General features: G+C 32.0%; 49 protein-coding genes and 1 pseudogene (1 of these 50 running past the window's edge). 23 read left to right on the top strand and 27 right to left on the bottom strand.

Annotation, left to right across the window (positions count from 1 at the left end; translation table 11 throughout):
* The 7 genes from DK441_RS00290 to DK441_RS00260 all read left to right on the top strand — a co-directional run.
* Positions 1–276 carry the end of a CinA family nicotinamide mononucleotide deamidase-related protein gene (locus tag DK441_RS00290; protein ID WP_109096974.1) on the top strand. It extends 972 nt beyond the left edge of the window, so 276 of the gene's 1,248 nt are visible here — the last part of the coding sequence; its start codon lies off the left edge, out of view; it ends in the stop codon at positions 274–276.
* A 161-nt stretch (positions 277–437) separates the two neighbouring features.
* A complete protein-coding gene (locus DK441_RS00285; protein WP_160111869.1) occupies positions 438–1,184 on the top strand; it encodes a dienelactone hydrolase family protein in 747 nt (248 codons plus the stop codon).
* 354 nt (positions 1,185–1,538) lie between these two features.
* Positions 1,539–1,778 (top strand): 50S ribosomal protein L28, encoded by a 240-nt coding sequence (rpmB, locus tag DK441_RS00280; protein ID WP_025667520.1) that lies wholly within the window; start codon positions 1,539–1,541, stop codon positions 1,776–1,778.
* A gap of 26 nt (positions 1,779–1,804) precedes the next feature.
* Positions 1,805–1,987, top strand: a complete 183-nt coding sequence (gene rpmG / locus DK441_RS00275; RefSeq protein WP_024771295.1) for a 50S ribosomal protein L33 — start codon at positions 1,805–1,807, stop codon at positions 1,985–1,987.
* 6 nt (positions 1,988–1,993) lie between these two features.
* Complete coding sequence (locus DK441_RS00270; protein ID WP_074408704.1) at positions 1,994–2,146, top strand: DUF4295 domain-containing protein; 153 nt, start codon at positions 1,994–1,996, stop codon at positions 2,144–2,146.
* 125 nt (positions 2,147–2,271) lie between these two features.
* Positions 2,272–3,225, top strand: coding sequence for a signal recognition particle-docking protein FtsY (gene ftsY, locus DK441_RS00265; protein WP_025667521.1), 954 nt, complete (start codon positions 2,272–2,274; stop codon positions 3,223–3,225).
* Positions 3,226–3,415: 190 nt separating this feature from the next.
* Positions 3,416–5,089 (top strand): amidase family protein, encoded by a 1,674-nt coding sequence (locus tag DK441_RS00260; protein WP_109096972.1) that lies wholly within the window; start codon positions 3,416–3,418, stop codon positions 5,087–5,089.
* 100 nt (positions 5,090–5,189) lie between these two features.
* On the opposite strand, the gene DK441_RS00255 is transcribed toward DK441_RS00260, so the two are convergent.
* From DK441_RS00255 to DK441_RS00240, 4 genes are all read right to left on the bottom strand, one after another.
* The gene (locus DK441_RS00255) at positions 5,190–6,290 is read right to left on the bottom strand and encodes a hypothetical protein (protein WP_109096971.1); all 1,101 of its coding nucleotides are present in this window, start codon (positions 6,288–6,290) and stop codon (positions 5,190–5,192) included.
* A gap of 260 nt (positions 6,291–6,550) precedes the next feature.
* Complete coding sequence (locus tag DK441_RS00250) at positions 6,551–7,870, bottom strand: hypothetical protein (protein WP_109096970.1); 1,320 nt, start codon at positions 7,868–7,870, stop codon at positions 6,551–6,553.
* A gap of 9 nt (positions 7,871–7,879) precedes the next feature.
* A complete protein-coding gene (locus tag DK441_RS00245; protein WP_160111867.1) occupies positions 7,880–8,788 on the bottom strand; it encodes a glycosyltransferase family 2 protein in 909 nt (302 codons plus the stop codon).
* A gap of 1,539 nt (positions 8,789–10,327) precedes the next feature.
* Complete coding sequence (locus tag DK441_RS00240) at positions 10,328–11,380, bottom strand: hypothetical protein (RefSeq protein WP_160111865.1); 1,053 nt, start codon at positions 11,378–11,380, stop codon at positions 10,328–10,330.
* 102 nt (positions 11,381–11,482) lie between these two features.
* Between DK441_RS00240 and DK441_RS00235 the strand changes: the two genes are divergently transcribed.
* The 3 genes from DK441_RS00235 (at position 11,483) to DK441_RS00225 (ending at position 15,495) form a co-directional block, all read left to right on the top strand.
* Positions 11,483–12,001: an RNA polymerase sigma factor gene (locus DK441_RS00235; RefSeq protein ID WP_109096967.1), complete on the top strand. Its 519-nt coding sequence runs from the start codon at positions 11,483–11,485 to the stop codon at positions 11,999–12,001.
* 64 nt (positions 12,002–12,065) lie between these two features.
* Complete coding sequence (locus tag DK441_RS00230) at positions 12,066–12,983, top strand: FecR family protein (RefSeq protein WP_109096966.1); 918 nt, start codon at positions 12,066–12,068, stop codon at positions 12,981–12,983.
* Positions 12,940–15,495 (top strand): TonB-dependent receptor, encoded by a 2,556-nt coding sequence (locus DK441_RS00225; RefSeq protein WP_160111863.1) that lies wholly within the window; start codon positions 12,940–12,942, stop codon positions 15,493–15,495. Before DK441_RS00230 ends, DK441_RS00225 begins: the two co-directional genes overlap by 44 nt.
* A gap of 8 nt (positions 15,496–15,503) precedes the next feature.
* Here DK441_RS00225 and DK441_RS00220 read toward each other — a convergent pair whose 3' ends face one another.
* Positions 15,504–16,607: a serine hydrolase gene (locus DK441_RS00220; RefSeq protein ID WP_109096964.1), complete on the bottom strand. Its 1,104-nt coding sequence runs from the start codon at positions 16,605–16,607 to the stop codon at positions 15,504–15,506.
* 151 nt (positions 16,608–16,758) lie between these two features.
* Here DK441_RS00220 and rimO point away from each other — a divergent pair, with 151 nt between their 5' ends.
* Positions 16,759–18,060: a 30S ribosomal protein S12 methylthiotransferase RimO gene (gene rimO, locus DK441_RS00215; RefSeq protein ID WP_109096989.1), complete on the top strand. Its 1,302-nt coding sequence runs from the start codon at positions 16,759–16,761 to the stop codon at positions 18,058–18,060.
* On the opposite strand, the gene DK441_RS00210 is transcribed toward rimO, so the two are convergent.
* A complete protein-coding gene (locus tag DK441_RS00210; protein ID WP_109096963.1) occupies positions 18,057–18,566 on the bottom strand; it encodes a hypothetical protein in 510 nt (169 codons plus the stop codon). The genes rimO and DK441_RS00210 overlap by 4 nt on opposite strands.
* Positions 18,567–19,108: 542 nt before the next feature.
* On the opposite strand from DK441_RS00210, the gene DK441_RS00205 reads away from it, so the two are divergent.
* A complete protein-coding gene (locus DK441_RS00205) occupies positions 19,109–19,960 on the top strand; it encodes a M57 family metalloprotease (protein WP_109096962.1) in 852 nt (283 codons plus the stop codon).
* Positions 19,961–20,157: 197 nt separating this feature from the next.
* On the opposite strand, the pseudogene DK441_RS00200 reads toward DK441_RS00205, so the two are convergent.
* From DK441_RS00200 to DK441_RS00140, 13 genes and pseudogenes are all read right to left on the bottom strand, one after another.
* A pseudogene (locus tag DK441_RS00200) lies at positions 20,158–20,646 on the bottom strand (transposase); the annotation flags it as partial.
* A gap of 67 nt (positions 20,647–20,713) precedes the next feature.
* The gene (locus DK441_RS00195; protein ID WP_109096960.1) at positions 20,714–21,220 is read right to left on the bottom strand and encodes a helix-turn-helix domain-containing protein; all 507 of its coding nucleotides are present in this window, start codon (positions 21,218–21,220) and stop codon (positions 20,714–20,716) included.
* Between the two features lie 100 nt (positions 21,221–21,320).
* Positions 21,321–22,562 (bottom strand): leucine-rich repeat domain-containing protein, encoded by a 1,242-nt coding sequence (locus DK441_RS00190; RefSeq protein ID WP_109096959.1) that lies wholly within the window; start codon positions 22,560–22,562, stop codon positions 21,321–21,323.
* A gap of 45 nt (positions 22,563–22,607) precedes the next feature.
* Entirely contained in the window at positions 22,608–23,771 is a 1,164-nt protein-coding gene (locus tag DK441_RS00185; RefSeq protein WP_109096958.1) for a leucine-rich repeat domain-containing protein, read from the bottom strand.
* A gap of 193 nt (positions 23,772–23,964) precedes the next feature.
* The gene (locus DK441_RS00180) at positions 23,965–24,381 is read right to left on the bottom strand and encodes a hypothetical protein (protein ID WP_160111861.1); all 417 of its coding nucleotides are present in this window, start codon (positions 24,379–24,381) and stop codon (positions 23,965–23,967) included.
* A 500-nt stretch (positions 24,382–24,881) separates the two neighbouring features.
* On the bottom strand, positions 24,882–27,749 hold the full coding sequence (locus DK441_RS00175) for a pitrilysin family protein (RefSeq protein ID WP_109096956.1): 2,868 nt from the start codon (positions 27,747–27,749) through the stop codon (positions 24,882–24,884).
* A gap of 50 nt (positions 27,750–27,799) precedes the next feature.
* Positions 27,800–28,534, bottom strand: coding sequence for a hypothetical protein (locus DK441_RS00170; RefSeq protein WP_109096955.1), 735 nt, complete (start codon positions 28,532–28,534; stop codon positions 27,800–27,802).
* 6 nt (positions 28,535–28,540) lie between these two features.
* Positions 28,541–29,017 (bottom strand): hypothetical protein, encoded by a 477-nt coding sequence (locus DK441_RS00165; RefSeq protein ID WP_109096954.1) that lies wholly within the window; start codon positions 29,015–29,017, stop codon positions 28,541–28,543.
* A gap of 53 nt (positions 29,018–29,070) precedes the next feature.
* Entirely contained in the window at positions 29,071–29,781 is a 711-nt protein-coding gene (locus DK441_RS00160; protein WP_109096953.1) for a hypothetical protein, read from the bottom strand.
* Between the two features lie 17 nt (positions 29,782–29,798).
* The gene (gene rsgA, locus DK441_RS00155) at positions 29,799–30,866 is read right to left on the bottom strand and encodes a ribosome small subunit-dependent GTPase A (RefSeq protein ID WP_109096952.1); all 1,068 of its coding nucleotides are present in this window, start codon (positions 30,864–30,866) and stop codon (positions 29,799–29,801) included.
* A 15-nt stretch (positions 30,867–30,881) separates the two neighbouring features.
* Entirely contained in the window at positions 30,882–31,682 is an 801-nt protein-coding gene (locus DK441_RS00150) for a hypothetical protein (protein WP_109096951.1), read from the bottom strand.
* 158 nt (positions 31,683–31,840) lie between these two features.
* Complete coding sequence (locus DK441_RS00145; RefSeq protein WP_109096950.1) at positions 31,841–34,015, bottom strand: M3 family metallopeptidase; 2,175 nt, start codon at positions 34,013–34,015, stop codon at positions 31,841–31,843.
* An 11-nt stretch (positions 34,016–34,026) separates the two neighbouring features.
* The gene (locus DK441_RS00140) at positions 34,027–36,513 is read right to left on the bottom strand and encodes a M14 family metallopeptidase (RefSeq protein WP_109096949.1); all 2,487 of its coding nucleotides are present in this window, start codon (positions 36,511–36,513) and stop codon (positions 34,027–34,029) included.
* Between the two features lie 216 nt (positions 36,514–36,729).
* On the opposite strand from DK441_RS00140, the gene bshC reads away from it, so the two are divergent.
* The gene (gene bshC, locus DK441_RS00135; RefSeq protein ID WP_109096948.1) at positions 36,730–38,325 is read left to right on the top strand and encodes a bacillithiol biosynthesis cysteine-adding enzyme BshC; all 1,596 of its coding nucleotides are present in this window, start codon (positions 36,730–36,732) and stop codon (positions 38,323–38,325) included.
* Positions 38,326–38,341: 16 nt separating this feature from the next.
* Here bshC and DK441_RS00130 read toward each other — a convergent pair whose 3' ends face one another.
* Together DK441_RS00130 and DK441_RS00125 are read right to left on the bottom strand one after the other, a co-directional pair.
* The gene (locus DK441_RS00130) at positions 38,342–40,219 is read right to left on the bottom strand and encodes a tetratricopeptide repeat protein (RefSeq protein ID WP_109096947.1); all 1,878 of its coding nucleotides are present in this window, start codon (positions 40,217–40,219) and stop codon (positions 38,342–38,344) included.
* Between the two features lie 657 nt (positions 40,220–40,876).
* Positions 40,877–41,203: a hypothetical protein gene (locus tag DK441_RS00125; RefSeq protein ID WP_109096946.1), complete on the bottom strand. Its 327-nt coding sequence runs from the start codon at positions 41,201–41,203 to the stop codon at positions 40,877–40,879.
* 237 nt (positions 41,204–41,440) lie between these two features.
* Between DK441_RS00125 and guaA the strand changes: the two genes are divergently transcribed.
* The 4 genes from guaA to DK441_RS00105 all read left to right on the top strand — a co-directional run bounded on the left by guaA (position 41,441) and on the right by DK441_RS00105 (position 46,399).
* Complete coding sequence (gene guaA / locus DK441_RS00120; RefSeq protein WP_109096945.1) at positions 41,441–42,970, top strand: glutamine-hydrolyzing GMP synthase; 1,530 nt, start codon at positions 41,441–41,443, stop codon at positions 42,968–42,970.
* A 50-nt stretch (positions 42,971–43,020) separates the two neighbouring features.
* Complete coding sequence (locus DK441_RS00115; protein WP_109096944.1) at positions 43,021–45,186, top strand: LysM peptidoglycan-binding domain-containing protein; 2,166 nt, start codon at positions 43,021–43,023, stop codon at positions 45,184–45,186.
* A gap of 430 nt (positions 45,187–45,616) precedes the next feature.
* Entirely contained in the window at positions 45,617–46,153 is a 537-nt protein-coding gene (locus tag DK441_RS00110; RefSeq protein WP_109096943.1) for a DUF922 domain-containing protein, read from the top strand.
* Between the two features lie 21 nt (positions 46,154–46,174).
* Positions 46,175–46,399 (top strand): DUF3820 family protein, encoded by a 225-nt coding sequence (locus DK441_RS00105; RefSeq protein WP_074408678.1) that lies wholly within the window; start codon positions 46,175–46,177, stop codon positions 46,397–46,399.
* Here DK441_RS00105 and DK441_RS00100 read toward each other — a convergent pair whose 3' ends face one another.
* Complete coding sequence (locus tag DK441_RS00100; RefSeq protein WP_109096942.1) at positions 46,400–46,912, bottom strand: SRPBCC domain-containing protein; 513 nt, start codon at positions 46,910–46,912, stop codon at positions 46,400–46,402. It lies immediately after the preceding gene.
* Positions 46,913–47,156: 244 nt separating this feature from the next.
* On the opposite strand from DK441_RS00100, the gene DK441_RS00095 reads away from it, so the two are divergent.
* Entirely contained in the window at positions 47,157–48,683 is a 1,527-nt protein-coding gene (locus DK441_RS00095) for an amidohydrolase family protein (RefSeq protein ID WP_235015680.1), read from the top strand.
* 125 nt (positions 48,684–48,808) lie between these two features.
* Here the strand turns inward: DK441_RS00095 and DK441_RS00090 are convergent, their stop codons facing one another.
* Together DK441_RS00090 and lysA are read right to left on the bottom strand one after the other, a co-directional pair.
* The gene (locus tag DK441_RS00090; protein WP_109096940.1) at positions 48,809–49,390 is read right to left on the bottom strand and encodes a hypothetical protein; all 582 of its coding nucleotides are present in this window, start codon (positions 49,388–49,390) and stop codon (positions 48,809–48,811) included.
* A 126-nt stretch (positions 49,391–49,516) separates the two neighbouring features.
* Positions 49,517–50,746: a diaminopimelate decarboxylase gene (lysA, locus tag DK441_RS00085; RefSeq protein ID WP_109096939.1), complete on the bottom strand. Its 1,230-nt coding sequence runs from the start codon at positions 50,744–50,746 to the stop codon at positions 49,517–49,519.
* Between the two features lie 153 nt (positions 50,747–50,899).
* Between lysA and DK441_RS00080 the strand changes: the two genes are divergently transcribed.
* The 4 genes from DK441_RS00080 (at position 50,900) to DK441_RS00065 (ending at position 53,958) form a co-directional block, all read left to right on the top strand.
* Positions 50,900–51,535, top strand: a complete 636-nt coding sequence (locus DK441_RS00080) for an LON peptidase substrate-binding domain-containing protein (RefSeq protein ID WP_109096938.1) — start codon at positions 50,900–50,902, stop codon at positions 51,533–51,535.
* Positions 51,536–51,687: 152 nt separating this feature from the next.
* Positions 51,688–52,881, top strand: a complete 1,194-nt coding sequence (gene sucC, locus DK441_RS00075) for an ADP-forming succinate--CoA ligase subunit beta (RefSeq protein WP_074408672.1) — start codon at positions 51,688–51,690, stop codon at positions 52,879–52,881.
* Between the two features lie 87 nt (positions 52,882–52,968).
* The gene (locus DK441_RS00070) at positions 52,969–53,475 is read left to right on the top strand and encodes a cupin domain-containing protein (protein ID WP_109096937.1); all 507 of its coding nucleotides are present in this window, start codon (positions 52,969–52,971) and stop codon (positions 53,473–53,475) included.
* 150 nt (positions 53,476–53,625) lie between these two features.
* The gene (locus DK441_RS00065) at positions 53,626–53,958 is read left to right on the top strand and encodes a hypothetical protein (protein ID WP_109096936.1); all 333 of its coding nucleotides are present in this window, start codon (positions 53,626–53,628) and stop codon (positions 53,956–53,958) included.
* 143 nt (positions 53,959–54,101) lie between these two features.
* On the opposite strand, the gene DK441_RS00060 is transcribed toward DK441_RS00065, so the two are convergent.
* From DK441_RS00060 to DK441_RS00050, 3 genes are all read right to left on the bottom strand, one after another.
* Positions 54,102–54,824 carry a hypothetical protein gene (locus DK441_RS00060; protein ID WP_109096935.1) on the bottom strand — a complete coding sequence of 241 codons (723 nt, stop codon included), beginning with the start codon at positions 54,822–54,824 and terminating at the stop codon, positions 54,102–54,104.
* A 22-nt stretch (positions 54,825–54,846) separates the two neighbouring features.
* Entirely contained in the window at positions 54,847–56,451 is a 1,605-nt protein-coding gene (locus DK441_RS00055; protein WP_109096934.1) for a class I SAM-dependent methyltransferase, read from the bottom strand.
* A 79-nt stretch (positions 56,452–56,530) separates the two neighbouring features.
* The gene (locus tag DK441_RS00050) at positions 56,531–56,797 is read right to left on the bottom strand and encodes a DUF1456 family protein (protein WP_025667551.1); all 267 of its coding nucleotides are present in this window, start codon (positions 56,795–56,797) and stop codon (positions 56,531–56,533) included.
* A 116-nt stretch (positions 56,798–56,913) separates the two neighbouring features.
* Here DK441_RS00050 and DK441_RS00045 point away from each other — a divergent pair, with 116 nt between their 5' ends.
* Positions 56,914–57,315 carry a hypothetical protein gene (locus DK441_RS00045; RefSeq protein ID WP_109096933.1) on the top strand — a complete coding sequence of 134 codons (402 nt, stop codon included), beginning with the start codon at positions 56,914–56,916 and terminating at the stop codon, positions 57,313–57,315.
* The last annotated feature ends 356 nt before the right edge of the window (positions 57,316–57,671 follow it).

Below are 57,671 nucleotides of genomic sequence, written 5' to 3'. Positions count from 1 at the left end.
AAAAAATATACTGTGACAAGTATCGAGGTCGCAGAAGCCATGGCTCTGGCAGTAAAAGAGAAGTTTAAATCAGATTATGCTATTGCTACTACAGGTAATGCTGGCCCAGAAAAAGGTGATGGAGATGTCGAAGTAGGAACCGTTTTTATTGCAATAGCTTCTCCAAAAGGTGTTTTTTCAGAGAAATATGTCTTTAGTAATCTTAGAGAACGAACTATTGGTAAAGCAGTAAATAAATCTTTCGAACTTTTGCTTAATACATTACTTAAATCATAATTACCTAATTTAGGTATTCTTTATTCTAACCTATACTATCGATATTGTTTATCTGTATGTTTTTGCAATTCATCGACAAAAAAGTGCGATTGAACGATAAAACACATTTTGAAACGACAAACAGAAGTAGTTTTACAGTAATCAAAACAATATTGATAACTATGAAAACTTTAATTCCTTCTTCTAAAACGATACTTTCTTTGTTAATGGGGATGTTTGTAACTATAACCATAGCAGGAAAAACACATAACAGGGTGTTTGGTTCAGAAATGGAAACGTTTAATGCAGTATACGAAGGGGAGTTTGATCTTATTCTACCAGAGAATAATCAGAATGAAAAGTTACCTGTCTATATTGTACTTCCGGGAGGAGTAGGAGCAAAGAAATACCCAAATTTTAAAAAAGATTTTATTATTCCAGGAATTGAAAATATGCAAGGGATTGTTTTTAGCCCAAAAATTTCATGGAAAAGACCAGATAAAAAAGCTTTAGAGCATATTATTATTGATTTTATAAACGCTGCACGAAATAGTTACCCAATAGACGACAAAAAAATTGTTCTAATAGGATATAGTAATGGAGCTTTACAATCAATTAAGCTCGTAAAAGATAATGATCATTTATTCTCTGCTCTCATTGTTGTAGCATCTAATTTTGAAGTTTCGGATAAAATAAATACTCCTATCTATGTTGTTCACGGGACAAAAGATCGATATTTTTCTATAAAGAAAGCGTATAAAAATGTTAATGCAGCAAAAGACTTGGGATGCAATATAACATTTGTAGTAGCCGAGGGTAAAAATGATTATGGTGCCGCACAATATGTAAGTGAATTAAATGATTCTATGGTACAGATAGAAAATAATATATGGAGTCAAAGTGTTGAATATACAGATCAACGTTTTTAAAAAATAAGTTCTGTTTAAATTAGGTTAGTTAGGTTTTATTGGTGTTTAGTATGTGTTTGTATTGCTATAATATAAAGCACAACAAAAAAGCGGGTCATTTTTAAATGACCCGCTTCGTTTACTACTTAATTACCCCATATTAAGTAGTTAGTTACAATTGTAATACTAACTATTGTAAAGATAGACGTATTGTCATATTTTTGAAATACGTAAAAATACCTGTTTTTTCATTTTTCTAAAGCAGTAAGAAAAAACTAAAAAAAAGAAGAAAAATTACTAAACTATTATTGGTGGTTCGGTAAATAATTCGTTAATTTGCACCCTGTTTTGAAATAATACCAAAATTAAGAAGAGATGTCAAGAGTTTGCGAGCTTACAGGTAAAAAAGCAATGGTAGGAAACAATGTTTCCCACGCGATGAATAAAACGAAACGTAAATTCAATGCGAATTTAATAAAAAAGCGTTTTTATATTCCAGAAGAAGATCGTTGGATAACACTTAAAGTGTCAACCGCTGCATTAAAAAATATAAATAAGAACGGAATCTCTGCTGTTTTAAAAGAAGCAAGAGCAAAAGGTTTCTTAAATAAATAATCTCTTTATTTTAAAAGATACTTATAATGGCAAAGAAAGGTAATAGAGTACAGGTAATCTTAGAATGTACAGAGCATAAAGCTTCTGGTAAACCGGGTACATCAAGATATATTACAACCAAGAACAAAAAGAACACTCCTGATAGAATAGAATTAAAGAAATTTAACCCTATCTTGAAGAAAATGACGGTTCATAAAGAAATAAAATAATAAGAGATGGCAAAGAAATCAGTAGCATCATTACAGACAGGATCAAAGAGATTAACTAAAGCCATAAAAATGGTAAAATCTCCTAAAACAGGAGCCTATACTTTTGTAGAGTCAATTATGCCGCCAGAAGCGGTTAACGACTTTTTAAAGAAAAAGTAATTCTCTATACACGATATTTTAAAAAGAAGCCGTTTCAATTGTATTGAAATGGCTCTTTCTTTTTATATTTAAGCAATATAACCAAAGGTTTTAGTTTTTAATTTCTAGCATATTGAATAGTACAAATGGGGCTTTTTAAAAATATATTTTCTTCAGAAAAAAAAGAAACACTAGATAAAGGATTAGAAAAATCCAAAACCAACTTTTTTTCTAAATTAAGTAAGGCGGTAGCCGGTAAATCTAAAGTAGATGATGATGTTTTAGATGACCTGGAAGAAATATTGGTTACAAGTGATGTAGGAGTCAAGACTACCATTAAGATTATCGAGCGTATAGAAAACAGGGTAGCACGAGATAAATATCTTGGAACCGATGAGTTAAATCAAATCCTACGTGAAGAAATCGCTGGTTTACTTTCTGAAACTAATGTGGGAGAAGCTACAGACTTTGAAATACCAAAAGACAAAAAACCTTACGTGATGATGGTGGTTGGAGTAAATGGAGTAGGAAAAACCACTACTATCGGAAAATTAGCCTATCAATTAAAGAAAAAAGGCCTAAAAGTGGTATTGGGTGCAGCAGATACATTTAGGGCTGCAGCAATCGATCAATTGCAAGTATGGGCAGATCGCGTAGATATTCCAATCATAAAACAAGATATGGGGAGTGATCCTGCTTCGGTGGCTTTTGATACCTTACAATCTGGAGTAAACCAAGATGCAGATGTTATCATTATAGATACAGCAGGTAGGTTGCATAATAAAGTTAATTTGATGAATGAGTTAACAAAAGTAAAGCGAGTAATGCAAAAAGTTATAGATGATGCTCCTCATGATGTATTATTGGTTTTAGATGGTTCTACAGGCCAGAATGCTTTTGAACAGGCAAAACAATTTACAGCAGCTACAGAAGTTACTTCGTTGGCTGTAACCAAACTCGATGGAACTGCAAAAGGCGGGGTTGTAATAGGAATAAGTGATCAATTTAAGATTCCGGTAAAATATATAGGCGTAGGAGAAGGAATAGAAGATCTTCAGGTATTCAATAAGTATGAATTTGTAGATTCTTTCTTCAAATAATATTTGTTACAAAATAGTTAAAAAAGGTTAAAAAAGGCGGTGAGAAGTATTCTCACCGCCTTTTTTTATATTTTAAAGAATTATAGTATCGTAAAAAATATACTCATGTGTGTTATTTAAAATAATACCAGGTATGAATTGATATGATCACAGAGTCTCAAATAAAATAACCTTTACACAACATATCGCAATGAGAAAGATAGTATTTGTCTTAATTTCGGTTTTTATGCTTATCTCTTGTAAGAAGCAAGAAAAAACAGAAACACAACAAGAAAAAGAACCCGGAGTAGTTTGGCAACCATATGATGAAGCTGCAGATTTGGCAGCTACAGAAATGTTAGAACAAACAAGGATGCATTTAAAACTAATAAATTCTAAAGCACTGGATAAAAACGATATCTGGAAAACTTTAGAACCTGAGTTAGATTTCTTTTCTGAAGAAAAATATGATGATTTAAAAAAGTATATTCTCGAAAAAGATATTCCTACCATTCAACAACAAATAAAAGATGGTAAGCTTACCTACGAAGAGTTAACGCTTTTCTATATCTATCGTATCAGAAAGTACGAAAGTGATAATGCTTTATCTTTAAATTCGGTGATCTCACTCAATCCAAAAGTAGTTGAACAAGCTAGGGATTTGGATAAAATAGATAAAAAAAATATTGATGTCAATTCTGTTTTCGGAATGCCGATTTTGTTAAAAGATAATATAGGAACAAAAGATATGTTAACTACAGCAGGAGCCGTAGCGTTACAAAATAACAAAGGTAAAAGTGCATTTATTACAGAAAGATTGTTAAATAAAAATGCATTAATTCTGGGTAAAGCTAATTTGAGTGAATGGGCATATTTTTTATGTTCGGGGTGCCCTGTTGGATATAGTGCTATAGGAGGGCAAACACTTAATCCTTATGGGAGAATGGTTTTTGAGACTGGTGGTTCGAGTTCTGGAAGCGGAGTTGCTGTGGCAGCTAATTTTTGTGTTGCAGCAATAGGAACAGAAACCAGTGGATCTATTTTGTCACCATCTAGTCAAAATTCTGTTGTAGGTTTAAAACCAACCATAGGAGTATTAAGTAGAACAGGAATAGTACCTATTTCAAGTACATTAGATACTCCAGGACCTATGACTAAGAGCGTGATCGATAATGCTATTCTACTGAATGCTATTACAGGTAAAGATGACAATGATGTTGCCTCTAAAGCTGTTGATGTAAATTTTGTAAATTCAATAAAAGAGAGTTCTCTAAAAGAAAAACGTTTTGGAGTAATTAAAGAATTTTTAGAAGATTCTATCTATAAAATAGCCATAGAAAAAATAAAGAAAGCAGGAGGAGAGATTATTGAGATAGAGCCAAAACAAGTGCAGTTGCCAGGTTTTTTAAGTATTTTAAATATAGATATGAAAAATGACCTTCCTGCATATATAAGTACTCAAGCAGGGAGTGATGTTACTATTAAAAATATAAAAGATGCCATTGTATTTAATCAACAGGACTCAATAAACCGAATTCCTTATGGGCAACAATTATTTGAAGGGATCCTTAAAGATAGTACTACTACTGAAGAATTAGATAGGATTAAAGAAAACCTAAAAACAGTTGCGCGTAATTATTTTGATACCCATATTGATACTCATCAACTAGATGCAGTGCTGTCTATAAATAATTATCATGCAGGTTATGCTGCTGTAGCCAAATATCCAGCTCTTACAGTTCCTATGGGGTATACGAGTAAAGGCGAACCAAAAGGACTTACATTTATTGCTAAACCTTTTTCTGAAGCTTCACTATTACAATTGGGCAGTGCATACGAACAAGTTACGAAAGAAAGAAAAGAACCTGCTAATTATGTAGATTGAATGCTGTTAAATTGCTAAATAGAGTTACCTGAAAAGCTGTTTTTTTTGTATCTACAGTATAGATTTGACAACTTTTCAGATAACCTTATATTCTAGTGTTTTATCTATATCTAATTCTCCAATAATTATGTCCAATACTTACACGTTTCCAAAATGCAGGTATTGTAGAATTGGGAACAATGTTGAGTTCTGCTCCGGGGCGAGCTCCTAATGCACACGTAATATTCCAATGTGCATGTGCCCGACTTGAAAACACCCATCCAAGAGGTATTACAGAATTTGGAACAATCTCTAATTTAGCTCCGTAATAAGCTTTTTTGGCACATTTGATCTTCCAGTATCCATGGCCAGTTCTGTGTAATACCCAACCTTTTGGTATATTAGAATTAGGGACGACTGTTATCATAGTGTTATATGGAGCATTTTCAATACATCTAATTGTCCAGCGATGATTATTTGAACTTGATAATACCCAGTCTTTCGGTATTGTAGAATTAGGAATAATTTCTAATTTATCACCTACTTTAGCATTTTTGGCACATGCTATTACCCAATTATGACCAGACTTTATAAGTACCCAGCCTGGAGGTATAACGGTATTAGCAATAATTCTTAATTGAGAACGAAACAAAGCGTTTCTTGTACTTGTAATTTCCCAGTAGTGGCCAGAGGTTGTTAAAGCCCAATCTTTTGGGATGGTAGAGTTAGGAGTGATTCGTAATTTCGCACCATAATATGATTTGTTTGCGCATGTGATTTCCCAAGTACGACCAGATTTTGTTAATGCCCAATTATTAGGTACTACAGAGTTGGGAACAATTTTTAACCTTGTGGGAAATGAACCATTTATTGCACATTTGATTCGCCAGTATCTATCATTGTCTGTAATTAATGCCCATCCCGAGGGAATTACAGATTTGGGAACAATATCTATTTCTACTCCATAAGGAGCTCCTGTGGTACATTTAATTTTCCAGGTACTACCAGTAGAGCTTATTAAAACCCAACCTTTAGGGATGGTTTGATTATGATTAATATATCGTGTTTGACCATAACAATTAGGAGCTTTCTGGTCGAATGCATCTATTGGTTTTGTGTTTTCAATAGATTCAATGTTTTCATTTGTTTCTGGTTTTTCGCAGCTACCTATAAAGGTGACTAGTAGTACAACAGAAATTATTTTAAGAATTGTTTTTTTCATGATTTGTTTTGTGAATTTAATATGGGGTTAATAATTATAGTCGAAAATTAAATCATGAAAATCGTTTTACTCTCCCTGTTTTCAGGGAGATAAAAAAATTGATAGTAATAGATTTGTATTCAGTGGTTTATGATATTGTTGGTTTGAGTTGGGAAGAAGAAAATAACAGGAATAGATCTTGTTTTTAGATCATTTATAACTAGTCTGTTAAACTCAATAAATGAATATATACAACTATTAACGATCACTGTCTTCTGATTTTAATTTTTTAAGATTTTTTTAGGTTCAAAAAGTAATAAACAGGTAAAGATAAAAATAGAGATTAGTGACAATGTCGAAAACCTTAACATAAACCAAGGATGTCCTGCTGTGTGATTTATAAAAGTTGTATACCAAAAAAAGGGAAATATTGCCGCTGCTAAAAACAAGTAGTTGGATGTTTTATATAGCAAAATTTGTTTAAACCTAATAATAATGGCGCTAACTAGGCTTAATCCAATAAAAATCAAGCTTAGATATACAAATTTTTTATTACCTGATCCTAAGAAATATAGATAATCAATCAGTCCAGTATACACATCGCCTATACTGTATGTTTCTCCATTTATTCTATAGGTAAAGGTTTCATAAAAAACTTTAAAAATAGAATCATTTACCAAGAAATATTTAACTAATAAAAAGACTACAAATGTGCCTGCAAAAGAAATCCCATAAGTAAATAATAGTCGAAAAACTTTAGAAAAGTTGTATGTCGAATCAATTCTATTTTTTATAGCTCCAAAAATTAGAATACTAATAATGCAAAATGGCAAAATGCCAATTAAATATTCTATATATGCACTTAATGATCCAAAAATGATACATAGAATGACATTTTTTTTATAGCTCAAACCCCAATGGATTGACCACATTAGAATAGCAAAGAAGCCAATACTGATCCAATCACCAAGACCATGACTTAAGTTTTGGCCAAAAAAATCAAAACCATGTAAAGTTAGTAACATAATTACAGCACCCATTCCAGCAATTGCTAGACCCGACCTCTTGAATTTTTTATCACTAACTAGAATTAATGCTATTCCAGAAAGGGCAGTTAATAGGATGGTAATAAATTTTAATAAAGCTCTATATAATTCTAAAGGAATTACAGAACAAAATATCGAGGTTACAGCTACAGTTCCATGATTATATTGCCAATACATATGTACTGTAGACATTAATTCTTCTTCATCTTGTTGTTCAAAAACATAATCATATAACCATTGACATTTAGCTTCTCCAGATTTAGGTCCTAAAAAAGCATTTTCTTTCCAATCATCACTAAGATGTAGTGCTTGCATTAGCACTAGACAATCCTGATATTGATGATTACCTCTCCATGCATCTAATCCATAAGTGTTTCCTCCTACATCAGATTTTAGTAAATGGGACTTTGCAAATGCCTGTTTTACCCTTTTTACAAGTGGTTCCCTAGGGATAAATGCAGAGATAATGTTTAATAGTATAAGGAACGTTATACAAACAAAAAACCATAGAATATAAGAATGTATACTTGTAAATTTTGTTTTTAATGTTTTCATGAAAAAAAATTAAGAATTATTATACTGCTGCATAAAATTGGCTTGTCTGTTATTTTTAATACCATCAAGTATTAAACCTGTAAATATTGATAAAAGCCCTCCAAGCCCTAATATAGAAGAAACAAATAAGGTAGGAAACCTTTCAACTTTTCCTGTATTCAAAAAATCAGAATATATCGGGAAAAACAAAATCAAACTACCAATAAATAAAAATATTCCTAGAAAAGAAAAAACTTTGAGTGGTGAATGATCCCGAAGAAAAAGTAATAAATAAAATAATATCCGGAAACCATCACTTAATTTATTCAATTTGCTTTCGGAGCCTTTTGTGCGAGCAAAATATTTTGTAGAAACCTCATAAAAAGGTAAACGATAAGTTACTAGATGTGCGTTAATTTCTGTCTCTATTTCGAATCCTTTTGAAAAACAAGGAAATGTCTTTGCAAATCGACGGGAGAATACTCTATAACCAGAAAATAAATCATTGACATTCATTTTAAACAAGATCGAAAAAATTTTGCTAAAGAATTTATTACCAAATTTATGTCCCGATCTGTATTGACCTTCATCATGACCTACTCTGGCACCAATTACCATATCCAAGTTCTTTTCAATAAGTAATTCTACTAAATTTGGTGCCGCCGCCGCTTCATATGTATCATCGGCATCTGCCAATATATAGACATCTGCATCCACATGGGAGAGCAATGCTCTAAATGCATTTCCTTTACCCTTTAGAGGTTGATCTATAACTATGGCTCCCGCATCTAATGCCAATTGTCTTGTATTATCGGTACTATTATTATCACAAACCCAAATATCGGCTTCAGGTAAAGCTTTTTTAAAATTTTGAATTGTAATTTCTATCGATACTTCTTCATTATATGCGGGTAATAAAACTGCTACTTTTTTTTCCAAAATTGTGTTTTTAACCAAGAAGTGGTTTAAATTTTTTCGATTTCCTTCTTTTAAACACCCTTATACAAAGAGGTTTTGTATATAAATACTTTGATTTAAACACTTATCTTTAGCTTATAAAGAATAGAGCATTTAAGATTCCTTTGTAGAAATGCCAAAAGTAAAACTCTTTTTTCGCATAAAAAGGAATAGTTCAATTGCTATTACGTTATAGTTTAATGGTGGAAATATAACGAATTGTGTTTAAATATCTTTTGTGTGATAATACAAATATTCTCAACCTCTTTGTTTTTCGAAAAAGTTTAAATTACTTCAATTATTAAAGCCGAAAATTAAGTCATGAAAATCGTTTTACTCCCCCTGTTTTCAGGGAAATAAAAAATGTGATTAAGACTATGGGTATATGTAGTGTTTTATATTGAAATAGGATATATTAAGAGATGATAATAGGTTAGGTAAACAAAGGAGAATTAAAAAATAATTTATGTTTATTGTTAATTTTTTTCTACAACTAAATTGTTGCAAATAAGTTGTGTTTATAAAAATAGGTTTCAAAAGAAAAGAAGATACCTGTTAAGTATGGGGTTTTATAAATAAGGAAGAGATCACCTTTTCAGATAACCTCTTCTTCCCAAATAAAAATATAATGATAAACCCCCGAAGTAATAAAAAAAATGATCTTACGTATGAAAAATTAAATCTATTTTCAGAGGTTTATAAAAACTGAATGCGTGTATACACATCCCTGCTTTTTTGTGTACTTTCAATTAAATAACTGTTGCTTTTAAAGATATTAAGAACAATAGAATACAATAGATTATCATCAAAACCCCATAAATGAGAGTTTTGCGCTTTAGAATTATTTTTAATCTAGACATTTGAGAATTGTTATTAAGTTTAACTAGTAAGTTATTGTATTTGAAAGTATTTCATTTTAAAGTTTGATAACAAAAATTAAATTAAAGCTCTTTTACATTTTCATGGTTGTATTTTCGATAAAGCCTATAATATAGAAACAACTAACTTTTAAAAATCCCTTTAATTATTTATGTTTTTTACTAAAAAAAGAGATCATCATTTCATACAAGAAAAATAGATGAAAATGTTTGTGACCATAATATGTTTACTATGATTTATAAAGAATATCTAAAAAAGGCTTATGTTTATTACTAAAAGTATTTTAAAGGTTTTTTGAAACGAGTTACAATTAAATAAGCGAAGTAGAAGAATGTTAAAAAAAAACGTCTCTAAATATTTGATTTAGAGACGTGTAATGATTTAATTAATTTCTGATAATTACCCCTGTCAGACGATTTATTAAACCCTTTAGTGTATTCCGGTACAATTTGTTCCCAGCGATAATTATTATATTAAATTCTTATTATTAATTGTAAATATTCATTTTGATTATAAAAATGTAAACCAAAAAAATGCAGTATACAATTATTAAAGCTCCTCCTATTAATATTTTATTCTTTGCTACCATAACTTTATAATTTTATTCGTACTCAATACTTTTCTATATTTCCCTTTTAAGTATTATATTTTTTTAAAAAATAACTCATCTTTGCTAATTCCATCATCTTTTCTATCATCTAGCATTATTCTATTTTCTTGTGTTTTTTTCACATTCCAATTACTGTTGTTAAGTTTATCCAGAGGAGGTTGTGAACCAAATTCTAAATTAGCATCAAGGCCTCCATCTGCTCTAGTAATTAAAGACCAACTACCATTAATGATCTCATTAGTTACTATGTTTTCGATAGATACAGAGCCGTCTTCAGAAAAAGTAAAGACAAAATCTTTGTAATTTTGAGTTTCATTATTTTGATTATCCTTATATTTTTGAACTTCCCATTTTCCTTTTGTAATAGTCTGGGTAAATAGATCAGTAGTGGTATCATCATCATCACAACTATCTATGGTGTTTTCAATAGTTTGTTCCAGATTTTCTATGCTGGTGATTGTTGTTTCTGTATTGTCAGAAAAAATGAGCGTAATAGGGAAGTTTATAGTTGCAATGTCTTCCTCTTTTAATTTTTTCAAAAACTTAAATAATTCCTTATCACTATTAAAAGTGATAGTTTCCAGAAGTTCACTTTGAGAGTCAAAAACCGAAATAGAGAAAGGATATTTAAAATCTACACATTCTATATTTTCATTGTTGGTTGTGCAATTACTATTTATGGTTTCTAATTCAATTTGGTTTTCTACACTAACCTCGGTATGATCATTAAAAATAACTGTAATGGGAAAAATAATTTCTAATTCATCTGTGTCATTATTAAACTCCGCAAAAATATCTTCAATGATTTGAAAATCTTCAACGGAGTTAATAATTTCTTCTGATCCATTAGCAATTACAGTAACTGGCAATTTTACTGTAAAACAAGTAGAATTATCAATTATATTATCAATAGATCCATCATTCATAGAAACTTTTAGCATCAAATCTGCTGCTTTTGAAGTAGGTTTAATTGGTTGATTTTCAAAATCTTCTATAAATATATCGGACTCACTTCTACATGATGAGAACATGATTAATATAATCAGGGGCAAAAAAAGTAAAATGAAATTTTGTTGTGTTTTCATGTTTTTATTTTAGAAAAGCCTTCTATTATAAAAACAACTAACGTTTAAAAATCCCTTAATTATTTTATATTTTTTACATTTATTAAAAATATTTATTGTTTTATGCCAGAAAAACTACGTGAAAATGTTTGCGATGACACTGTGTTTTCTGTGATTTATAAAGAATATTCTAAAGATTTATTTAAATATCTCTATTATAAATTCGGAGAATCTTTAAATCCTAATGACAAGATGCAGGATGCTTTTATGAAGCTTCTGGATAAATGCAAAGAAGTTACTCCAGATAAAGCAAAAGGCTTTCTGTTTACAGTTGCCAATAATATGATGCTTAATGAAATCAAACACCAAAAAGTGGTTTTGCGATATAAAGAGATCAAACCAAAAGAGTATACTAACGAATCTCCTGAGTTCATTCTCGAACAAGAACAATTCTTAAAACGATATCAAAATGCATTAAGTCTTTTGACCGAAGATCAACGTGTTGCATTTTTGTTGAATAAAGTAGAAGGTAAAAAACAAGCAGAAATAGCCGAAATGCTTGGTACAACACGAAAAGCTATCGAAAATCGAATTCATGTAGCGTACAATAAATTGAAGAATACATTAGACGGATTTAAATAATTTCGGAATAAAACGGAGGGAAAATAGATATTGAGTTGTTATATATATAAAGGAGTACTTAAAAATGGATAAAGAATATCTAATAAAAAAGTGGTTATCAGACGAATTGTCGGAGGAAGAAAGAAGAGCTTTTGAGAATTTGAAGGATTATGATTCGCATATCAAAATTCTTGAAGGTGCTAAAAAATTTAAAGCTTCTGAAGTTGTAGAAATTACTGATTTAGAAACTTTTTACGCTAGAATCCATGATAAAAACCAATCAAAAGTTAAAAATATTGGTTGGTATAAACCACTGCTTAAAATTGCTGCGACTGTGGTAATTGTATTGGGAATTACATCCCTTTTCTTTTTGTTTGGTGATACACATGTAGATACTTTAATAGGAGAAAAGATAACTATTAAACTTCCTGGTGCTTCAGAAGTAACTCTTAATTCAAAGTCTTCAATACGTTATAATGAGAAGAAGTGGGATAAAATACGCAGTGTTAACCTTGATGGAGAAGCTCTTTTTAAAGTGTCTAAAGGTAGTAGATTTGATGTGGTGACATCTTTTGGTGTTGTCACTGTGCTAGGAACTCAATTTAATGTAAAAAGTCGAGATGGTTATTTTGAAGTAACTTGTCTTGAAGGTTTGGTAAGTTTAACACGTAACGAGAATTTTACCAGAAATATTCCTGCTGGAAGTTCTTTTAGAATCGTAAAAAATAATATCACTTTTGAGAAGAATTCGAACTCTTTTCCGTCATGGGTAAGTAATACAAGTAGCTTTAAAAGTGTCCCTTTTGTAGAAGTAATTAAAGAGTTTGAAAGGCATTATGATGTGACCTTTTCAATTGATAATATTGATACTCAACGTATTTTTACAGGTGGTTTCGTTCATAATAATTTACAAGATGGTTTAAAATCTATAACTTTACCTTTAGATTTAAACTATTCAATTGATACGTCTAATCATATTACATTCCAAAAAAGTAAAGAGTAATGTAAAGAATACCAGTTACATTGGGGTATTGTTTTTTGCCTTTTGTGTAAACATTTATGGTCAGAACGAAATCAAGAAACAACCTCTTGCCGCCATTATCTATGATTTAGAATATCGCTATCCATTTCAGTTTACGTATGCAAACGATGTTATTGAAAATATAGTTGTTATATCCCCGCATAGTGATCTAACGTTTGAAGAAGCTCTTAGCTACCTCGAAAAAGAAACCCATCTTATTTTTACCATTCTGGCGAATAATTTTGTTTCAATTAATAAACGTAATAAATCATTGGTAATCTGTGGAGAAATTAAAACCAGCATAGGCACCCCTATACAAAGTGCTACAATTCAAAGTGAAAATGTATCGGCAATTAGTAATGAACAAGGATATTTTGAACTTGAGATTAAAGAAGATCAAAAAAATATTACGATCGATCATTTGGGGTATCAAACCTTAACTCTTTCTATAACGTCTTTTCAAAACGAGAGTTGCTTAACTATTTATCCAGAACCTAAAACTATTGATTTACAAGAAATCATTCTTAAAAATTATATCACAAAAGGAATAAGTAAAACTAATGTAGGAGGTTTTAAGATAGATTATTCAAACTTCGGAATTCTTCCAGGACTTATTGAAACTGATGTATTACAAACAATACAGGCTTTACCAGGAGTTCAAAGTGCAGATGAGACTGTTTCAAATATAAATATAAGAGGAGGAACCCACGATCAAAATCTGATTATGTGGGATGGTATAAAAATGTATCAGTCGGGTCATTTTTTTGGATTGATATCTGTTTTTAATCCAAATATAACATCAAAAGCTACCCTAATAAAAAATGGAACACATTCAGAACATACAGATGGAGTTTCAGGAACAATTATAATGAATTCTGACGCAGAGGTGAATAGTGATTTCTCTGCTAGTATAGGTGTAAATATGATTAATGTAGACGCTTTTGCTGATATTCCGATTGGTAAAAAATCTTCTTTACAACTTTCTACTAGAAAATCGATTAATGAATTTTTGAAAACACCTACGTATTCTAGTTATTTTGATAGGATATCACAGGATAGTGAATTAGATAGTAATAATGAAGAAGAAGTGTCTAATTCTGATATTGAGTTTGACTTTTATGATACTAATGTAAGATGGAATTATAAATTTTCAGACAGAGATAAAGTTAGAGCTAATTTTTTATTGATTAATAATGACTTAGTCTTTACCGAAAATACAACAATAAATTCAGAACCAGTTTCTCGCCAAAGCAATATTATACAAAGTAGTATTGCCGGAGGTATCTGGTATGAAAGAAATTGGAATAAAAACTTTATTTCTTCTTTACAACTATATGAAACAGATTATAGATTAAAGTCTACGAATGCAAACCTTCAACAAGGACAGAGATTTTTACAAGAAAATAAAGTTTCAGAAACAGGAGTTAAACTTAATACATCTTATAAGTTAAATAGAAATGTGGTTCTTCAAAATGGATATCAATTTATCGAAACCGGAATCACGAACCTAAATGATGTTGATGTTCCTATTTTTATTGAAGAGCAAGTTAGAGTAATCCGAACACATGGTATATTTTCTCAAGCTAATTATAAAACAAAAAATAAAAGGTTATTTCTTAGTCTAGGTGTTCGGTATACTTATAATGAAAAGTTTAACACACATTTTGTTGAACCCAGAGTGAGATATAATCAACGTATAGGTAAATATATTAATCTAGAGGTACAGGGCGAATTTAAACATCAAAACACTTCTCAAGTGATCAACTTTCAGAATGATTTTTTGGGTATTGAGAAACGAAGATGGATTTTAGCCAATGATGTTGATATACCTGTAATTAAAAGTAAGCAGATTTCATCAGGATTACAATATAATCGGAAAGGTTGGTTGATAACAGTAGAAGGGTATTACAAAATGATAAATGGCATTACGGCAAGAAGCCAGGGGTTTCAAAATCAGTATGAATTTGTAAGATCTATTGGTGATTTTACGGTTAGTGGATTAGAGTTCTTGGTTAATAAACGGTTTGTAAATATCAGTACGTGGCTAAGTTATTCATATGCCAATAATGAATATGCTTTTGAAACTTTTAAAGAAAGAGAATTTCCTAACAATATAGATATTAAACATTCTATTACTTGGGGAGGAGCCTATTCATTTAGAGGGTTTAAAATTTCGGCAGGACTTAATTGGAATTCAGGATTGCCAACTACTAGACCAGTAATGTCAGAATCCGTTGTTGAAGAAGAAATTAATTATGACAGAGCTAATAGTGATAGATTGCAGGAGTATTTTAGATTAGACTTTTCGGCAGTTTATGATTTTAACCTAACTAAAAGAATCAAAGCGCATACAGGTGTATCTGTTTGGAATGTTACTAATAATAAAAATACTATTACGAATTATTATTCATTAAATGAAGAAAAGATCCCTCAGGAAACTCGAAAAACTACATTAGGAGTTACTCCTAATGTAGTTTTTCGAGTTTCTTTTTAAAAACCAAATTAATTAATTAGTAGATTAATTTTTTCCCATAATTCATTATCAAATCCAGAAGGTCCTAATAATGAACTGCCCGTATCATCACCCATTCTTACGATAACCAGATTTTGACTAGGAACGATATATAGTTTTTGATCGTTTTTACCCAGACCTGCTATAAGATCTTCTGGAGCATCGGGAATTAGTGACCCAATGAATTCGTTTTCAAATCCAGGAATCCTATAACTTGATTTCCCATTTAACCACCATAAATAACCATAGGATTGATTTAACGTCTGAGAAGTAGAGGTCATTTGTGTAAAATAATTTTGATCAGTAAGAATTTCTGTAGTATCCCAGGTTCCTTTATTTAGGTTTAGCAAACCAAAACGAGACATACTTCTAGCTGTACTATAGTAAATGTTTACATAACCAAGAGTAATCCATGTACCGTTCATTCCTATTTTATTTTTGATTTTTGAATCAAAATAATAGCTATACTCTTGATTAGTAGCTCCCGAAATGATATCTTTTAGTATCGTATATGAAGCATTATGATAATACCAAAAATTACCAGGATCATTAAGGTAGGTAAAGCAGGCAGAATCTGTACAGTTCTGATTCAAAACATTATAATCTAAACCTGTTGTCATGGTTAAATGATTTCTAACCGTTATTGCATTTTCTTGTTCGGTAGTAATATTAGCCCATTCGGTCCCCAAATATGTTGCCGAAATGTCATTGATATTTAGTAAATTCTCTTGTTGGGCAATTCCTACTGTAAATGCAGTTAAAGTTTTTCCTACCGAATACCAGGGATTATGATCAGAAACTGCTCCTCCATTAAAATATTTCTCAATAACAATTTTTCCATTTTTAAGAATGATAAACGCTTTAGTGTTTTTGGCTTCAAGGAAATCATATAGTGGCTGCTCATTATTGATATTCCATCCTAATTCTTGAGTAGATATAGTTTCCCAGGTATCTGAATCAATAGGCGGAAAATATAAGGTGTTAGAATCGATATTAATCGTTTCATTATCTATTGTTTCTATAGACTCATTATCAGAACAAGATAGAGTAAAGCACAATATCAAAACCAGAAATGGTATAGATTTCGTTTTCATAGGTTGGGTTTTGTAGACTTGGACTCTACAATATACAAAAGGTTTAATTGATGTTTTGTGGTATAATCTGGATTATACTGATATAGTTATTGAATTTATGCCGTATACTTTGGTTAATCCTTGTATCTTTGCACACCTTTATCCGGAAGATATGAGAACAAAGACATTAAAGAAGAACAAAATCAATGTAGTTACACTAGGATGTAGTAAAAATGTATATGATAGTGAGGTGTTAATGGGGCAACTGCGAGCCAATAATAAAGAAGTTGTTCATGAAGAGGAAGGAAATATTGTTGTCATTAATACGTGTGGTTTTATTGCTAATGCCAAAGAAGAATCTGTAAATACTATTTTAGAGTATGTACAGAAAAAAGAAGAAGGAGTAGTAGATAAGGTTTTTGTTACAGGTTGTTTATCCGAACGATATAAGCCGGATTTGGAGGAAGAAATTCCTGATGTAGATCAATATTTTGGTACTACAGAGCTTCCTGGATTATTAAAAGCTTTGGGAGCCGATTATAAACATGAATTGATTGGAGAACGATTAACTACAACTCCAAAAAATTATGCATATCTCAAAATTGCCGAAGGATGTGACCGCCCTTGCTCTTTTTGCGCAATACCTTTGATGAGAGGTACTCATAAATCTACACCTATTGAAGAATTAGTGATAGAAGCAGAAAAGTTAGCTGCAGATGGAGTAAAAGAATTGGTTCTGATTGCACAGGATTTAACCTATTATGGATTAGACCTTTATAAAGAAAGAAAATTAGCAGATTTACTAAGAGCATTAGTAAAGGTTGACGGAATAGAATGGATACGTTTGCATTATGCGTTTCCGACTGGGTTTCCTATGGAAGTGCTTAAAGTAATGAAAGAAGAACCAAAAGTGTGTAATTATATCGATATACCGTTACAGCATATTTCTGACCCGATACTAAAATCGATGCGACGAGGAACTACCAAAGCAAAAACAACAAAACTTCTCGAAGAGTTTAGAGAAGCTGTTCCCGAAATGGCTATTCGTACCACACTTATTGTTGGATATCCAGGAGAAACGCAGGAAGATTTTGAAACCTTAAGAGCTTGGGTAAAAGAAATGCGTTTTGAACGTTTGGGATGCTTTACATATTCTCATGAAGAAAATACTCATGCTTTTAATCTTGAAGATGATGTGCCAGAAGAAATAAAAATAGAAAGAGCTAACGAGATTATGGAGATCCAATCACAAATCTCATGGGAGCTAAACCAACAAAAAATTGGACAAGAATTTAAAATAATTGTGGATCGTAAAGAAGGAAATTATTTTGTAGGTCGTACCGAGTTTGACTCCCCAGATGTAGATAATGAAGTCCTAATAGATGCCTCTAAGTATTACCTAAAAACAGGTGATTTTACAACAGTAAAAATAAATGAAGCTGAAGATTTTGATTTATATGGTGAGGTAATTTAATTCTTTTTTACAGGTTTATAATCACCATCAAATACAGTTACCCAATTTTGTCCTTTATCAGTGCTTTGATACCAGGTTTGTCGTACCGTAGTATCGCTATTTTTTTGCCACTTAATTTTATTTAATACGACTCCCTTTTTTGTAATTACTTCATTTTGTAATATCATTTTGCCTTTTTCAAGATTGCCGATAATGTGTAAAGTAAGACCACTATTATCTACCCAAAATTGCTCCCATTGATCTGTTCTGGGGTTATACTTATTTAGACTAGTACCATGATATTTTGATGTTGTAGAATGATAGGTTTCTTTAATTACCTTATTGTCTATAATAGACTCTATTTTACTTTTTCCTACAATAGAATCTGTATTGTGTTTATATACATTCCATTCACCAATCCAAAAATTAAATTCTTTGTATTTATGATCTATTGATTCTTGAGCAATAGTTTGGAAGCATCCAAATCCAATAAAAAGAAGAAAAAGAACTCTATTTAGCGTTTTCATTTTTTTGGTATTATTTTTTAAAGATACTGTTTTGATTTTTTTATATAAAAAGAGTCATCTTAAAAGTATGTAATTGGTTTTTTTAGTTTCCTTAATTTTTCTTTTTGTTTAATAAAAGCGCAGTTTTCTAATTTTTGTTAAATATTTAAAAAAATAAAGTTTAATAATTTTTGAAAACTTGAATTTTACAATTCGTAGGAAAAAACTCTCGTTTCTTTTCTTCTTTTTGATTCAATTTTCTATAGTATCGTTATTAGCCTTTTGTCTTAACACTTTATTCGCTTATGAACTGTGTATTTGATCGATTTTCTTATTATTTAAAAGTTGTTTTTTTTGATAGTTTTTTAGAAGAATCACATGATTTTGGGATATTTTTAATAAATAGTTTAAAAAAATGACATATTCTTTTGTGAAAATAGCATATCTTCAAAGCGCAAAAATTTAGAAAAGTTCAAAGCTTTCTACATAATTGTATTTAGAAAATAGAGTTTAAAAACTCTGTTTTTTAGTTTTAATAACTACACAAACTCAATTTAATTAGAATGAAAAAAATCAAATTATTAGCGCTTTGCGCTATCGTTGCAGGATTTACAACATCTTGCGAGAAAAAAGAGGTTTCTAGCGAAACACAAGAAGAAGCTGTTAAAGAACCGTTATCAAAAGCTCATATTCAAGGGCTTTTGGATGCAGGAGTTAACCCTAATGGGGCAGAATATATAACTCTGAAACGTCCCGATGGATCAACAGCAAAAGCAATCAAATCTCATGATATAGCTATAGCTCTTGATAATTTAGCAGAACAGGCTTTAGAAAAAATGGATAATGGTACTAAGCAATATAGAACTAGGAACCTGGTAAGTCAAGGACGTACAATTAATGTTATCGGTTATACAGGAAGAGGTCGTGCATTAACGAGTAAAATGCGTACTGGTTTACAGTGGGCTGTAAATAATTATAATGCAGTTAGTACTTCGTTAACTTTTAGGCTAACCTTTTCGGCTAGCACAAATGGTGATATTGTAGTTCAAAATTTTGGAGGATCAAGTGCAGGAGGACAGGCAGAATTCCCTAGTGGAGGTCGACCAGGAAAATTCATCGAAATATACGGTGGTATAGATAATTATAGTGCTAATGTAGTAGAACATTTAATGACTCATGAAATGGGGCATGCGGTTGGTCTCAGACATACAAATTATGCTCGAAGAAATTGTAGAGATTCTAACAACGAAGGGCAAGGTAGCATTGGAGCTATTCACGTTCCTGGTACACCAACAGCTAATCAAACAGGTCAACAAGGTTTAGATACCGATTCTGTTATGATTGCTTGTTTTAGTGGTAATGAAGATGGGGAATTTAGTAATTATGATAGAATAGCTTTAAGGTACATGTACTAAGAATAAGGTATTAGAAAGCTTTGAACTTTTTATAAAACCATCCTGTTAACTAGGGATGGTTTTTTTATTATCACAGAAAAAATAATGCTTTTTAGGAGATAAAAATTTAAGAAAAACGATTAAAACAAAAAAGACTGCCATAAGGGTAGTCTTTTTTAAATTGATTCTTTTGTTTTTTGGCTAATACCATTTCGGATTTAAAATTTCTCATAAAATAATTTTGTATAGATATCGTATGCAGTAATTGATTTTATTAGTTCAGGTTTAAGCTGATGTACTAATTGGGTTATCTTTTGTTGTAATTGTCGAGTTGAAGTGAACATTTTCATTGCTGTTCTATCTTTCACCCATTGACATACCTTTTCAGCAGGGTTAAGCTCAGGCGTATATGGTGGTATTCTTATCAGCTTTACATTTTCAGGGATTTGAATATTCTGACAAGCATGGAACCCTGCATTATCCATGATTATTATTTTAAGTTCTTTGGGGTTTTGTTTAGAAAAATCTTCAAGGAATTTTTCGAAAATATCATTTGATACCAAAGGAGTTTCCCTATAAAATGTATCTCCTGTTATTGGAGAAAAACATCCCCATAACCAAAGCCACTTATAACTGTGTTGATAGTTGCATACAGGTTGAATACCTTTAGATATTAACACACGTTTTTGTTTGGTCATTAGTCCAAAACGGGATTCGTCCTAAAAATAAAGGTTCACACTAGTGTATTTATTTTTATCAAGACTGGTTCTAATTTCATCGAGCGTATTGGGTAGTTTTTTTAAAGGCTTCAATAGCCTGTGGATCTTTTTTGTGATGTGATTTTCTGGCAACTTTTAGCCGGCTTTTCAGATGATTACGGCAATGAGTGTAAAGAGTCTTGTATTTTACCTCTTCTCCATAAGTAGACCTTACCCAATCCAATAATTCAACATAGCTGGTAATGTTGGTATCGGGTTGAGAAAGTTTTTCCTTAATACCATGCTTAATCTCAGAGGATAGCACTGGAGTGTTATTGCCTCCACTAGCAACTTTGATCAATCCAACCAACCCTTGAGATTCATAGGTCTTAATCCAGTTATAGACCGTTCTACGATCATATTTCAACTTCTTAGAAATGTCACGGGTATAGACAACTTTTCCTTCTTTAATTAATAATAGAGCTTTTATACGGCTACGCTTTAAAATGGTAGGCTGTTTGGCTAGGGAAGCCTTCAGCTCTTTAATACTTTCACTAACCGTTAGACTGATATGTTTGGCCATACCTAAAAATACAACTTATTTGAGAAAATTCAAAAAAGAAATGGTATTATAATCACATATTCAAGAAAGGGGTTACATTGGTTATAGAGTCTCTGCTTGATTAGTTTCCTTTCAATTTTAAGGTACAGGATCTTTTAAACGCATTTTTTTGATAGTGATTTTTAATACGATTGTTTTCTAGATCGATATATTGAATTCTTGGAAGTTTTGCTAAACTTGAATATCGTTTTATTTTATTATTGGATAGTATTAGATAAGTAAGTGATGATAATTTGGTAATAGGTTTTATTCTGGCGATTTCATTTCCTTCTAATGATAAAGAACCAAGTTTTTTGAGGTTTGAAGAAACTTTAATTTTCGTAATCAAATTAAAAGATAAGTTTAGTTCTTTTAAGAATTTTAGTTTCGAAAGCGGTGACATATCACTAATCTTATTCGTCGCAATTTCTATATTTTTAAGTGCCTTTAGGTTTGATAAAACGCTAATATCTTGTATGTTATTTTTTGATAGATATAGGTACTGTATGTTTGTTAATGTATGTAATACCGAAATATCTAATATATGATTTTCTTCAGCTTTAAGATTTATTAAATCCTTCATTGCTTTTAATGAACGGATATCTTTGATTTGATTATTAGAAAGATTTAGTGCCTGTATATTAGTAAGACGCGCTATAGGATTAAGATCCTTAATTTCATTGTCATTTAGATCAAGTTGTTCCAAATGCAAAAGAGAAGAAATAGGAGTTAGATCTTCAATTTCATTACCACTAAGTAATAATACATACAGTCGTTTTAATTTTTGCAATGGTGTAATATCTTTTAATTCTGTATTCGATAGATTCAACCATGAAATTTTACTTAAGTGTGCTAAGGGGGCAATATTTTTTATAGGATTTTTGAGTAAGTTTAATCTTCTTAATTTGGTAAGTTTTCTTAATGGAGTGATATCTTCGATTTGATTCTCTGCTAATCTTAATGTTAAAAGATTTGTAAGATTGGCTAATGGAGAGAGGTCAGTGATTTTATTTCTAGGTAGTTCTAGAAACTCTAGGTCAGTGAGTGTTGCGAGTGGAGTAATATCTGTTATTGCTAACCCTTGTAAAACGAGTACTTCTAGATTAACGAGATATTCTATGCCTTGCAAAGAGGTAATACGTCCTGTATAAATGTATAGCGATTTGATGTCTTTTACATCTTCTGTGGTAATTGGACCAGTTGATTTATCTATAGATTTTCGAATATAATGTTCAAGATTTACGTCATTAAACTGAATTTCAGATTGGGCAACAAGTAGTTGTAATGAAAAAAATGCAATTAAAAGTGTAGCGTATGGTGTCATTCAATATTTTAGTTCTTAGCGTTTTAAAAAAGTAGGCTATAGGATTTACATTGTAATTGTAATATCCATTTTGTCTCTCAATTGTTCAAGAATCTTGTCATCAGGAGAAACTAGATTTATGATCATATATGCTTCGGATAAATTTTCCATTTGTAAAAGAGGGCTGATATCTTTAATCTTATTTGTAGTGGCGAACAATCTTTCTAATTTTTGAAGTTTTGCTAAGGGAGTGATATCACTAATTTTGTTTTTGGATATTTCTAATTCTTCTAAATTTATGAGGTATTGTAGGGCGGTAATATCACTTATGTTATTGCTTCCCATAGTTAGTTTTTCTAGATTAGTTAGCCCGGATAAAGGAGTGATATCTGTGATATTACAATATTGAATGGCCAGTTTTTTTAAGTTTGTGAGTGCACTTAAAGAATAGATGTTCGTGACTTTATTATTACTAAACATTCGCAATTCATGAAGTTGTTTGAGGTTTTTTATAGGGCTGATATCTTCTATCTGTAGATCATTAATATCTAATGTTTGCAATTTCATAAGGTTGCTTAGTGGTAGTAATGAGGATACTTCAGTAGATGAGAGATTAAGTTTTGCGAGCTTGTTCAGTTTTACTAGTGCAGTAACTTCCTTAATCGGGTTATACGCAATACTTAAGAAAGTAAGTTCTGAAAGCTGTGCAAGTGGTGAAATATCGATGATGTTATTTTCGGAAAGTTGCAATCTTTTTAATTTAGTTAACCCTTTTAGTGGACTAATATCTGTGATCAGATTGGATTGAAGATATAGTCTTTCCAGGTGTATGAATTTTGATAAAATACGGATATCTTTGATATTCGTATTTGCCAGATTTAACACTTTTAAAGAGGTTAATTTTGAAAGCCCAGAAAAGTTATCAATAGTTGCTCCATACAACTTCAGTTCTATTAAATTTTTAAGATGTTTAATACCTCTAAAATTGGTGATGTATTGATCTTCAATGTTTAACCTGTAAATAGAACTAACGTCTTCTATGGTAAGTTTACCTGTTGGTTTTGAAATCGATTCTCGAATGGCATCTTCTAACGTGGGATCACTAAATTTTATATATGTAGGTTTCGAAATCGCTTTTTTTGAAGTATAGGAATTAGATTTTGTATGAGACTGACTCCATATTGAAGTGATAAAGAGAAGTAATGTAATGCTCAACGTAAGTACTTTCATAAGATTAAGTTAAATACATGGTAAAATAGGGTGTTCTTTCTTTTATAAGAAACAGTAGGAGATAGTTGCAATTGTATGATACGATTCTCTAATAATAAAAAAATAAAACCATTTAGATCACGTTAATTTTAATTTGGTTTGCTGTCATTGGATTATGGGTAATAAAACGTTGAACAATTTTATCCAAAATATATTATTCAGGAGAAATTGTCTTATTTTGTCTCTCCAGCGCTTCTTCTTTTAGTTTTTGATGTTTTTCATTAGAAGGATCATAAATTTCTAGTCTGGTACGCTGACGATCTTTTTTAATTACAAAGGTAATCTTATCATGAATCGTTAAATATTTATTCTCATAGATAAACTCATCCTCCTGATCATCCATTTCTATATTAACTTCTTCTCCTATTCCATTTTTAGTTTCGATTACTAGATATACAAATTTATCTGATATAGTTGCATCTTCAATTCTTTCATCTTCACTATTCACAAAATAAAAGTCAGTAACTTCCATCTCTGATTCATTTTCTTCTTTTCCTTGTTTTTCCTGGGCAATTGTTACTGTGCTGATTAGTATCAACAGACAACTTAAAAGCATCTTTATGGTCTTCATTTTTTGTTTTTTTTGATTAATAACACGTATTTAAACAGTTTCGAATTTGTTTTAATGTGTTTTTGTTGTACAAAAGTATGATGCAATTTTAGAATCATGTTACCCTGTATCCAGTGAAATTTACTAGGCAATGTGTTCGTTAAGGAACATGATTTACACAAGTTAAAGATTAGGATTTACACTAAATTTGTTTCTAACCTTGTCGATTGTTGTTTAAACCACTTCTTAGTTAATTAGATGTGTTTCCCTGATGGATACTGATAAAATTTAGTTAATTATATTTTCAAAGACTCTGGATGTATGTTAAAAAATCGTTTTACAAACAGTGACTTTTAATCGCTATACGATAATAGGCTATGGATTGATGACAACAGGTAAAATATAGATTTCCATTATTTATATCAATACAATGAATACAACACAGGTTTATTCTGAAATAAGTTCAGAATAAACCTGTGTTCACTATTTTAAGAAGTTTCTATAACAATAAATCAGAAACTTTAATCCTTAACTACGGTATTTTCTTCATTCAATAAAACAGGAGTACCAAAACCTAACTGCTCTAGTTTTTTGAGCTGTGTTTTTGCATCACCTACCACAAGATAAATCATTTTATTAGGATCTAGATATGTACCCGTTAGTTTTTTGATCTCATCTACGGTCATATTATTTACAATTGTCTCTCTTTGCGTAACATAATCTTTTGGGTATTGAAATGTACTCATATTAGTTAGCATATTCAATTTAGAATTAAAGGTTTCAAAAGCTCTTGCATTACTTTTTATTAAAGAACTTTTGGTGATGTCTAAATCCTCTTGAGTATAGTTTTTTCCGTAGTTATTCAGGATTTCCTTGATCAAATCTGCAGATTCATAGGTAACATTAGATCTTACGCCACTAGATATAGTAAACATTCCCGGGATAGTGCTTCCCGAAAACCCAGAGCGTATACCATAGGTATATCCTTTACCTTCTCGTAATTGTTGTGTGAGTTGTGATGCAAAACCACCGCCACCCAGACGATAATTCATAACCTGCACCGGATAGTAATCTGGATCTGTTGCCGCTAATGCGGGATATCCAAATCGCAATTGAGATTGTTTAGCATCGGGTACATCATAAAAATATACTTTGGATTGCTGCGGAGCTTTAGGTGCGTCTAAATCCGGAAATTTAACCTCTTTGTGCTGCCATTTGGTATTGAGGTTTGCCAGAGATGTTTTTGTCATAGTTTTTGTAATATCACCTACCACATGAATTTTGGTAACATTAGGAACTATATTAGTGTTATAATAATGTTTAAGATCTTCTATTGTAATAGTAGATACAGAAGTTTCTGTGCCTAAATTATTATGAGAAAGAATATGATCTTTTCCGTAGCTTAGTTTAGCATATTCGTTATTGGCAATACTTCTGGGACTTGCTTTTTCTTGTTGAATCTGGCTAATAACGCTCTGTTTGATTAACTCAAACTCTTTAAGATCCCATCTTGGCTGAAGAATCATTTCTTCTACCAATGCCATAATTTTATTGTAGTTTCTGGATAAGGTACTCCCGTTTATCACGATACTTTCATCTCTCGCAGAAATATTAATAAATGCGCCCAGACTTTCTATAGCATTTTCTAATTCTTCGGTAGTTTTGTTTTGAGTACCTTTAGTCATAAGTTGCGCCAATAAGTTTGATACACCTACTTTATCTGGTTTTTCTAATAATAAACCTCCTCTTATGTTTATTCTAAACTGTACCAAAGGAACTTCATCATTTTGTATCCCGTATACTTCAATTCCTGATGAAAATTGATCTTGCCATACCTGTGGTACTGTAACCTCGGGAGTATCTCCATATGGCGGTTCTGTAGAACGATCAAAACTCGAAGGTGTTTTTTCGTAATCTGCCACTATACTGGCATCAAAATTTTCTTCTGCTCCTTCTACAATTTTTTCTTCGATTACTTCTGCAAGCTTAGAATCCTTTAAAGCCAAATTAGCTTGCCCAATAGGCACAAAGCTTGTAGCAACATAATGCTTCCCTTTGATGTATTGATTATATACTCTGTTTACATCGTCAATAGTAACTGCAAGGATATTTTTTACATCCTGATTGATAAAACCGGGATCTCCTGCAAAAATTTCGTATTGTGCTAACTGAAATCCTTTACCCAGTACACTAGATAGCCCATTGTAAAATGCGGTTTCCTGACTTGCTTTAATACGATCAAGGTCTTCTTGTGAGATGCCTTCGGTCTCAAACTTTGCAAAAGCTTCAGAAACAGCACTGTCGATAGTATTTAAATCTGTTTTTTCAAATCCACGAATAATTAAATGATATTGGCCTGTTAATTCTGATCCAAAATTAAACATGGTAATTTCGGGAGTAAGTTGTTTGTCTTCTACCAATACTTTATTGAAAGGAGCTTTTTTTCCTTCAGATAAATAGGTAGAAAGTACTTCTAAAGCATATGAGTCGGGATGATATACAGGTACGGTTGGCCAGGTCATCGTTAATTGCGGAAGACGTGCAAAATTATCTTCATAATGTAATTTTTTGGTTTCTGTCAAAACCACAGGGCGTTTTTCTAATGCAGGGATATCTTCTCCGCGTTTAATTTCATCAAAATATTTATGCACCCAGGTTTTAGCCTGATCTGAATCAAAATCTCCAGCTATAGTAAGTGTAACATTATTAGGAACATACCAATGATTGTAGAAGTCTTTTACATCCTGTAGTGTTGCATTTTGTAAATCTTCTAATGACCCAATTACTTGCCAGCTATATGGATGATCTGCAGGATACATGTTTTTATCGATTACATAATTAACATGACCATAAGGGCGATTGTCTATACTTTGACGCTTTTCATTTTTAACCACCTGCTTTTCTTTGGCCAGAACGGGATCGGTAACGGTATTGATAAAAAAACCTAATTTATCAGCTTCTGCCCAAATCATTTTCTCAAGTGCATCTTTGGGTACAGTCTGGTAATAGTTTGTACGATCCTGACTTGTAGAACCATTTGCTCCGGATCCACCAATGCGAGCACTCATTTTATCTAATCCGCCTTTTCCTAAGTTTTCTGATTCGAGAAAAAGTAAATGTTCGAATAGGTGTGCAAAACCGGTTCTTCCTTCTTTTTCACGAGCAGAACCTACGTGCGCAGTTAGGGCAACAGCAACAACAGGATCTGATCGATCGATATGGAATATCACCTGTAATCCGTTATCGAGTGTAAATTTTTCAAAATCGACTTTGAAATCCTTATTTTCAACGATTTCTTGAGATGATTCTTCTGTTACTGTATTCTTTTTACAGGAAACCAAAACTCCTGATATGACTAGAATGAATACTAAAAATTTAATTGTTTTCATGATTGATAAAGTATTGATGAGTATGAAATTTTTATATGCGATATTAACTTTTATTCACTTCCTATAATTTTATATATGTTGAGGTCACTAATTTGAGTAATTGATATAAGGTCTTCTTCGATTTTTGTTACAACAGGTTTCAGTTCTTTTAATTTTTCTTTTTCATGATCATATGCAAATACCTTCTTAATTTTTGTTTTTGTTAAAAAATTAATGCTGGTGTTTCCCGCTCCATCATGAGTAGCATTTCCATAGTTATTTAATTCTGAGCCAATAAGCATATAGCCATTGTGTTTTTTTTCGAATCTAAATTTTACCTCATAATCGTGTCGCATAGATTGATGACTAACACTTAGTATTGGCGATGTTATTTTAAGTGTTGGGTTTTCATTATAAATAAATGCAGAAGTTAAGTTTCCGCTTAGGGCCTTTTGTATATACCTATCATTTTCTAATCCTTCATATATAGCAATTCTAACCTCTTCGGGATCATTGTCCTCTATATTGGTATTCGAATTTACTAGTACAGCCACAAAATCCTGAAAACCATCCTGATTTAAATCTCCAAATACTATCTTTTTCTTATTTTGAACTACAGCAATTTCAAAACCGTCAGCAATAAAATTAGTAAAGTCTTTTGTATTTTCCTCTTTATTTATGCCAAGAGATGATTTGTTTTTTATAGGACTCTCTTCTTTAGCATCTTTTTTTTCAAGAACCTGCTTCTTTTCACTATTACAGGAAAAGAGTATTATCATTATGATTAGAAATTTGATTTTTCCCATTGTATGTTACTCCTTTTTTGGTGGTAATTCAACCTCTCCATCGGGATGAATTCTACATAATACTTTATTAAATTGATCTATCAGGTTTAAAACGAATATGACAGGACCTTCTTTAGGTATTTTTTGAAATTCGTCACTTTTGGCAATAACAGTAAGTGCCTGTACAACTGCCTGACAAGCATTATGAAAACATTTTTCTTTATACTCGTCATCATCTTCACGGTAATAATCGCCTTCTTCATTTAACGGAAAAAAAACTTCTAGATCTAATACCCCGCAATCACTAAAGGCTTCTCCTTCTGATCCGCCTCCATATCCCATAAAACCTAAATCAGGAGGCGTAGTGATCTCTCCCTGTGCGGCAAATACAATCTTAGAAACCGGATGTAAAGGGTCATATCCGGTATAATTAGAATCTGCAAAGAAGGTAAAGCTTTCTAGAAGATCTGTTGTTATCTGTTTGATTATAGTATCTTGATTCATGTTTTTATTTTTATTATTTGACGAGATTTTAGGCTGTTTTTTGTGTCAACTAATTATTGTTTATTGGTTTTTTGTTCGTTTAATATGATGAGTTTTTGCCATATTTTCCTACTTAATCCTGTAGTTAATATTTCGATTTCATTTACTGCTCTTACTACTTTTTCGTCTGGTAGACTTTGAGAATATAGTGCCGCAACTTTACCAACCAGGGCTGTAGCTTCAGAGCAATAATCAAGATATCGTTGAAGCTGAAAGTTAGTAAAAGTTCGTTTAGGAGAGTTTTCTGTAGCACATTCTGGCGCATCAGCGACATTAGGATCTTTTGTTAATTGATGCATATCAATAACATGAGCAATTACCCTAAGTTCATTAAGAGATTTTAGTGCTCGTTTCATTTTTAGCCTGGATTCTAGTGAAAAAAGAAAAAAAATTGCAGCTCCTAATAATATGATATCATTAAAAATAGCTTCAGAAATCGTAACAACATTAGCAAGAGTAGTATTTTCAATTTGTAAATCAATATAAGTGATACTATAGATCAATCCTCCTAAACCAATTAGTATGATCATATGAGAAAATACGCGAAGTAAAATATTTGGAGAAGAGATCCAATCAATATTTTGTTTACTTTTTTGAGCAGTATGCAGGAATTGAAAGCAAACTTTTCTAAGTCCCGAATCAGGAAATCGATCCGAAACTCGTTTTTCGAGTAGATCGATGGTTTTAATAATTTTTTCTGGTTCCAGGTTTATACTGTTATTCATATATTGATTACATTTTATTAGTATTTATTATTTCTTCTCTGCTTTTGAACATTTCTAATCATTTTTCCTAAGTCTTTATCTTTCTTTTTCCTCTCCTTACTATCTGACTCAAAATGTATTTTTTCTTTTTCCATTTTTCGAAAATTAGAATACGAATCTTTATCAATTTCTCCGTTTTCAACAGCTTCTAATATAGCACAGCCTTGCTCATGCACATGTGTACAATCTTTAAATCTACAATTGTCAGCATATTCGATGATGGTTTCGAATGTAGTTTCTAATCCACTTGATGTGTCTGCAATTCCAACTTCTCGCATTCCGGGGTTATCAATCAAAATCCCTCCATTATCCAATACGATTAGCTCTCGGTGACTTGTAATATGCTTTCCTTTGTTTACACTCGCACTTATTTCTCCCGTTTTCATTTGTTGCTTACCTGCAAGGTTATTAAGAAGAGTAGATTTTCCAACTCCAGAAGATCCAAGTAAACAGTACGTTTTTCCTTTTAGGATAATTTGATTTAGAATATCATATCCTTTGGCTACTTGATTGCTAACTGTAAGTATTGTAATGTCTTTGATTCGTTGTTTTATTTGATTTATGATATTCTGCAAACCGGCTTCATCTAGTAAATCAATCTTACTTAAAATAATGATAGGTTCGACTTTTGAAGCATTACAGATCGTTAGATATCTTTCTAATCTGTTTATATTAAAATCTCTGTTAACAGCCTGGACAATGAGACCATAATCAATATTTGTTGCAATTATTTGCACTTTTCCTGATGTACCAACGGCCTGCCTTTCTATAATAGAGTTTCGAGGGTAAATAGCGTGAATTAGAGCTTTACCTTCATCATACTCAGAAAAGGCAACCCAGTCTCCGACAGCAGGGAAATCATATCTACTTTCTGCTGTATATCTTAAATTACCAATGAGTTCTGCATCAAATTCTTGTGTAGGAGTTTTAATAACATACCTTTCTTTATGCTCAGATAGTATTCTGCCTACCTCAAAAGAATCCAAATTTTGTTCGGTTCTAAATTGCTCTAGGGCACTATTGTATCCTAAATCCTGAATTGTCATGCTGTGTTTTGTTTTTTAAAATTTCTTTTTAATTGGTGGTACTGTAGCTGGGGTAGGAAAGAAAGTAGGGTCAAAACTATCTAATACTTCTATTCTAGATGTATTTATATCTATTTTTAAACGATACTGCTCAAGGAGTTTATTATAATGTTTCGAATCAATAAGATCATGATCTATCCTTCTTATTGCCATTTCATATACATTTTCTTTTTCATTATATGCTGTTATTACAATTAGGTAATTTCTAAGTAACCCTGCTATCCCTTGAGAAGTGAAATGCTTAATTTCTTCTAAAGTATTGGCCAATAAGGCATTATTTATTCTTTTTATAATACTATCATGATTTTTTAAAAGTGTATGGTGTGAATAAGAATCGTTCATCCCATAAAGATTTATCACAAGATCTTCGGGTTTTATTTTATTACCTACCATAAACTCGATACCTCCATCTGGTGTTCTTACAACAGAAGGGTCTTCCCAGTCTATAGTGATTGTTTCTATTCCCCAATTAAATTCATTTTCTTTATAAACTCCTGGGTTTACAAAAAATGTAATTTCATTCTTAGCATAATAATCTTTATCATAAAGCATTCTTTTTTTGAGGTGAACTCTTGTTACATCATCAACCGGAAATCCATTGTTCTTTAGTTTTTTGGCAACCTTTATAACGAGTTTTTGCTCTAAATCGGTAAACTCGGCAATGGCAGGTTTAAGTCCTCTAACGATATCCATAGATGATTTTTTTTGATATTTTTTTCCATTAAAAAAAAGTACAATAACACAAAGTACAAATGCTGATTTATATATGTATTTCATAAAAGCTTCTTATTAGTTCTTTTATCCTGGTTACATCTATTCTAAACTTGGTGTGGTTTAGTTTTTATAATGATGAAGTACAGCTCTTATATAAAAATACACATATACCTTCTGTTATAATGGCATATGTGTATTTTAATTACATGTGTTATTTTTGGTTACGACTTAGGAACCGGAAATCCTCTGTCTCTCATTAAGGCTTCGATCTTTGCATCGCGTCCTCTAAATTTGCGATACGCTTCTGCTGGATCCATAGCATTACGTGGTGCAAAAAGATATTTTACTAGTTTAGCGGCAACTTCTTTATCATAAAATCCTCCTGGAGCTTCGGCAAAAGCTTCTGCTGCATCAGAGGTAAGTACATCTGCCCACATATATCCATAATAAGCGGTAGCATATCCTTCTCCAGAAAATACATGCCCAAAATGTGGTGTGCGGTGACGCATTACTAATTCTTTTGGCATATTTAATTCTGTAAGAGTTTCTTGTTCAAATTTATCTACATCAATATTAGTTGGATCTGCTAAATGAAATCTCATATCCATTAAGGCAGAAGCCAGGTATTCTGTTGTAGCAAACCCTTGATTAAAAGTAGCGGCTTTTTTAATTTTATCAACCAGTGTTTTTGGGATTGCTTCTCCGGTTTTGTAATGTACCAGATAATTGTCAATGACTTTATCGGTAGATAACCAACGCTCTAACAATTGAGATTGAAACTCTGTATAATCACGTACACCACCATTAAGAGTTGGGTATCTTACTTCGGAAGCAAAGAAGTGTAAAGCGTGACCAAATTCATGGAAAAAAGTCGTAGCATCATCCCAGGAAACTAAAACTGCTTCTCCTGGAGCTGGTTTAACAAAATTAGAGTTGTTAGAAGCGAGTACATTCTTTTTACCATCAAAAGTAGTATGACTTCTATATGTGGTAGCCCACGCTCCAGATCGTTTACCAGGTCTGGCAAATGGATCGAGATACCATAGGCCGATATGTTCTCCAGAGGTTTTGTCATTTACTTCCCATACTTTTACATCTTCATGAAAAACAGGAACTTTACCTTCTTCAATCGGAGTGAATTTGTAATTAAATAATTCGCCAGCTACAAAGAACATAGCTTCTCTCAATTTATCTAATTGTAAATATTGTTTTACTTCATCAGAATCCAGATCGTATTTCTTTTTTCTTACTTTTTCTGCATAGTAACGATAGTCCCATGGTTCGATTGTTATCTTATCTCCATTTGCATCTGCCACCGCCTGCATATCGGTTACTTCTTCTTTTACTCTGGCTATAGCAGCTGGCCAAACGGCATTCATAAGTTTCATTGCATTATCAGGATTCTTAGCCATACGATTTTGTAGCCTCCAGTCTGCATAGTTATCATGTCCTAATAATCCAACACGTTCTTTTCTTAGTTTCAGGATTTTGGCAATATTTTCATTATTATCCTTATCATCTCCATTATCTCCCCGAGAATAATAATTCCTCCACACTTTTTCACGTATAGCACGTTCATCAGAATACGTAAGGAAAGGATCCATAGAAGATCTTGTATTAGTTATTGCATATTTACCATCCTGATCTCTATCTGTAGCTGCTTTTGCATATGCCTTGATCAAGGGTTCTGATAAACCACTTAATTGATCTTTGGTAAGATAGGTTACATACCCTTCTTCATCTTCTAATACATTATTCGAAAAATTGGTATACAGTTCTGATAATTCTTTGTTGATTGCTGCATAACGTTTCTTCTTTTCTTCGTCTAATTCTGCTCCATTCATGGCAAAAGATTTATAAGTAAGCTCTACCACACGTTGTTGATCTGCCTCTAATGGCGTTTTTTGAGCATTGTCATAAACGGTTTTAATACGCTTAAACAATTTTTCGTTTTGTGATATTTTAGAACTAAACTCTGATAGTTTAGGAGCCATTTCTTTTTGAACATCTCTAAATTCTGGCGAAGACATATTACTACTTAGGATACCATAATATGTGAAAATTCTATCGAGTTCTGCTCCAGCTCTCTCCATAGCAACAATGGTATTTTCAAAAGTAGGAGCCTCAGCATTATTCGCAATCTCATCAATTTCTTTAAGATTAAGTTCCATTCCTTTTTCAAGAGCTGGTTTTATATCGGTAACATTCATTTTATCGAATGCAGGAGTACCGCCAAATGATCCGGTCCATTCTTCTAATAAGACATTTGTTGTCTCTTTAGGTTCTGATTCTGCTGTAGTTTTCACAGTTTCTTTCTTTTGGTTACAACTGGCTAAAAGCACAATAGCCGATAAGGCTACAGTCTTGATGGTTGTAGAGAGGTGTGAGTTAATCATGATTATTTAATTTAAATTCTAAATTTATTATTGTTAACAAAGAAGATAGCATTAACAAAGAAAAGCTTTCCATTTTCCCAGAAAGATCTGAATAAAGGATTATCTACCATATAGATAATGCTTCCGCTACCCATTCTTGATTCACCAAAAACCAAAGAATTGTTTAGATTTTTAAGGGCATCTGCACCTGCGAATCCAGAAACACTTTGTGGCTTTTCTATATAAGCAATATTATATCCATTTTGAAGAAATTTATAAGAACTACTTCCTAATTTCAGACTAAAATAGGTGTCATCATATCCAAAAGCCATTGGGTGCGAATGATCTATTTTGGTCTTAAAAATACTTCCTGTAATAAAATCCTTTACGCTTTTTCGTTCACGTTGATCATAAGGAATAAGATTACCGATAGAGTCTTTTTCCTTTTTATCGGCCTTATTTTTCTTAAGATCAAATCCTTTTTTATCGGCAAAGGTTCTTACTGCATTACCAATCGCTATTACTTTACCACCACTGCTTACCCATCCTTTCAATTTATCCAAAGCTCCTTTGTCTAAGTAGCTATTGTAATATCCGTTTGGCATAATTAACACATCATACTTGGTAAGATCAACATTCTTAAAATAATCTGTATCAATTGAAGTAATAGGAAATTTAAGCTGTTGCTCAAAGAAGTACCAAATTTCTCCATAGCTTAAAGAAGAGGTATATCGACCTTTTAATACTGCTATACGTTGGTTATTGATGAGTTTTACATCGGGAGAACCAAAATCTACCCCTTTACTAGAAAAACTAGTAGGAGCTGTATATAGTTTTCTATGATGAGCATTAGCGATATCGATAACCGTTTTATCGTAATTTTTAGTTTTTCGATTGTCACTTTTGGTGATAATAAGACTTCCTTTTTTGAAATTCTCTGCACCATTACTAAAATCTTTTTCACTAAAACGTACTCTAATATTATGACGAAGTAAATCAGCCATAAAAGCGGCGTCGTCTATGCTATTCCATTTAGTGATATAACCTGCACCAGATGTGTTAGCTGTATTATTTATGGTATTAGGTTTCTTATTTCCGTTAGCAGGAATCAATGTAGTCGAAGCAATTGCATTTAATCCGTAAGCATGTGGTACACTCCATGCTGTAATATCATAAGTAAGTGGGTCACTAAGTTTGGCATTGGGTTCAAAAAGTACTTTTACCATTTTACCTTTGGGTTGATTTGTACTTACTACCAATGCACCATTTGCATTAATACTTCCTTGCTTATTTTCTTTAAAATTGAATCCCGAAATTTTTGCAGTATTCGTATACCCATATTTAATATCATGGGTTTCTAATAGTTTTACTAATGCATTGATCTTATCGGCTTCTCCATTTAATACATAGCTTTTATATTTAAGCCCAGAGGTATTAAAAAACTTTTTAAACTCGGTATTTAATTTTGTAGCTTGTTTAGAAGAAATCTCTACTGTTGATAACCCTGTTGTAGTGTGGTGTAAGGCACGATCTTTTAGCGTTAATACATAACCTTCGTCGGTTTGAATACCTAAACCAGCACGTCCATGTCCCGCTTGCTCATACGTCATTCCTATGGCGCCCATAAACGTAGGGTAGGTATCTCCGTAACTAGGATATAGTAAGTCAAAACGTTCTCTGGTAAAAAATAACCATCCTTCTGCATCAAAATATCGAGCATGGTTTTTACCGATTTGAGTTTGGAAATCTCTTTGCCATGGCGTTATAATCTCATGAAAAGGCTCTGCTGCCGGAGCAAAATAATAAGGCTCATTGATGCCTTGCTCATGAAAATCTACATGAATATGCGGCATCCATGTGTTGTAGGCTTTGATACGTTGTCTTGATTCTACTTGGGTTGCCCATGCCCAATCACGGTTAAGATCGAACAAATAGTGATTTGGTCTCCCGCCTGGCCAGGGTTCATTATGTTCTGTTGCTACTTGATCTGTATTATAAGGTGTAGCTTTTGTTTGGTTATACCAATTTACATATCGATCACGACCATCGGGATTTATACAAGGGTCTATAATAACCACAGTATTTTTTAACCATGCAGTTTTCGTGGTAATTAACTCATAAATAGTTTGCATAGCAGCTTCTGTACTAGAGGCTTCATTACCATGTACATTATAACTTAACCATACAATTGCAACTTCTGGATTAGCTGCGCCTTCTGCAATACCAATATTTTTTAGATTGTTTACTCTTATATTTTCTATGTTATTTAAGTTTTCTTCAGAAGAAACAATAGCATAAGTTAAGGGTCTTCGTTCATTTGTTTTTCCATAAGTATGATAGCTTACCATACTAGAATGACCAGCAACATGATTAAAATAATTTACAACATCGGCATGACGTGTAAATTGATCACCTATTTCATAGCCCAAAAATTCGGCAGGAGATTGTAATTTGTTTTGAGAATAGGTTAAGCAAGTCGTTACAGTTACGACAAAGAGTGTGATGATTAGTTTTTTCATTGATCGGTGAATTCTTTTAGAAGGGGTAAAATACCGAGTTAAATTTAGGATTTAATCGGGATTAACTAAAATTTAGGATTTGAAATAAAGAATATTGATAAATTTTAGTATTTAGATAAAGATTTGCATATGAATTCTTTCAAACTATTAAAAAAAATATAAAAAAGCAGATGAGATCACAATCTGCCGTATATTTATCGACCAAAAATTTTGCTTATGCCTAGTGACTGTATTCCGTTTAGCAATACGAATTACTTTTCTTCTCTTATTTGTGATTATTTAGATCAAAAGTCTGAATTACAACCTTTTTATAATCGTTTTCCGGAATTAGAAAACTTCAAAGATCAAATTAAAGAAAAGCAACACTCTTTTTCTAATGAGCATAGAAAAGTATTGGTGCAAGCTTTACGCAAACAATATAAAGGTGTCGATCCTTCTGATCTTATTAACCAAAATATAGAATCATTAGACGCGCCTACTACATTTACTGTTGTTACGGGGCATCAACTCAATCTTTTTACGGGACCATTATACTTTTTGTATAAAATTATCTCTACGATTAACCTTACTAATGAGCTAAAAGAGAAGCATCCACAATATGATTTCGTACCTATATATTGGATGGCAACAGAAGATCATGATTTTGATGAGATTAATTATTTTAATCTTTTTGGAAAGAAGATACAGTGGAATCGTAATGATGGAGGAGCGGTAGGAGTTTTTGATACCGAAGGATTAGATAAGGTTTTTGAAATTTTTTCTTCAGAAATTGGATCAGGACGAAATGCAGAATACCTTAAAACCTTATTTAAGAAAGCCTATCTGCAACATAATCATCTTGCAGATGCAACCCGATATCTGGCTAATGAATTATTTGGAGAGTATGGCCTGGTAATTATAGACGGAGATGATCGTGAATTAAAAAGGCTTTTTATTCCATTTGTCGAAAGAGAATTAACAGATCAGGTTGCCTATACCAAAGTAGTACCAAAAGCAGAAATACTAGAAGCACAAGGATATAAAGTGCAGGTGAACCCCAGAGAAATTAATTTGTTTTATTTGGCAGATGGATTACGCGAAAGAATTATTGAAAAAGAAGAAAGATATTTTGTTAACGAAACCGATATCTCTTGGAGTAAGAGTGAGATATTAAAAGAACTCTCTGAGTTCCCAGAGAGGTTTAGCCCTAATGTAATGATGCGACCTTTGTATCAGGAAGTGATTTTACCTAACCTTTGTTATATCGGTGGTGGTGGAGAATTGGCATATTGGTTAGAGTTGAAAGACTATTTTGAAAATGTAGATATTCCTTTCCCTATGTTGTTACTTCGTAATTCGGTGCTGATTCAAACCAAAAAGCAAGCCGAGAAAATAGAAAAACTTAATGTTTCTGATACTGAGTTATTTCTGAAACAACATGAGTTAATTAACCGTAAGGTACGTCGTATTTCTAATATAAATATTGATTTTGATCCGCAGCGTAAACATTTAAAAGAGCAGTTTGAAGCAATGTATAAGCTGGCAGAGCAAACAGATGTAACTTTTAATAATGCGGTAAAAGCGCAAGAAATAAAACAACTTAAGGGATTAGATGTTTTAGAAAAACGATTGTTGAAAGCACAAAGACGCAAATTAGGTGATCATATAAAACGCTTAACGACGCTACAAAATGAGCTTTTTCCTAATCAAAGTTTGCAAGAACGTAATAAGAACTTTGCAGAATTCTATCTGGAGTATGGTTCTGATTTAATTCCAACATTAATGAAACATCTTGATCCTTTAAAAGGAGAGTTCTTGATTTTGAAAGAATAGAGGGTAGCCCCTCTATCTATAGGTTTAAAATCAAATCTTGTAAGGAGCAATCGGGTGATAGGTTTAGTTTTTTCCGGAGCCTATAACGAGCCTTTTTTACCCCTTCTTGCGAGATATTGAGAATATTACCGATCTCTTTAGAAGATAAATTCATTTTAAGAAGTGCTAAAAATCGTAATTCATTTGTAGTCACATGAGAATATTTCTTTTTGATTCGGCAATAAAAACCTTTGTGAACTTGTTCAAAATATTTTCTGAAATTCTCCCAGTTCTCATCGTCTCTCAGATCAAAGTTAATGGTTTGTATTAGTTTTTGATAGTTGTATTGAGCATTTTGAGGCTCAGAATGTTTGATAAGGTTTACTTCATTCCTTAAATTCTCCAGGACTTTATTCTTTTTAGCAATATGTAATGCGTAAGTAGTTAATTCATTCTTTTTATAATTCAATTCTGAATTTAGTTTTTGTTTTTCTAAAATTGAACGTTTTATTTTTAGCCTGAAAACATAAAAACTTAAACCAAAAATAATCATGAATAACCCAAGTCCAATGATCAGGAGTAGTTGTTGTAAATTATCCATCTTGGCTTTTTGTTCGAGCAATTCAATTTCAGTATTTTTCATTGTGATTTGACGCTCTTTTTTCTCGGTTTCAAAAATGATTTGTAGTTCACCTACACGCTTCTGGTTTTCTAAAACGTATAAAGAATCTTTTAATCGCTCATAATTTTTGTAAAATTGTAATGCTTGCCTACTTTTTCCTTCCTGCTCTGCAATAAGAGATAAGATATGATTGATTTCTTTTTCTCTTTTCAGGTCTTTGTTTGTTTTATTAATAGTAATCGCTTTTGAGATGTAATGTTTTGCCAGATCTGTTTTTTTTAATTTTAAATAGGTATTCGCAATAGCATTATATATAGATAACTTTGATTTGTTGTTTCCTGTGGTTGGATAATTCGACAATACTTTTTCATAGTATCGCATAGCAGTGTAATATTCTCCTTTTTCATAATACGTATTACCTATGATGTATTGGTTAGATACGATTGTTTTTTTAAGCCCTATCGATTTTTTGTAGTCCAGTACTCTTTGTAGATAATCTAATGCTTTATCATATTGTTTTAGACCTTTATAACATCTGCCAATATTTTGTGAAATTGAGGCTATAGATTGCTTGTTTCCATCTTTTTCTATTTTAGACAATCCTTCCTTTAGATATTCTAATGCCTCTTCGTACTTATGTTGACTTATCAATATGTGACTAATGTGATAGTATCCACGACCTACTCCTGTGGGATCATTGATTTTTTCATGAAGTTGTATTGCTTTTAGAAAATATTCGATAGCTTTTGGTCGATGCCTCATCTGGTTATATGAAACACCTATGTTTTCTATAGATTTAGCAAAAGAAAGAGAATCGTTTTTAGATTTAAAAATTTTACCAGATTCTTGAAAACTTTGTATTGCTTGGTGGTAATTTCCTTGAAGATTATAAATGGCTCCGATCTGGTGTAAAGCAGATGCCTGACCCCATTGGTGAGATATCTCTTTATTAATAGTCAATGCTTTTTTAAAGTAAACTAGTGCAGAATCCAATTCTCTTTGGTAATAGTATACAATTCCCATACAGTTATATGCGCCAGCAATACCTCTTGGTTTTTGAATGCGTTTAGCTATTATAAGTGCTTTGTTGATGTAGATTTTTGCTTGTTTTGGGCTTGAAGTTGCATATTGAATGCCAAGATCATTATAGGCTAATACTTGTGTAGTGTCGGCAGTTTTTTTGTTGGAAACTAGTAAAACTAAACTATCTACGACTTTTTTGTTTTGAGCAGATAGTATATTAATAACAAATAGGATCGTTAGAAGTATATAAGTAGAATAGTGGGGTTTCATTAAAAGTGGTTTTGCAGTTAAAAGTAATGCTTTGATTTACAGTTTAAAAGAGCTTAAAGGAGAGGTAGTAAAATAATAATTCATGTTTTATTGAAATGCTTTTCTACCAGAATTCTGGTAGAAAAGTACACAAAAAGGTTGGGGCAAAAGGGCTAACTTTATTTTGTTAATTTATTGGTATGTATTTCTTCATTTTGTATGTTTTATTAAAAGTCGGAAACTAGTTTTGTTCTTCAAAATTATTACTGATAGAAATAGAATAAAAAAAAAGTAGGGGGACAAAAAGGGGACATGTTCTGTAAGATTAGTAAAAAAAGGGGCTGAAGCCTAGGATTTTTTTGATGTTAATAGAATGTATGGATTTGTTAATTTTAGTTTACCTATTTAAACCTTCGATATAAAGGTTTTAATTATTATCCGTTGTACGTTTTAGAATTGTAAATTGATAAAAAACGTTACTAAGAGTGTTTTATCATGATAAAATAAAGATGAAATAATATGTCATACTATGATTAGAAACTGTAGTGGTTTTTTTATCGTATGAAAGACTAGTGAAAGTAAAACACGATTGATTGCGAAATAATAAGTAGTGCATACAGATACTTCTGTCTAATTTGGGAGGTGAACTACAGGCGTTTTATACATTTATATAATTAACTATACCAACTCTTTTTTTATCCAATTAGGATCTTTAATCCACTTAGTGCTTTTGATCCAACTACCTTGAGCCTCATTTTTCTTTTTATATGGATCAGTGTGTTCTTTAATAAATTCTAAAATAGACATAGTAAGAACCTCATTTTCTTTATTTAGTGAAATGTTAAATATTATATTTTGATCTATCGTGGTGTCAGGGACTTTTATCATAAGGTTTGATATCTGTTGATCAGAGATTTTTATGCTATGTTCGGTGTCACTGGCAAAACACCTTGTGTTAGAAAAAAGGATAATAATTATGGCAAGTTTCAAAGTAAAGTTATTCATCGTATTGGGCGTTAGAAGGTTTCTGATGTAAATTTAAAATGATTGTGTCGTTTATAATGACTGTAATCGGTGAAATGCAATTAAATATCGATGAACGGTTAATTGGTTTAGGTAGAAGGTTTTTGGTAATTGCTTGTATTATAAGAATAATGTTGCCTAAAAACTTAGATAATAAATAATATTAAAAATTATTCCTTTTAGGATTTCGAGGGTTGTAATTTAATTTTATTTTTGCCTATGCAAAACAACGTACTTATTTTAGATTTCGGATCGCAATATACTCAGCTAATTGCACGACGAGTTAGAGAGTTAAATATATATTGTGAGATACACCCTTATAATAACTTACCCGAGAATATATCAGACTTTAAAGCAGTGATCCTTTCTGGTTCTCCTTTCTCTGTTAGAGCAGAAGATGCTCCTCATCCTGATTTATCTGCAATTCGAGGTAACAAACCACTTTTGGCTGTTTGTTATGGTGCTCAGTACCTGGCTCATTTTAGCGGAGGAGAAGTGGCTCCATCAAATACACGAGAGTATGGTCGGGCTAATTTATCATTTGTACAGGAGGAAGAACAGTTTTTTGAAAATATTACAAAAGGTTCTCAGGTATGGATGAGTCATAGTGATACCATAAAGAAACTTCCTGCCGGAGCTGTTAGATTAGCAAGTACAGAAGATGTAGAAAATGCAGCATATAGGATAGAAAATGAGCAAACTTATGCTATTCAATTTCATCCAGAAGTATATCATTCTACCGATGGAAAACAATTATTAGAGAATTTCCTAATCAAAATAGCAGATGTTCAACCCGATTGGACACCAGGTTCTTTTGTAGATGCTACGGTAGCAGAGCTTAAGGAAAAAATAGGTAATGATAAAGTCGTATTAGGTTTAAGTGGAGGTGTAGATTCTACAGTAGCTGCAGTGTTGTTGCATAAGGCTATTGGTGAAAACTTACACTGTATTTTTGTGAATAACGGATTGTTACGTAAAAATGAATTCTCTGCAGTATTAGAACAGTATGAAGGAATGGGGCTTAATGTTAAAGGAGTTGATGCTTCGGCACGTTTTTTGGATGCATTGGCTGGAGAAAGCGATCCCGAAGGAAAACGAAAAATTATAGGAAAGATTTTTATAGAAGTATTTGATGATGAAGCGCATAAAATAGAAGATGCAAAATGGTTAGGGCAAGGAACAATTTATCCAGATGTAATAGAATCTATATCTGTTAATGGTCCTTCTGCTACGATTAAATCCCACCATAATGTTGGTGGATTACCAGATTTTATGAAATTAAAAGTCGTAGAACCATTACGTATGTTATTTAAAGATGAGGTACGTAGAGTAGGAGCATCGATGGAACTCGATCCAGAATTATTAGGAAGACATCCTTTTCCTGGTCCTGGATTGGCAATTCGAATATTGGGAGATATTACACCAGAGAAAGTTGCTATCTTGCAAGAAGTAGATGCTATCTTCATTAATGGATTAAAAGAAAATGGACTTTATAATAAGGTTTGGCAGGCAGGGGCTATTTTGTTACCTGTGCAAAGTGTGGGAGTAATGGGAGATGAACGCACTTATGAAAATTGTGTAGCATTAAGAGCCGTAGAAAGTACCGATGGGATGACGGCAGATTGGGTAAATTTACCTTATGAGTTTTTACAAAAAACTTCTAATGCAATAATAAACAGAGTAAAAGGCGTTAATAGAGTAGTGTATGATATTAGTTCTAAGCCTCCGGCAACGATAGAATGGGAATAGAAATATACAAATTAAACAGTTAGGGAATTAAAAACAAATCGGATAAATACATGAAAAAGTTCTTATTGATATTTCTGTTGTTGATAGTATCAGGTTCAACTTTTGCACAGCAATATAAAAGTCATACTGTTGCAAAAGGAGAAAATGTATATAGAATAGCTAAACGTTATAATACAACTCCAGAAGCTATATATAGAATAAACCCAACAGCAAAAGAAGGAATTAATGAAGGAGAAATTTTAGCTATTCCAATCACAGATGATCAGGAGTATAATACCCATGTTGTAGAAAAAGATGATACTGTATACAGTTTGTCTAAAAAATACAATATCAGTATAGAAACTATTTATTTGCTTAATCCAGAAGCTGATAAAGGGATTAATATAGGGCAAATACTAAATGTAGGTAAAATTATAAAAAAGGACCCTACTGCTATTGATGCGATTCCTGAAAAAGGAAAAGATACTGTACTTGATAGCTTGAAAATTATTCCTAAAGAGCGAAAAATTATTCGATATATTACTCATAAAGTTAAAAGAAAAGAAACGTTATATGGTATAGCGAAGAAATATAAAATTACAGTTGAGGATATAAAAAAGAATAATAAACGATTGTATGCAGAGCAGATAAAGAAGAAAGATAAAATAAGAATACCAGTATATGAAGATAAGCCTTCGCAAGGTGAAATAATTGCGGATCCAACCAATTCTAGAATATCTGCTACAACCAGATATACAATAAAACCAAAAGATACTAAATATAATATTGCAAGAAGACACGGGATCACCATAGCAGAGTTAGAAAAACTCAATCCTAATATGAACCCTAGTTTTCCTATCGGAATGCAAATTACGGTACCTACGACTATTTTTGTCTCTCTAAAGGATTCAATTCAACCTGGATTTGAGTTATATGAAGTAAAACCAAAAGAAACTGTGTTTAGAATTTTACAACGTACAGGTATTTCTGCCGATTCTTTGTTTAAAATGAATCCATATTTAAGAGATGGACTTAAAGCAGGTATGGTTATTACAATTCCTAAAGACACATTAACTGCGGTTACCAATTTTGATATGACCAAAGAGAAATATATAGATTTAGATAAAAATCTTTACAATTTCTCTCCTAAAAAAGTAGCTGTAATGTTACCTTTTGGTTTGGATACTTTAAACTTTGAAGCTAGAAAAGATACCGAAGAATTTCTTAAAAGTAAGCAAAGCCTTAGAATAGCATTAGATCTTTATAGCGGAGTATTGATTGCTGTAGATTCTGCCAGGACAAGAGGAATAACTACAGAGCTTAATGTTTTTGATACTCAGAAAAGTAATAATGAAGAGTATATTAAAAAAATAATGGCAGAAAATGATTTTAACGAAACAAATGTAGTGATTGGACCATTATACCAAACAAATTTAGAAATAGTAGCTTCAGAACTTAAAAAACATAATACACCTGTTTTTTCACCTGCATCAAGAAAGGAATCTAGCTTGTATGATAATTTTTTTCAAACCCGTCCTACGAATGTAATACTTCAGGATAAAATAATCTCGTTTGTAGAAAAAGATTCTATCGATAAAAATATTGTACTTATAGTGCAGCAAGGAGAAAAACATAAACAAATTAAAGAGAAGCTAATGGCTAAATTTCCTAATGCCAAAATAGCTAAAATTGAAGAAGGTAATTATCTTTATGAAGTTAGGTTAAACAAGGTTTTAGATAAGAATAAACCTAATTGGGTTTTTCTGGAATCAAATGATGTAGCGATGATAAGTAATGTTATTCCTTTACTTAATGCCAAAGCCGAAAGTCATAAAATAACATTGTTTACTACAGATAAAAATAATGCATTTAATAATGATAATATTAAAAATGAACATTTATCAAAATTGCACATGCATTATCCATCTGTAGATAAAGAATTTGATAACAAAGAAGTTGAAGAAGGAGAAGAAGTATCTCCGTTTGTTAAAAGATATAAGAGAGAATATGGTATCGATCCTAATAATTGGGCTATTCGTGGCTTTGATATAACGTATGATATTTTAATGCGATTAGGAACTGCTGATGATCTATATCACTCTGCTTCTTATGAAGGAACAACAGAATATGTCGAGAATAAATTTAACTATTCTAAGAAACTATTAGGAGGATATCATAATAGTGCAGCATATCTAATTAAGTTTGATGATGAGTTAAAATTAACTCTGGTTGAATAATTTTTGTTAATTTTGGAGCCTTAAGAATTGACCTGGAAAATCAATTTTTGAAGAAAAATAAAGTATACTAGTATTATTTGGGGAATATTTTTAATACTAGACTAAAAATACATTTTGATATATAAAAAAAAGGATTTTTTATATATATTTGATACTGTATTGGTTATCTTTTTTATTATTATTGTTTTTTGAAATAAAGATTTCTTGGCATTATAATTGATTAGATTGGAATATAAAGGAAAACAAAGGAGAAATAAATCGAAATTAGATTCTAGAAATTATGTATTTTTTAAAAATACGTGTATATTTAGAACTAAAAAATAATGCTATTTTGCTGAGAGCAAACAATATTTGCCCCATATTGTGTTCCCCCGGCGTCTCTGAAATAGATGAAAATATAACTTTTATTTGGGCATAATTGTTTGCAATTATGAGTAAGTGCTTTACTATTATTTTAATTTTATTTTTTACCAGTAATAATGGTTATGTAGGGAAATTCTCGTACGCAGAAAGAAGCGAGTTAGACTGGTCAGATTTTAGAGGGAAACCAAATTTGAATAGTCATTATGACGCTAGCGTAAATACAGGAATCACCTATCAATGGTCTTATGGTAAAGATAAAGGAGAAATTGAATTAAATTATCAGGTAGATAGCTATTGCTATCCATCTCTATCTTGGGTTAAGAGAGGACAGATGTCAGAAGGCCTTCTTTCACATGAACAACTACATTTTGATATTTCAGAATTGCATGCGCGAATAATGAGAAAAAGATTGAAAGAGTATAGTGCAGGGAAAAATATAAGAAGAGATCTTAATAAAATGTATAAGCTGGTAGAGAGAATGAGAGTTAATATGCAAGAGAGATATGATGAAGAAACGGATCACTCAAGAAATAAAGAAGCTCAAAAGAAATGGGACAAGAAGGTAGAAACACTAATGTGGTATTACCGAGATTTTACTAAATAAATTGTTGTTATAACCAACCTCATGGAAATCCAACTCCAAAAGGATTTTTTAATCAAACTAGCCCATGCCAAAATGCCATTTGGTAAATATAAAGACAGATATCTGATCGATCTTCCAGAGTATTATGTTGTGTGGTATCATAACAAAGGTTTTCCCAAAGGACTGCTAGGGCAACAATTACAAACAGTATATGAATTAAAACTTAATGGATTAGAATACTTAGTTAGAAATATTAAAAATTTATAATCACATATTTACAAATTCATACCCCGAAAGTTCATTTTCCTGTAAATTTATTTCAGTTTCATTTAGCAAAATACCGTGCTCTACAAAAGCTTTTAAGTTGGCGAGCCAAAACGTCCAGCCATTACTACATCCATAATGTATTTGTAGCTTACTTTTATCATCCGAAGGGATATCAAACTGAGATAAAGTTACCATAGTTGCATTGTTTTTCTTTTCGAGCTTTACCGAAACTTTTGAGCTGCTAAAGTTAATTTCAATATAGTTGTTTCCATTAGCTTCTAGTACTTCTCCTTTTTCTTTCTCATCCCAATTATGCCATTGCCAGGTGTATGTGTCACCTTTTTGGATGCGCTGTGATGGTTTCCTGATTTGTCCATCAATAGTGGTATATTCAGCTTGCTTTAAAAACCAGGAAGTAATCCCTTTAGAGGTTGCCCATAAATCATATAATTCTTCAATAGATTTATGAATGTAAATTTTTTTGGTAAACGAATTCCATTGTAACTTTTCCATGATTAAAATGATTTTGATAGTGTATTTAAAGATAGTGAATATTAAATTTTAATACTGAGAGATGTATTGGTGTTAAATTCTTCATAGAGATCATTCAATTTTATTTTGAATTGAGTAAGTTTAATCACAATTATACAGATAGAGTGTTTTTAAATCGTAAAGAAGTACACTTATCTTTCTTATTTCATGCAAATCTTTTAAAATGAAAATCATAAAACACTTACTTTGCCTTCTTGTCGTATTTATGGTGTTGCAAACCAATGCACAAGAGTTTAAAGAAGGGCCTTTCTCTCAATTAATCATCAGAGGTATAACACTAATTAATGGTAATGGTGCGCCCCCAAGAGGACCAGTTGATATTGTTGTAGAAAATAACATAATTAAAAACATTGTTGTTGTTGGGTATCCAGGTATGCCAATTAATGCTGTTAAACGCCCTGTATTAAAGGCAGGAGGTAAGGAGCTTAATGCAGAAGGAATGTATGTGTTGCCGGGTTTTGTAGATATGCACGGGCATATCGGTGGAGCGGCGCAAGGTGCAGATGCTGATTATGTTTTTAAATTATGGATGGCACATGGTATAACCACTGTTAGGGAGCCTAGTGGAAGAGGTGTAGATTGGACAATGAAGTTAAAAAGAGCAAGTGAGAAAAACGAAATTATAGCTCCTCGCATTTTTGCATACACGGGATTTGGACAGGGTAGTACTTCGCCAATAAGTACTCCTGAGATGGCAAGAAAATGGGTTCAGGAAAATGCAAAGAAAGGAGCAGATGGGATAAAATTCTTTGGAGCAGCTCCAGAAATTATGACAGCGGCATTAGATGAAAATAAAAAATTGGGACTACGTTCTGCCTGTCATCATTCTCAAACCGATGTGGCTCGATGGAATGTTCTAAATTCTGCAAAAGCAGGACTTACCTCTATGGAACACTGGTACGGATTGCCAGAGGCGTTGTTTGAAGATAAAACCGTTCAGCATTACCCTTTGGATTATAATTATCAAAATGAACAACACCGATTTGAAGAAGCGGGTAAGCTATGGAAACAAGCAGCGAAACCCTATTCTGACCATTGGAATAAAGTGATGAATGAGTTAATAGAACTCGATTTTACATTAGATCCAACCTTTAATATTTACGAAGCGAGTAGGGATTTACAAAGGGCTCGTAGAGCAGAATGGCATGAGACTTATACATTGCCTTCGTTATGGAGATTTTATCAACCCAGTAAAATCTCACATGGTTCGTATTGGCATGACTGGGGAACAGAACAAGAAGTAGTTTGGAGAGAAAATTATCGACTATGGATGACCTTTATTAATGAATATAAAAATAGAGGAGGGCGTGTTACGGTAGGATCAGATTCTGGATTTATTTTTCAATTATATGGTTTTGCTTATATACGAGAATTAGAATTGTTTCGAGAAGCTGGTTTTCATCCTCTTGAAATAATTAGGGCAGCTACATTAAATGGGGCAGAAGCTTTAGGAGTATCAGATAAAATTGGTTCTGTCGAAGTAGGTAAACTAGCAGATTTTGTAGTAGTAGAAGAGAATCCACTTCAGAACTTAAAAGTGCTTTACGGAACAGGAGCTATTCGATTAACAGATGATAACAAAGTTATTCGGGCAGGAGGGGTTAAGTATACTATTAAAGATGGGGTAATTTATGATGCTAAAGCACTTCTTGCAGACGTAAAAAGAATGGTAGATGAAGCAAAAGAAAAAGAGAAGTTTACTATTTTACAACCAGGGATAATAAGGGAGTAATACTAGTTGAGAGTGTAAATTAAACCTTGTCTGGGTACAAAAGATTTACTTTACATGCCATCACTAGTTATAGTAAATTTAAATAGGTATTTTTTTTAAATACTTAGCTTAATATAATATGTATATTATTCTTTACTTGTTTTATCAATTTCTGAAAGGCAAGTTTTGAACTTTTCGATTATTTCATTTTCGAGATAATATAAATCTACCATTGTTACACCTAAAAAAGAAGCGATCTTATTAAGGTTTTGGGTGTCAGAGAAATCTTTGGCGTAGAGACCTTGTGAAGCTGTGTTTCTAAATTGATTGTATAGGTCTATTTGTAGATATGCTTCATTTATTTTTTCTAAAAGATCTATTTTTATTTCACCGATTATACCGGTTTGTATTGCAGTTTGGTATGCAGATTTTTGTAATCTTGGTATTCTAAGTCCTCTCCAAAAACCTAAACTTATAGTGTCTTTAGGTGATTCAATTCTCGGCATTTTTTTTATTTTTTCATTTACCATTACATGATAGTCTTTCACTTGAAGAATTAAACCTTTATTTTTTTCTATTTCTTTTTTTATTCTCTCTATAGTTCGATCTTTAAATTCTATTGTCTTTTGGTTTTCATTCCAATTACTTCCTAAAATTCCAACATACACTCCAATGGCTACAGGTATAAGATCAAGTAATATTTTTGCTATAGTTTTTTTGAAATTCATAATTATTTAGTTAGCCGTTAGGTCATTAAAAATAATATATTATATCTTAAGTGTATAAAAAAATCCTTTTGTGTATGATATCACAAAAGGATTTTATAAAGAAATAATATTTTAAATTAGATATTATTATGTCGTTTCAGCAACTTTGGAAAAAACATCAATGTCTACTTGATTTCTTGTAAGATCTTCAGATGTTTCGCGCTTACGAATCAAATGCGCTTTTCCTTCATGCCATAATACTTCTGCCGGGCGATAACGAGAGTTGTAATTACTAGACATAGAAAAACAGTAAGCACCTGCATTTTTAAAAGCAATAGTATCACCTTCATTAATTTCAGAAATCCTTCTATTTGTAGCAAAAGTATCTGTTTCGCAAATGTATCCAACTACCGAATAAAATCGTTCTCTTCCTTTTGGATTAGAAATATTAATAATCTCATGATGAGAATTATAGAACATCGGTCGAATGAAGTGATTAAAACCACTATCAATGCCGGCAAAAACAGTAGATGTAGTTTGTTTGATTACATTTACTTTAGCCAAAAAGTATCCTGCTTCACTCACCAGAAATTTACCGGGTTCAAAACCTAGTGTGAGTTCTTTGCCATATTCTTTGCAAAAAGTATTAAAACGTTTCGTCATTTTACTGCCAAACTCCTCAATATTAGTTTCAATATCACCTAATTTATAAGGTACTTTAAATCCACTTCCAAAATCGATAAAATCAAGATTTTTGAAATTCATGGCAGTTTCAAAAAGTATTTCGCAGGCGCGTAAAAATACTTCAATATCCAGAATATCACTACCTGTATGCATATGTACTCCATTAATACGCATTCCTGTGTTTTCTACAATCCTAAGGATATGTGGTATTTGATGAATTGATATCCCAAATTTACTATCTATATGTCCTACCGATATTTTACTGTTTCCTCCTGCCATGACATGTGGATTCATACGGATGCATACTGGGACACTAGGGTGTTTTGTACCGAATTGCTCCAGGATAGAAAGATTATCAATATTTATTTGTACGCCTAAGGCAGAAACTTCTTCTATTTCTTCAAGAGAAACCCCATTAGGAGTAAAAACAATATTACCTGGTTTGACACCAGCCTTTAATCCTAGTTCTACTTCTTGAACAGAAACAGTGTCTAGCCCGGCTCCTAATGAATTCATCAACTTTAAAATAGCAATATTAGACAGTGCCTTGACTGCATAATTAAGTTTTAACCGTTTGACTTTCTTAAAAGCATCAGAAAGACGATCATACTGAGAGATAATTTTTGAGGAGTCATATACATAAACTGGACTCCCAAACTCATTTGCAATTGCTAATAAATTTTCATTTTCCATTGTGTCACAAATTTAAGCCTACGAAATTATCAATAAAATTAGAGATATCTGTGTCTTGAAAAGAAAAAATATAGTGCATAAGAAAAATTAAGATTTTTAACTTGCGTTTAAGGAATATAAACAGTCTTAATTAGTACATTTAATAAAAAAATTATGTTACCTCTTTTTCCATTACAAACCGTTGTTTATCCCAAGGAGCGATTGTCTTTACATATTTTTGAAAAAAGGTATCAACAATTAATTAATGATTGTGAAGAAGAAGGAGGGGTGTTTGGTATACCCACATATATTGACCAAAAATTGGAATATGGTACTGAGGTAAAACTTCAGAAAATAGCTCAGAAATACCCGGGAGGAGAGAGTGATGTGATATGCGAAGGGATAAGAATTTTTAGAATCACAAACTTTTACCAGCAATTTCCTGGTAAACTATACGCAGGAGGAGAGGTAGAATTCCTTAAGGATAATGATAGTAGTGAAGAAGAGCTGCAGGAAGAATTGCTTAAAAATATCGCTATTCTATATGTAGAATTAACGATAGATAACCCTCCTGTATTTGATATTCCTTTTGTTAGTTATCAGGTAGCGCATAAAATAGGATTGGCTTTACATCAAGAATATCATTTGTTGAAACTTCGGAATGAGGTAGAAAGGCTAAAATATTTGATTAGTCATCTTAAAAAAACAATTCCGGTGGTGAGAGAAATGAATAATGCTAAAAAAGCAATCAAAATGAATGGGCATTTTAAAAATTTCGATCCTTTAGACTTTGAAGATTTTAAACTGTAATGAATAAGAGACGATCTTTACCTGTATTCACACATTTTTTTGATGGATTATGGGGTAAAAAGAGGTTGGTTTTTTTTACTATAAAAAGATTGGCACAATAACTTCACTTTTCCTATTTTTGGAACTCCTAAAAAAGGCAAAAAAATAATAGTATGAACTTACACGAGTATCAGGGTAAAGAGATATTAAATAGCTTTGGCGTGCGTATACAGCGCGGTATTGTAGCACAAAATGCAAACGAGGCTGTAGCTGCGGCAAAACAACTTACTACAGAAACCGGAACAGAATGGCATGTAATTAAAGCGCAAGTTCACGCCGGTGGACGAGGAAAAGGTGGTGGAGTAAAACTTGCTAAAAACCTTAAGGAAGTAGAAGAAGTAGCAGAACAAATCATAGGAATGAATTTGATTACTCCTCAAACTTCGGCAGAAGGTAAGAAAGTTCACCAGGTATTAGTTGCAGAAGATGTATATTATCCTGGAGATAGCGAACCGAATGAATTTTATATGTCGGTATTGCTAAACCGTACTTCTGGACGTAATATGATTATGTATTCTACAGAAGGTGGTATGGATATCGAAACTGTAGCAGAAGAAACTCCTCATCTAATTTTTACAGAAGAAGTTGATCCATCTGTTGGGTTACTTCCTTTTCAGGCAAGACGTGTTGCTTTCAATTTGGGATTAAGCGGAGCCGCTTTTAAAGAAATGACCAAATTTGTAATGGCATTATATACAGCTTATGTTAAATCAGATGCATCTTTATTCGAGATAAACCCTGTTCTTAAAACAAGTGATGATAAAATTATGGCAGTAGATGCCAAGGTGACTTTAGATGATAATGCATTATATCGCCATAAGAACTATGTAGATATGCGTGATATCAGAGAGGAAAATGCAATCGAGGTTGAAGCAAAAGAAGTAGGACTTAATTATGTTGACCTTGATGGAAATGTAGGATGTATGGTAAATGGTGCTGGTCTTGCAATGGCAACAATGGATTTGATTAAGCAAGCAGGAGGAGAGCCAGCAAATTTCCTTGATGTAGGAGGTACTGCTGATGCAAAACGTGTAGAAACAGCATTTAGAATCATCCTTAAAGATCCAAATGTAAAAGCAATTCTAATCAATATTTTTGGTGGTATCGTTCGTTGTGATCGAGTAGCACAAGGAGTTGTAGACGCATATAAAAATATGGGTGATGCGATTAATGTGCCAATTATAGTTCGTTTGCAAGGTACTAATGCTGATATTGCAAAAGAACTAATTGACAATAGTGGATTAGATGTGCAAAGTGCAGTACAGTTTCAGGAAGCTGCCGATAAAGTACAGGCAGTATTAGCGTAATAACTAATTAGATTTTAGTATATATTAGAAGCGATCTATTGATGATCGCTTCTTTTTTTATAAAAAATACCTAAAATATTAAATGCCATGAATACAAGGATAGAAAAAATAGTTCAGAAATTAGATATGAACCCACATCCCGAAGGTGGGTTTTATAAAGAAACCTATAGAAGCGAAGGCGTTATTCCTCAACATGTGCTAAGTAAGGAATATAGTGGAGAACGCAATTATTGTACTGCTATCTACTTTCTTCTTACCTCAGACAATTTTTCGGCGTTTCATAAAATTAATCAGGATGAAATATGGCATTATTATGAAGGAGCTTCTTTGTTTGTACATGTTATCGATTTAGAAGGAGAATATCATCGCTATTCTGTAGGTATGAATTTAGAAGAAGGTGAGCTACCTCAATTGGTGGTTCCGGCCGGTTGCTGGTTTGCTTCTAGTGTAAAAAAAGAAAGTAGTTATTCTTTAGTGGGGTGTACAGTATCGCCAGGTTTTGATTTCGATGATTTTGAATTGGCAGAAAGAAAAGACTTAATTCAGCAATTTCCAAAACACAAGAATATAATTACTCAACTTACAAGAAATTAACACAAGAGCTGGGAGGCATCTTTTTTAGGGAGTTTCTGTGTTAATTACATTTGATTAGTTTGTTAATCTGTGTTAAATATTCCTGTTTAGTGTAACAAATTTGGATAATCAATGGTCTTATAAGTATAAATCAATAAAAACGAATAGATCATGAAAAAATTGAATGTATTACTTTTGGCAGTTGCCTTTGCAATAAGTAGTGTCGCAAGTGCGGGTACTAATCCAACAAAAATAGAAAACGCTCTTAATAAAGAGATTAAAACATTATTAAAGAAACCATCTTTTAAGATTAAAAAAGAATTAACAGCCTATGTAACATTTACTTTAAATAGTAAAGGTGAAATCGTAGTATTATCTGTTGATTCTAAAAGTGAAACCTTAGATGGTTTTATTAAGAGTCGATTAAATTATAAAAAAGTAGGAACACAATATGGTTCTGAAGCTAAAGTATTCAAGATGCCTGTGCGTATCATAGAGGAATAAGGTTGTAAAACATGTGAATGCATAAAAAGTCCCGGGAATCATCAACCGGGACTTTTTTATTTTTCAATAGTACAACTCTTTAAAAGGGTATTAATTTTTTAGGATTAAGATAGAATTACTTATTTCTTTTTAAACTTGATGTGTTAATAAGGAAAAGCTGTAGAGTCCCAGGTGAAATTGTTTTTTATGTTTCCTGATAAATGTACTGGTAACCATATAGCATAAGTTCCATTTTTGTCTTTATATTCTTCAATTCTAAAAATTACATCCATCATGCTATCATAATCTTCTTCTATAGGTTCAGGGAAAAAATCATAAAGCGGATGCTGATCATCAGTTTCTGTTAATAATCTAACCGCCATTGCTTGATCTTTTACATTAAAAGAATCAATATCTGGGTGGATTTCAAATCCATAAAGCTCTACACAAGCTAGCGTTGGTGGTGCAAAACGTCTAGGGAAAGCATCGCAAAGAACCCCTTGTAGCATTAAAATATCTCTTCCTAACGACAATGCATCTTCAGTTTTTTCAAGAACACAAAATTCCCATAGATTAAAACCTGGAATCTCCATTTTTGTTAAAATTTCACTGGGATTGTAATTGTGAGGTATAGCATCTATTGCTAAAGCAATAATTTCTTTCAAAATAGTATCTGTTGCTTTTGTAAGTTCTATTTTGAACCAAGGATAAAAATCGCTGATATCATTATGATCATATTCTGGAAATTCTCCTTTAATAGAGTCATACAATGGCGCAAGTATTCTTAAGCTTGGCCCAATAGATTCTCTGAAATCAGAATCCTTTTCTGAGAAATAGAATGGCTTGGTTTCTGTTTTTACATGGGTTACACTGTATAAAGCACTCATAGTTTATATGCTGATTAAATTGTTATTTTCCAATAATATAATTAATGCTTACCGTTGCCAGATCAGAATTCGGAAACTTAGAAAAATACTTCTCATCACTTTGTAAACCTACTTCCTTGATTACTTTTAAGAAAGAATTGATTTCTAAAATATACTGATCAGAAAATCCATGCGTAGCATCATAGGCAGTAGCTGCAGTTTTACCAAGGTTTTTAGCCGTTAATTCTGGGGATATCGTATGTAGCTCTATGACAATTAACCCGAATTTTTCAATATGAGGCCTCCATTTTTTAAAATGATCTTTTAAGTTTCGTTCGACATCGCTATTAAGCAGTCGTTTTCCTCGATAAGCAAATGCACCAGTAGATTGGCTGGGAGTATCCAGCTGTAAGATTGGCTCACTCCAGATTCTGTTGTGATCTAGGAATGTTCTTACCGATAATAAATCTTTTAATGCTATAGTATAGTTTTCTTTTAAATCTTTTTCTAATAAATCAGGATCGCTAATATCTCCCCAGATAACTTTGGCCCATATGTCTGCCTGAATTAAATTAGCTCTGGTAACTTTTAAAGCTGTTTTATTATAGTCTGCACCGACCAAAAATAATGGATAATCATCTAAGTGTTTGCCACGAAGTGTTTTGGATTCAATGACCTCAAAAAGGTGAATTAAAAAAGCACCATTGCCACATCCCATATCCAGAATTCCTTTAGGTTGCTCATCCAGAGGCTTGTTAAATAGGCTAATAATGATTTCATCAATTTTTTTGAAATAGGTAGTGTGTGCACCTCCGCTTCCCCATACATTCATTTCTCGATCTACATGTATTTCGGTATCGCCTTGGGGATTCCATAGTGCATTGGGGTCACCAAATAATAAAGCATCCATTTGTCGAAACATGGGGATATAGGAAACAGTAACGCCATAGGCAGAAGCCCTTTTTGCAAAAAATAATCCTTTATTGGTAAAAGTATAGTTGCCATTTGATTTGCTAAACCAGCCCAGGTAGCTTAAGAATGTAAGAATAGTGTTAAAGCTTTCCGGAAATTTGTGGTATTCATCTGCGCTAAAAGATGCTTCCATAAAATATTTATGAAACATTCCGCCCATACCCAAATGTACTGTAGTTGGTCCTACCAGAATACCTTCAATATGTTTAAGGATTTGATCTTGGATTTGAGTAATTGTACTATCTTTTTCAGAGGGTAAGCTAAAGCGGTTTTGATATTTTTTAAATAGCTGTTCTAGTTTATGAAAAGGCTCTAATTCAAACTTTCGAGGGTGAAATTTACCAGAATATTCCAATAGATTAACCACGTCTTCATATAGATAAAAATGATTAAAAGCCAATTCAGAAAGTGCATTGGTTTTTATAATTACATCATCCTTATTTACTTTGTAATCCAGCCAACCTTGAGCACTTAGTATACGCAGAGCGACATTTAGATATCCTTCATTGGTCTTATGAGATGCTGTAATTTGTGAAACTGATGTTTCTTTATTGCTAATTAAATAATCGGTAATATTATTTTTATAAAGAGAATAGGCGACAGGCGCTACAGCAATTCCGTCTAAATGACAAAAAAGTTCTTCTCTAAATAATTGTTTTTCGGCTGCAGTAAGCATAGATACTTAAGTTGAATAATTGTTGAGTAAAAATTATTAGTCTCAACCAAATTAAGCATTTATTTTGAAGTAAAAAACGTTAGTTGGTGTTCTTATTTTTTGTAGTGTCTTTCTTTTTTTCGGGCATCGGACCTCTAAGATGAATAATTAGCCCATTTAAGAAGTTGCGTAGTATTTGATCACCACATTCCATGTATTTTGGGTGATTTTCATTTCTAAAAAATGCACCTAGCTCGCTTTTGGTTACTTTAAAATCTACCAATGCACAGATTTTTACAATATCGTCATCGCGTAATTTATGTGCAACCCTTAATTTTTTAAAAATATCATTGTTTGTTAAACCCATACTGCAAAGGTATATTTTTTTGAATTGATATTGGGATTAAAATCAGAAGTTGAGTGTAAAGAATGTTATACAAGTTTAGTTGAAAATTACTATTTTCGACAAAAAGTAATTGGTTTATGTACAGTAAAGAAGAGAAATTAAGTTTGCTTTCTGAAATGATACAGTTTGCTAAAGCAGATAAAAAATTTAAAGAACAAGAATATAATTTTATCCTGGTCATTGCATCGCAACTTAAAATAACAAAAGAAGAGGTGGATACTTTGATAGAAGAAGGAGGAGAAAAAAAGAATTTACAACCCGAGTCACAAAGAATTCTTCAATTTCATAGATTGGTGCTACTCATGAATATAGATCAGGAAACTTCTCAATTAGAAATTCATAAGATAAAAGAAATAGGATTGCATATGGGGCTTAGGCTAGAGGCTATTGATGCAGTTCTGGAAAAAATGAATGAGTACCCTAATAAGATTATTCCGCCAAAGGAATTGATCTCTATTTTTACACGTTTTTATAATTAATGAGACCGTAAACTCAAAAACTGAAAGGGAATTGGGTTTACTAGGTCGAATTATCCCACTGTAGAGTGGGATCTTTTTTTTTTTTTTTTTTAATCTGGATGCTCTCAAAAACTGAAAGGGAATTGGGTTTACTAGGTCGAATTATCCCACTGTAGAGTGGGATCTTTTTTTTTTTTTTTTTTTTTTTTTTCTTTCAAAAACTGAAAGGGAATTGGTTTTTTTAGGTTGAATTTTCCCATTTTTTTGTGGGTTTTTTTTTTTTTTTTGATTTTTTTTTTTTCAGTGTTTTTTTTTTTGTCTTTTTTATTTTTTATTTTTTTTTAGGGGTTTTGTTTTTATTTTTTATATATATTAGG

Origin of the sequence: Aquimarina sp. AU58 (assembly GCF_900312745.1) — a bacterium.
Taxonomy (GTDB): Bacteria; Bacteroidota; Bacteroidia; order Flavobacteriales; family Flavobacteriaceae; genus Aquimarina; species Aquimarina spinulae.
This window is presented reverse-complemented; position numbering and strand designations above follow the sequence as displayed.

Coding starts and splice junctions, on each gene's coding strand:
- DK441_RS00175 (WP_109096956.1), bottom strand. CDS start 27,749: ATGAAAACAATTAAATTTTTAGTATTCATTCTAGTCATATCAGGAGTT.
- DK441_RS00180 (WP_160111861.1), bottom strand. CDS start 24,381: ATGAAGACCATAAAGATGCTTTTAAGTTGTCTGTTGATACTAATCAGC.
- DK441_RS00115 (WP_109096944.1), top strand. CDS start 43,021: ATGAAAAAGTTCTTATTGATATTTCTGTTGTTGATAGTATCAGGTTCA.
- rpmB (WP_025667520.1), top strand. CDS start 1,539: ATGTCAAGAGTTTGCGAGCTTACAGGTAAAAAAGCAATGGTAGGAAAC.
- DK441_RS00190 (WP_109096959.1), bottom strand. CDS start 22,562: ATGACACCATACGCTACACTTTTAATTGCATTTTTTTCATTACAACTA.
- DK441_RS00100 (WP_109096942.1), bottom strand. CDS start 46,912: ATGGAAAAGTTACAATGGAATTCGTTTACCAAAAAAATTTACATTCAT.
- rpmG (WP_024771295.1), top strand. CDS start 1,805: ATGGCAAAGAAAGGTAATAGAGTACAGGTAATCTTAGAATGTACAGAG.
- bshC (WP_109096948.1), top strand. CDS start 36,730: ATGCCTAGTGACTGTATTCCGTTTAGCAATACGAATTACTTTTCTTCT.
- DK441_RS00080 (WP_109096938.1), top strand. CDS start 50,900: ATGTTACCTCTTTTTCCATTACAAACCGTTGTTTATCCCAAGGAGCGA.
- DK441_RS00210 (WP_109096963.1), bottom strand. CDS start 18,566: ATGAAAACGCTAAATAGAGTTCTTTTTCTTCTTTTTATTGGATTTGGA.
- DK441_RS00160 (WP_109096953.1), bottom strand. CDS start 29,781: ATGAATAACAGTATAAACCTGGAACCAGAAAAAATTATTAAAACCATC.
- DK441_RS00095 (WP_235015680.1), top strand. CDS start 47,157: ATGGTGTTGCAAACCAATGCACAAGAGTTTAAAGAAGGGCCTTTCTCT.
- DK441_RS00255 (WP_109096971.1), bottom strand. CDS start 6,290: ATGAAAAAAACAATTCTTAAAATAATTTCTGTTGTACTACTAGTCACC.
- DK441_RS00240 (WP_160111865.1), bottom strand. CDS start 11,380: ATGAAAACACAACAAAATTTCATTTTACTTTTTTTGCCCCTGATTATA.
- DK441_RS00125 (WP_109096946.1), bottom strand. CDS start 41,203: ATGAATAACTTTACTTTGAAACTTGCCATAATTATTATCCTTTTTTCT.
- DK441_RS00060 (WP_109096935.1), bottom strand. CDS start 54,824: ATGAGTGCTTTATACAGTGTAACCCATGTAAAAACAGAAACCAAGCCA.
- DK441_RS00090 (WP_109096940.1), bottom strand. CDS start 49,390: ATGAATTTCAAAAAAACTATAGCAAAAATATTACTTGATCTTATACCT.
- DK441_RS00045 (WP_109096933.1), top strand. CDS start 56,914: ATGTACAGTAAAGAAGAGAAATTAAGTTTGCTTTCTGAAATGATACAG.
- DK441_RS00130 (WP_109096947.1), bottom strand. CDS start 40,219: ATGAAACCCCACTATTCTACTTATATACTTCTAACGATCCTATTTGTT.
- DK441_RS00165 (WP_109096954.1), bottom strand. CDS start 29,017: ATGAATCAAGATACTATAATCAAACAGATAACAACAGATCTTCTAGAA.
- DK441_RS00145 (WP_109096950.1), bottom strand. CDS start 34,015: ATGATTAACTCACACCTCTCTACAACCATCAAGACTGTAGCCTTATCG.
- DK441_RS00260 (WP_109096972.1), top strand. CDS start 3,416: ATGAGAAAGATAGTATTTGTCTTAATTTCGGTTTTTATGCTTATCTCT.
- lysA (WP_109096939.1), bottom strand. CDS start 50,746: ATGGAAAATGAAAATTTATTAGCAATTGCAAATGAGTTTGGGAGTCCA.
- DK441_RS00170 (WP_109096955.1), bottom strand. CDS start 28,534: ATGGGAAAAATCAAATTTCTAATCATAATGATAATACTCTTTTCCTGT.
- DK441_RS00110 (WP_109096943.1), top strand. CDS start 45,617: ATGAGTAAGTGCTTTACTATTATTTTAATTTTATTTTTTACCAGTAAT.
- DK441_RS00220 (WP_109096964.1), bottom strand. CDS start 16,607: ATGAAAACGAAATCTATACCATTTCTGGTTTTGATATTGTGCTTTACT.
- guaA (WP_109096945.1), top strand. CDS start 41,441: ATGCAAAACAACGTACTTATTTTAGATTTCGGATCGCAATATACTCAG.
- DK441_RS00250 (WP_109096970.1), bottom strand. CDS start 7,870: ATGAAAACATTAAAAACAAAATTTACAAGTATACATTCTTATATTCTA.
- DK441_RS00065 (WP_109096936.1), top strand. CDS start 53,626: ATGAAAAAATTGAATGTATTACTTTTGGCAGTTGCCTTTGCAATAAGT.
- DK441_RS00185 (WP_109096958.1), bottom strand. CDS start 23,771: ATGAAAGTACTTACGTTGAGCATTACATTACTTCTCTTTATCACTTCA.
- DK441_RS00070 (WP_109096937.1), top strand. CDS start 52,969: ATGAATACAAGGATAGAAAAAATAGTTCAGAAATTAGATATGAACCCA.
- DK441_RS00205 (WP_109096962.1), top strand. CDS start 19,109: ATGAAAAAAATCAAATTATTAGCGCTTTGCGCTATCGTTGCAGGATTT.
- DK441_RS00270 (WP_074408704.1), top strand. CDS start 1,994: ATGGCAAAGAAATCAGTAGCATCATTACAGACAGGATCAAAGAGATTA.
- DK441_RS00195 (WP_109096960.1), bottom strand. CDS start 21,220: ATGGCCAAACATATCAGTCTAACGGTTAGTGAAAGTATTAAAGAGCTG.
- DK441_RS00235 (WP_109096967.1), top strand. CDS start 11,483: ATGCCAGAAAAACTACGTGAAAATGTTTGCGATGACACTGTGTTTTCT.
- DK441_RS00140 (WP_109096949.1), bottom strand. CDS start 36,513: ATGAAAAAACTAATCATCACACTCTTTGTCGTAACTGTAACGACTTGC.
- DK441_RS00285 (WP_160111869.1), top strand. CDS start 438: ATGAAAACTTTAATTCCTTCTTCTAAAACGATACTTTCTTTGTTAATG.
- DK441_RS00105 (WP_074408678.1), top strand. CDS start 46,175: ATGGAAATCCAACTCCAAAAGGATTTTTTAATCAAACTAGCCCATGCC.
- DK441_RS00055 (WP_109096934.1), bottom strand. CDS start 56,451: ATGCTTACTGCAGCCGAAAAACAATTATTTAGAGAAGAACTTTTTTGT.
- sucC (WP_074408672.1), top strand. CDS start 51,688: ATGAACTTACACGAGTATCAGGGTAAAGAGATATTAAATAGCTTTGGC.
- rsgA (WP_109096952.1), bottom strand. CDS start 30,866: ATGACAATTCAGGATTTAGGATACAATAGTGCCCTAGAGCAATTTAGA.
- rimO (WP_109096989.1), top strand. CDS start 16,759: ATGAGAACAAAGACATTAAAGAAGAACAAAATCAATGTAGTTACACTA.
- DK441_RS00230 (WP_109096966.1), top strand. CDS start 12,066: ATGGATAAAGAATATCTAATAAAAAAGTGGTTATCAGACGAATTGTCG.
- DK441_RS00050 (WP_025667551.1), bottom strand. CDS start 56,797: ATGGGTTTAACAAACAATGATATTTTTAAAAAATTAAGGGTTGCACAT.
- DK441_RS00150 (WP_109096951.1), bottom strand. CDS start 31,682: ATGAAATACATATATAAATCAGCATTTGTACTTTGTGTTATTGTACTT.
- ftsY (WP_025667521.1), top strand. CDS start 2,272: ATGGGGCTTTTTAAAAATATATTTTCTTCAGAAAAAAAAGAAACACTA.